43 protein-coding genes (1 of these 43 cut by a window edge) are annotated in these 46,973 nt (G+C 36.8%); 35 read left to right on the top strand and 8 right to left on the bottom strand.

Translation table 11 applies throughout. The features are described from left to right. Window positions 1-561 precede the first annotated feature (561 nt). Complete coding sequence (gene purD / locus J1905_RS09385; RefSeq protein ID WP_214227026.1) at window positions 562-1,833, bottom strand: phosphoribosylamine--glycine ligase; 1,272 nt, start codon at window positions 1,831-1,833, stop codon at window positions 562-564. Window positions 1,834-1,992: 159 nt separating this feature from the next. Between purD and J1905_RS09380 the strand changes: the two genes are divergently transcribed. The 9 genes from J1905_RS09380 (at window position 1,993) to J1905_RS09340 (ending at window position 12,683) form a co-directional block, all read left to right on the top strand. Next, window positions 1,993-2,295 carry a hypothetical protein gene (locus J1905_RS09380; protein WP_214227025.1) on the top strand — a complete coding sequence of 101 codons (303 nt, stop codon included), beginning with the start codon at window positions 1,993-1,995 and terminating at the stop codon, window positions 2,293-2,295. Between the two features lie 210 nt (window positions 2,296-2,505). Beyond that, entirely contained in the window at window positions 2,506-5,820 is a 3,315-nt protein-coding gene (secA, locus tag J1905_RS09375) for a preprotein translocase subunit SecA (RefSeq protein WP_214227024.1), read from the top strand. A gap of 67 nt (window positions 5,821-5,887) precedes the next feature. Continuing rightward, complete coding sequence (locus J1905_RS09370; RefSeq protein WP_250318060.1) at window positions 5,888-6,340, top strand: SPOR domain-containing protein; 453 nt, start codon at window positions 5,888-5,890, stop codon at window positions 6,338-6,340. After that, window positions 6,324-7,511, top strand: coding sequence for a M20 metallopeptidase family protein (locus tag J1905_RS09365; RefSeq protein WP_214227022.1), 1,188 nt, complete (start codon window positions 6,324-6,326; stop codon window positions 7,509-7,511). Before J1905_RS09370 ends, J1905_RS09365 begins: the two co-directional genes overlap by 17 nt. Before the next feature lie 25 nt (window positions 7,512-7,536). Further along, complete coding sequence (locus J1905_RS09360; protein ID WP_214227021.1) at window positions 7,537-8,478, top strand: hypothetical protein; 942 nt, start codon at window positions 7,537-7,539, stop codon at window positions 8,476-8,478. Window positions 8,479-8,528: 50 nt separating this feature from the next. Further along, on the top strand, window positions 8,529-9,197 hold the full coding sequence (locus tag J1905_RS09355) for an SGNH/GDSL hydrolase family protein (RefSeq protein WP_250318059.1): 669 nt from the start codon (window positions 8,529-8,531) through the stop codon (window positions 9,195-9,197). A 48-nt stretch (window positions 9,198-9,245) separates the two neighbouring features. Next, window positions 9,246-11,234 (top strand): DNA primase, encoded by a 1,989-nt coding sequence (gene dnaG, locus J1905_RS09350; RefSeq protein ID WP_214227020.1) that lies wholly within the window; start codon window positions 9,246-9,248, stop codon window positions 11,232-11,234. Continuing rightward, complete coding sequence (locus tag J1905_RS09345) at window positions 11,234-11,596, top strand: YraN family protein (RefSeq protein WP_214227019.1); 363 nt, start codon at window positions 11,234-11,236, stop codon at window positions 11,594-11,596. Before dnaG ends, J1905_RS09345 begins: the two co-directional genes overlap by 1 nt. After that, window positions 11,577-12,683 carry a glutaminyl-peptide cyclotransferase gene (locus tag J1905_RS09340; protein ID WP_214227018.1) on the top strand — a complete coding sequence of 369 codons (1,107 nt, stop codon included), beginning with the start codon at window positions 11,577-11,579 and terminating at the stop codon, window positions 12,681-12,683. Before J1905_RS09345 ends, J1905_RS09340 begins: the two co-directional genes overlap by 20 nt. Window positions 12,684-12,696: 13 nt before the next feature. Here the strand turns inward: J1905_RS09340 and J1905_RS09335 are convergent, their stop codons facing one another. Beyond that, window positions 12,697-13,242 (bottom strand): DUF4251 domain-containing protein, encoded by a 546-nt coding sequence (locus J1905_RS09335; protein ID WP_214227017.1) that lies wholly within the window; start codon window positions 13,240-13,242, stop codon window positions 12,697-12,699. A gap of 160 nt (window positions 13,243-13,402) precedes the next feature. Further along, a complete protein-coding gene (gene pgi, locus J1905_RS09330; RefSeq protein WP_214227016.1) occupies window positions 13,403-15,052 on the bottom strand; it encodes a glucose-6-phosphate isomerase in 1,650 nt (549 codons plus the stop codon). A gap of 171 nt (window positions 15,053-15,223) precedes the next feature. On the opposite strand from pgi, the gene J1905_RS09325 reads away from it, so the two are divergent. The 3 genes from J1905_RS09325 (at window position 15,224) to J1905_RS09315 (ending at window position 17,795) form a co-directional block, all read left to right on the top strand. Further along, window positions 15,224-15,727: a DUF937 domain-containing protein gene (locus J1905_RS09325; RefSeq protein WP_214227015.1), complete on the top strand. Its 504-nt coding sequence runs from the start codon at window positions 15,224-15,226 to the stop codon at window positions 15,725-15,727. Window positions 15,728-15,803: 76 nt separating this feature from the next. Next, window positions 15,804-16,878, top strand: a protein-coding gene (gene prfB, locus J1905_RS09320) for a peptide chain release factor 2 (protein ID WP_214227014.1) whose coding sequence is annotated in 2 segments (ribosomal slippage) — window positions 15,804-15,863 and window positions 15,865-16,878 — 1,074 coding nt in all. Because the reading frame shifts where the segments join, the coding sequence is not laid out codon by codon here. A 26-nt stretch (window positions 16,879-16,904) separates the two neighbouring features. Then, a complete protein-coding gene (locus J1905_RS09315; RefSeq protein WP_250318058.1) occupies window positions 16,905-17,795 on the top strand; it encodes an alpha/beta hydrolase in 891 nt (296 codons plus the stop codon). A 1-nt stretch (window position 17,796) separates the two neighbouring features. On the opposite strand, the gene J1905_RS09310 is transcribed toward J1905_RS09315, so the two are convergent. Further along, on the bottom strand, window positions 17,797-18,666 hold the full coding sequence (locus J1905_RS09310; protein WP_173089922.1) for a transglutaminase-like domain-containing protein: 870 nt from the start codon (window positions 18,664-18,666) through the stop codon (window positions 17,797-17,799). Window positions 18,667-18,700: 34 nt separating this feature from the next. Here J1905_RS09310 and J1905_RS09305 point away from each other — a divergent pair, with 34 nt between their 5' ends. Next, complete coding sequence (locus J1905_RS09305) at window positions 18,701-19,483, top strand: O-methyltransferase (protein WP_214227036.1); 783 nt, start codon at window positions 18,701-18,703, stop codon at window positions 19,481-19,483. Window positions 19,484-19,526: 43 nt separating this feature from the next. On the opposite strand, the gene J1905_RS09300 is transcribed toward J1905_RS09305, so the two are convergent. Beyond that, a complete protein-coding gene (locus J1905_RS09300; protein WP_214227012.1) occupies window positions 19,527-20,657 on the bottom strand; it encodes a BamA/TamA family outer membrane protein in 1,131 nt (376 codons plus the stop codon). A 279-nt stretch (window positions 20,658-20,936) separates the two neighbouring features. Here J1905_RS09300 and J1905_RS09295 point away from each other — a divergent pair, with 279 nt between their 5' ends. The 20 genes from J1905_RS09295 to J1905_RS09200 all read left to right on the top strand — a co-directional run bounded on the left by J1905_RS09295 (window position 20,937) and on the right by J1905_RS09200 (window position 41,067). Further along, on the top strand, window positions 20,937-21,917 hold the full coding sequence (locus tag J1905_RS09295) for a deoxyhypusine synthase family protein (RefSeq protein ID WP_108204931.1): 981 nt from the start codon (window positions 20,937-20,939) through the stop codon (window positions 21,915-21,917). A 253-nt stretch (window positions 21,918-22,170) separates the two neighbouring features. Further along, complete coding sequence (locus tag J1905_RS09290; RefSeq protein WP_250318057.1) at window positions 22,171-23,463, top strand: c-type cytochrome; 1,293 nt, start codon at window positions 22,171-22,173, stop codon at window positions 23,461-23,463. A gap of 46 nt (window positions 23,464-23,509) precedes the next feature. Beyond that, window positions 23,510-26,581: a TAT-variant-translocated molybdopterin oxidoreductase gene (locus J1905_RS09285; protein ID WP_214227011.1), complete on the top strand. Its 3,072-nt coding sequence runs from the start codon at window positions 23,510-23,512 to the stop codon at window positions 26,579-26,581. Between the two features lie 23 nt (window positions 26,582-26,604). Then, window positions 26,605-28,077, top strand: a complete 1,473-nt coding sequence (gene nrfD / locus J1905_RS09280) for an NrfD/PsrC family molybdoenzyme membrane anchor subunit (protein ID WP_173089930.1) — start codon at window positions 26,605-26,607, stop codon at window positions 28,075-28,077. 2 nt (window positions 28,078-28,079) lie between these two features. Then, entirely contained in the window at window positions 28,080-28,616 is a 537-nt protein-coding gene (locus tag J1905_RS09275) for a DUF3341 domain-containing protein (RefSeq protein WP_173089931.1), read from the top strand. Then, a complete protein-coding gene (locus J1905_RS09270; protein ID WP_350027977.1) occupies window positions 28,609-29,199 on the top strand; it encodes a c-type cytochrome in 591 nt (196 codons plus the stop codon). Before J1905_RS09275 ends, J1905_RS09270 begins: the two co-directional genes overlap by 8 nt. A gap of 14 nt (window positions 29,200-29,213) precedes the next feature. After that, window positions 29,214-30,428 carry a quinol:cytochrome C oxidoreductase gene (locus J1905_RS09265; RefSeq protein WP_173089933.1) on the top strand — a complete coding sequence of 405 codons (1,215 nt, stop codon included), beginning with the start codon at window positions 29,214-29,216 and terminating at the stop codon, window positions 30,426-30,428. A 68-nt stretch (window positions 30,429-30,496) separates the two neighbouring features. Next, a complete protein-coding gene (locus J1905_RS09260; protein ID WP_214227009.1) occupies window positions 30,497-31,738 on the top strand; it encodes a cytochrome c oxidase subunit II in 1,242 nt (413 codons plus the stop codon). A 20-nt stretch (window positions 31,739-31,758) separates the two neighbouring features. Next, window positions 31,759-33,651 (top strand): cytochrome c oxidase subunit I, encoded by a 1,893-nt coding sequence (locus J1905_RS09255; protein WP_214227008.1) that lies wholly within the window; start codon window positions 31,759-31,761, stop codon window positions 33,649-33,651. 85 nt (window positions 33,652-33,736) lie between these two features. Next, window positions 33,737-34,801, top strand: a complete 1,065-nt coding sequence (locus J1905_RS09250; protein ID WP_214227007.1) for a COX15/CtaA family protein — start codon at window positions 33,737-33,739, stop codon at window positions 34,799-34,801. Between the two features lie 11 nt (window positions 34,802-34,812). Then, window positions 34,813-35,691 carry a heme o synthase gene (gene cyoE, locus J1905_RS09245; RefSeq protein WP_214227006.1) on the top strand — a complete coding sequence of 293 codons (879 nt, stop codon included), beginning with the start codon at window positions 34,813-34,815 and terminating at the stop codon, window positions 35,689-35,691. A 6-nt stretch (window positions 35,692-35,697) separates the two neighbouring features. Next, on the top strand, window positions 35,698-36,288 hold the full coding sequence (locus tag J1905_RS09240) for a cytochrome c oxidase subunit 3 (protein ID WP_214227005.1): 591 nt from the start codon (window positions 35,698-35,700) through the stop codon (window positions 36,286-36,288). Between the two features lie 30 nt (window positions 36,289-36,318). Beyond that, window positions 36,319-37,026, top strand: a complete 708-nt coding sequence (locus J1905_RS09235; protein ID WP_108204943.1) for a cytochrome c oxidase subunit 3 — start codon at window positions 36,319-36,321, stop codon at window positions 37,024-37,026. A gap of 20 nt (window positions 37,027-37,046) precedes the next feature. Beyond that, window positions 37,047-37,406 carry a cytochrome C oxidase subunit IV family protein gene (locus tag J1905_RS09230; RefSeq protein WP_214227004.1) on the top strand — a complete coding sequence of 120 codons (360 nt, stop codon included), beginning with the start codon at window positions 37,047-37,049 and terminating at the stop codon, window positions 37,404-37,406. Then, a complete protein-coding gene (locus tag J1905_RS09225) occupies window positions 37,406-38,113 on the top strand; it encodes an SCO family protein (protein ID WP_214227003.1) in 708 nt (235 codons plus the stop codon). The genes J1905_RS09230 and J1905_RS09225 overlap by 1 nt, the downstream gene beginning before the upstream one ends. A gap of 21 nt (window positions 38,114-38,134) precedes the next feature. Next, a complete protein-coding gene (locus J1905_RS09220) occupies window positions 38,135-38,707 on the top strand; it encodes a DUF420 domain-containing protein (protein WP_214227002.1) in 573 nt (190 codons plus the stop codon). Window positions 38,708-38,843: 136 nt separating this feature from the next. Next, on the top strand, window positions 38,844-39,098 hold the full coding sequence (locus tag J1905_RS09215; RefSeq protein WP_173089943.1) for a CAMCR motif-containing small membrane protein: 255 nt from the start codon (window positions 38,844-38,846) through the stop codon (window positions 39,096-39,098). Next, on the top strand, window positions 39,082-39,480 hold the full coding sequence (locus J1905_RS09210) for a DUF983 domain-containing protein (RefSeq protein WP_173089944.1): 399 nt from the start codon (window positions 39,082-39,084) through the stop codon (window positions 39,478-39,480). The genes J1905_RS09215 and J1905_RS09210 overlap by 17 nt, the downstream gene beginning before the upstream one ends. After that, window positions 39,477-40,139, top strand: a complete 663-nt coding sequence (locus tag J1905_RS09205) for a DUF2461 domain-containing protein (RefSeq protein WP_214227001.1) — start codon at window positions 39,477-39,479, stop codon at window positions 40,137-40,139. The genes J1905_RS09210 and J1905_RS09205 overlap by 4 nt, the downstream gene beginning before the upstream one ends. An 85-nt stretch (window positions 40,140-40,224) precedes the next feature. After that, window positions 40,225-41,067, top strand: coding sequence for an OmpA/MotB family protein (locus J1905_RS09200; protein ID WP_214227000.1), 843 nt, complete (start codon window positions 40,225-40,227; stop codon window positions 41,065-41,067). A gap of 69 nt (window positions 41,068-41,136) precedes the next feature. Here J1905_RS09200 and rfbC read toward each other — a convergent pair whose 3' ends face one another. From rfbC to J1905_RS09185, 3 genes are read right to left on the bottom strand one after another with little or no spacing between them, the layout of a single operon-like run. Next, the gene (gene rfbC, locus J1905_RS09195; protein ID WP_173089947.1) at window positions 41,137-41,691 is read right to left on the bottom strand and encodes a dTDP-4-dehydrorhamnose 3,5-epimerase; all 555 of its coding nucleotides are present in this window, start codon (window positions 41,689-41,691) and stop codon (window positions 41,137-41,139) included. 8 nt (window positions 41,692-41,699) lie between these two features. After that, entirely contained in the window at window positions 41,700-42,002 is a 303-nt protein-coding gene (locus J1905_RS09190; RefSeq protein ID WP_214226999.1) for a DUF4286 family protein, read from the bottom strand. Window positions 42,003-42,017: 15 nt separating this feature from the next. Further along, window positions 42,018-43,826 carry a tetratricopeptide repeat protein gene (locus tag J1905_RS09185; RefSeq protein ID WP_214226998.1) on the bottom strand — a complete coding sequence of 603 codons (1,809 nt, stop codon included), beginning with the start codon at window positions 43,824-43,826 and terminating at the stop codon, window positions 42,018-42,020. A 318-nt stretch (window positions 43,827-44,144) separates the two neighbouring features. Between J1905_RS09185 and J1905_RS09180 the strand changes: the two genes are divergently transcribed. Continuing rightward, on the top strand, window positions 44,145-46,037 hold the full coding sequence (locus J1905_RS09180) for a S9 family peptidase (RefSeq protein ID WP_214226997.1): 1,893 nt from the start codon (window positions 44,145-44,147) through the stop codon (window positions 46,035-46,037). Window positions 46,038-46,047: 10 nt separating this feature from the next. Next, window positions 46,048-46,973 carry the 5' portion of a sensor histidine kinase gene (locus J1905_RS09175; RefSeq protein ID WP_214226996.1) on the top strand. 742 nt of this gene lie beyond the right edge of the window, so the window shows 926 of its 1,668 coding nt (coding positions 1-926); it begins with the start codon at window positions 46,048-46,050; the stop codon falls past the right edge of the window.

Raw genomic sequence — 46,973 nt, 5'->3', positions numbered from 1 at the left:
TCAAAATAGATATTAATGTTGTCCTCATTCTGAGGACCTAGCATTAGAAAAATAAAGAGAAGTGGTAATGATAATTTCATTATCACTTTTTTTTGGATTTTTTTCTGCTTCTAGAACTGCTTCGGCCTTTCTACTGATATTGTTCGCCCTTTGTTCGACTGTGGTCGAACGAGGTCCGAACAAGGTACGTTTAATGATGGTGCGAGGGACGACTATATTTTAGGTCGCAAAAGCAATATTTTTCTAATTCAAAACTAAAAGAATAAGATTTTAGTTAAGTAGCAGTATCAATTTAATTTGGCGCCAAATTCTACCGATTTGAATAATTGAATATAAAGAAAAAATAAATGCACAGTTACTAATTATGCGTTGTACAACACTATTTGACGTAATTATACGGATTGAGTCGTTTTAAGCGCTTTATGTGACTTAATTATGATAATTGGCTGAAATCAAATTTAGCCCGACGATTTATAAAAAATGCCCCGGATCAAATCGATCAAGGGCATTTTTTATGGTACTAATGCTTTGTTTTGAAGCACCAATGCTCGAATAATGTAATTACACTAAATCGAATCCAATATCTTCTCTAAAGTATTTGCCATCAAAGTAGATGCGGGCTGCATCAGCTGTTGCTGATTGTAATGCCTCAAACTGGCTATCCTGTAAGCTGCTGATTGCAATAACACGACCACCATTTGTTTTTACAACACCTCCTTCAAGAGATGTTCCTGCATGGAATACTAAAGATTGTCGTACATTGTCAATACCCGTAATGGCCTTACCTTTTTCGTATTCGCCAGGGTATCCACCGGCGACAATCATTACTGTTGCAGCGTTTTTAGGGCTGATATTTAATTTATAGTCTTTTAATTTCTTTTTAGCGGTAGCCATGAAAAGCTCTACAAGGTCGTTCTCGATTCTTGGAACTACACTTTCCGTCTCCGGATCGCCCATGCGACAGTTATATTCTATTACAAAAGGCTTCTCATTTACTTTAATTAAGCCGAAGAAGATGAAACCGGTATAATTGATTTTGTCTTTCTTTAAGCCATTAACAGTTGGGATTATAATATCACGCTCAACCTCATCCAAAAATGCTTTGGTTGCAAAAGGAACCGGAGATACCGAACCCATACCACCAGTGTTTAAGCCGGTGTCTGCTTGTCCGATACGTTTGTAATCTTTTGCTTCAGGAAGGATCACGTAGTTTTCGCCATCTGTAAGTACAAATACTGAAAGCTCAATACCGCTCAAAAACTCTTCAATTACTACGGTTGTTCCGGCATCACCAAACTTGCCGCTAAGCATTAGTTTTAATTCTTCCTGAGCTTCTTCAGCGTTGTCGATAATTAAAACACCTTTTCCTGCTGCCAATCCATCTGCTTTTAATACAACAGGAAGTGGGTGAGACTGTAGGTATGTTAAGCCTTCTTCTAAAGTTTTAGCGGTAAAAGAACGCGAGCTTGCCGTAGGGATGCCATGGCGCGCCATAAATTGTTTAGAGAAGTCTTTACTGCCTTCTAAAATTGCACCTTCTTTTTTTGGACCGATAACCGGGATTTTTGATAAGCTATCATCAGCAGCAAAAAAATCATGAATACCATTTACCAAAGGTTCTTCGGGGCCAACAACTACCAATTCGATATTTTCTTTAAGAACTAGTGCTTTTACGGCTTCAAAATTATTGATGTTAAGGTTTATGTTTTTTCCATAAGCGCCTGTACCACCATTACCAGGTGCAATAAATAATTGAGAACAAAGGGGAGACTGGCTCGTTTTCCAGGCAAAGGCACTTTCTCTTCCTCCTGATCCTAATAGTAAGATATTCATCTATATATGATTTAATTGTTGGGTCTGTTTGGGCAAATATACCGCTTTAGCTAAATTATCACAGTTTAAGTTTAATATTCGGCATAAAATATGCTTAGAAAAGGTTGTTTGTCAATAGATTTCGGTTTTTAAAAGATTAAAATTAGATTTGCCGCCAACATGAGACACATTGTTACTTTATCACTTGTATTTTTTAGTCTTACCCATTTGGCCAAAGCTGAGCGGGTTGAGGGGCTACGACTTATAACTGAAAAGTACTGCAACAAGCAGCAAGTGAGTACTGAGCAGGCAACTGTTCGCTCAAGTCAGCCTGACGATTCGAGGTACCCATTCTTTTTATCTTATAGTGCTTTAACGACTATAGGAGTACTTCCTGAAACACATATTATCAAATATAGGGCTCATAATCAAAGTATTTCAGACCTTGCAATAAGGGAAAAGCCCAAGAATAACAGCCCCTAAATTTTAATATTCATTGTCTTCGAGGTCTGGACCTTGCAAGAGAAAGGCGCGACTTAGCAGGTGCGAGGTTCTGAAATAGATTCAGGATAGCGTGAGGCAAAGCATTGAGCGTACTGACAACTGACATTCTGGCTTATACGCCTGTAATGGCTTGGTTGTTGTCATTTTACAGTTATTAATAAGAATAATAAACAAACACAAACATAAAACATGTTAGGATTTTTAGCCAAGGTTTTTGGAAGCAAATCAGAAAGAGATATTAAGGCATTACAGCCTATAGTCATTAAAATAAACGAAGAATACGCGAAACTTTCTGCACTAAGCAATGATGAGTTGCGTAATAAAACAGTTTACTTTAAAGATGTTATTGCAAAAGCGTTAACGGAAATTGACGGTAGAATAAGCGGTTTAAAAACCGACGCAGAGAATCAGGAATTATCATTAGCTGAGAAAACAGCTATTTATGATCAGATTGATGCCTTAATTAAAGATCGTGATAAAGAATTAGAAGTGGTATTGTCGGAAATTTTACCTGCTGCTTTTGCAGTGGTAAAAGAAACGTCAAGACGTTTCTCTGAAAATGATCAATTAGAAGTTACAGCTACTCAGTTTGACCGTGATTACGCAGCTCGCAAAAAGAATGTTGTAATACAAGGTGATAAAGCACTGTGGGCTAACAAATGGGATGCTGCAGGTACTGAGGTTGCATGGAACATGGTACACTACGACGTTCAGTTGATTGGTGGTATGGTGTTGCATAATGGTAAAATTGCTGAGATGGCTACGGGTGAGGGTAAAACCTTAGTAAGTACACTGCCTGCTTACCTGAATGCACTTGCGGGACAAGGTGTTCACATCGTTACGGTGAATGATTACCTTGCACGACGTGACTCGGAGTGGAATGGTCCTTTATTCGAATTCCACGGTTTAAAGGTTGATTGTATCGATAAACACGAGCCAAATTCTCAGGAACGTAGAGATGCATACCTTGCTGATATTACTTACGGTACCAATAATGAGTTTGGTTTCGATTATTTGCGTGACAATATGTCGCAAACTCCTGATCAGCTGGTACAACGTAAATTGCATTTTGCAATGGTGGATGAGGTCGATTCAGTTTTAATTGATGATGCCCGTACTCCATTAATTATATCAGGTCCGGTTCCTTTTGGCGATCAGCATGAGTTTCATGAATTAAAACCACGCATCGAGCGTTTGGTAGCTGCACAAAAAGAATATGTAACTAAAGCTTTAAATGAAGCTAAGAAGTTAATTAATGATGGTAAAGCCGGTCCTGATGAGGGAGAAGGTGGTGTTGCGCTTTTACGTGCTCACCGTGGTTTGCCTAAAAATAAAGCATTAATCAAGTTTTTGAGTGAGGGTAGTGTAAAACAAACCTTATTGAAAACTGAAAACCATTACATGGCAGATCAGTCTAAGAACATGCCTAAGGTTGATGCTGAATTGTATTTCCATATTGATGAGAAAAACAATCAGGTTGAATTAACTGAGAAAGGTATTGAGCTGATTACCAAATCTGGTGAAGACAATAATTTCTTCGTATTGCCTGACGTAGGGACTGAGATTGCTGATATAGAGAAATCTGCATTGAGCAACGAAGAGAAAATTGCTCAGAAAGATGCCTTGATGCGCGATTATTCAATCAAAGCTGAACGTATTCACTCTGTGAACCAGTTATTGAAAGCATATACTTTATTTGAAATCGATGTTGAGTATATCATTGATGAAGGTAAAATTAAAATTGTAGATGAGCAGACTGGTCGTATTATGGATGGCCGTCGTTATTCTGATGGTTTACACCAGGCAATTGAAGCAAAGGAAAACGTAAAAGTTGAAGACGCTTCGCAAACTTACGCTACAGTTACTTTACAGAATTTTTTCCGTATGTACCACAAACTTTGCGGTATGACGGGTACAGCTACAACTGAAGCTGGCGAGTTTTGGTCTATCTATAAACTGGATGTGGTAGAGATACCTACAAACAGAGTTATTTCAAGAAAGGATCATCAGGATTATGTTTACCGTACAGTTCGTGAAAAATACAATGCGGTAGCAGAAGAGATTGTGAAATTAACAGAAGCTGGTCGTCCTGTATTGGTAGGTACAACTTCGGTTGAGATTTCAGAATTGCTTAGCCGTATGTTAAAACTGAGAGGTATTAAACATAATGTGTTAAACGCTAAGATGCACCAGAAAGAGGCAGATATTGTTGCTGAAGCTGGACAAGCTGGGCAGGTTACTATTGCAACCAACATGGCTGGTCGTGGTACGGATATTAAATTAGGCCCAGGCGTTAAAGATGCCGGTGGTTTGGCAATTGTTGGTACAGAGCGTCATGAGTCTCGTCGTGTTGACAGACAGTTACGTGGTCGTGCAGGTCGTCAGGGAGATCCAGGTTCATCTCAATTCTTCGTGTCACTTGAGGATAACTTAATGAGGTTATTTGGTTCTGAAAGAATCTCTAATATCATGGTTAGAATGGGTATTGAGGATGGTGAAGTGATTCAACATTCTATGATCACCAAGTCTATTGAACGTGCACAGAAAAAAGTAGAGGAAAACAACTTTGGTATTCGTAAGCGTTTGCTTGAGTATGATGATGTTATGAACTCTCAGCGTTCTGTTATTTATGCTAAACGTAAAAACGCCTTGTTTGGTGAGCGTTTAGACGTAGATATGAGCAATATGGTGTTTGATGTTGCTGAAGATGTTGTAACTGAATACAAAGAAGAAGGAAATTACGAAGGGTTTAAACTTGAAGTAATTAAAAACTTCTCTGCTGATACTACTATTGATGAGGCTGAATTCAGTTCTAAAGGTGTTAATCACTTAACTGATAAATTATTTGATGAGGTAACTGCATTCTATTCAAGAAAATCTGATGCGATTATTGCTCAGGCAATGCCGGTATTAGAGCAGGTATATCAGGAACGCGGTGAGCAGATAGAGCAAATTATTGTTCCGTTTACTGACGGTATCCGTAGCGTTCAGGTTCCTGTAGGTTTGAAAAAAGCAATTGACAATGGTGGTCGTGAGGTTACAAGATCTTTCGAGAAAACAATTGTTCTTGCACTTATTGATGAGTCGTGGAAGGAGCATTTACGTGAAATGGATGAGTTAAAACAATCTGTACAGAATGCGGTATACGAGCAAAAAGATCCATTGATCATCTATAAAATGGAAGCGTTTAACTTATTTAAAAACATGTTAAATGCGGTAAATAAAGAGGTGGTTAGTTTCTTATATAAAGGTGGAATTCCGGTACAGACTGATCCAAATGATGTAAGAGAAGCTCAGGCTCCAAGACCAGCACCAAGCAAATTGAAAATGTCTAAACCTGAATTTACTCAGGCTACAAGTTCAGCTGATGTTGCTCAAATGGATGATACCCGTGAGCATGTGCCTCAGCAGCCAATCCGTAAGGATACTGTAATTGGAAGAAACGAACCATGCCCTTGTGGAAGTGGTAAGAAATACAAAAACTGTCACGGTGCAGGATTGTAATTTGTAATAAAGATAAAGAATGCCGATTTTTGTGAAAAATCGGCATTCTTTTTTTAAAGCCTTGTTCATGAAACTACTATTTGCTGCATTATTCTGTTGTTCCTCTTTCGGGTTGTTTGCTCAAACCAGAGGTCAGGTTACCATAATTAAGGATCCGATGATCGACAGTTTAATAGCAAAACGCATTGCGTTAAATACTAAGCCTGCAGGCTCTGGTGCTGTAACTGTTAAACCGGGGCCGGTGGTATCTCAAATGGGGTACAGAGTTCAGGTGTTTTATGGATCAGATAGAAGAGAGGTTTTTAACGAGCAATCAAAATTTAATTCACTTTACCCATCTGTTAATACTTATATCACTTATAAAGAGCCGAACTACTATTTAAGAGTTGGAGATTTCCGGACACGCTTGGAAGCTCAGCGATTTATGAATGAACTAAGAAGTACTTTCCCTACTTTATTTGTTTTCAGGGAAAAAATTAATGCACCTAATTTAGAATACAGCGATGATACAGAAAGATAAGATCCAGGCACTCTCTAATGATATATTTGAGCAGGTTGTTGGCTACCGTCAGCATCTTCATTCAAACCCAGAACTTTCGTTTAAGGAGTTCGAAACTTCAGCATTTATTAAAAAACATTTGACAGATTGGGGTATTCCTTTTTCTGATATGGCCAATACGGGTGTTGTTGGGATTATTAAAGGAGATCTTCCATCTGATAACATCATCGCATTGCGTGCCGATATGGATGCTTTGCCAATATTGGAAGCTAATGAAAAACCGTATGCATCTAAAAATGCGGGGGTAATGCATGCTTGCGGGCATGATGTACATAGTTCTTCTTTATTAGGAAGTGCTTACATCTTAAATAGCTTAAAGGCTGAATTTGGTGGTACTATAAAACTAATCTTTCAGCCTGCTGAGGAAGTTTTACCTGGCGGTGCTAGCATTATGATTAAAGAAGGAGTACTGGAGAATCCTAAGCCACAGTCGATAGTTGGACAGCATGTAATGCCTTTAATTGATACCGGTAAAGTTGGTTTCCGTTCGGGTATTTATATGGCATCTACCGATGAATTGTATGTTACGGTTCATGGAAAAGGAGGACATGGTGCACAACCTCATCAAAATATAGATCCTGTATTGATTACCTCGCATATTATTATTGCATTGCAGCAGATTGTGAGTAGAAATGCAGATCCAAGATTACCTTCGGTGCTTTCTTTTGGAAAGGTGCAGGCAAATGGTGCAACAAACATCATCCCTAATGAGGTGAAAATTGAAGGTACTTTTAGAACTTTAAACGAAGAATGGCGTAAAGAGGCTAAACGTTTAATGAAAAAAATGGCTGAAGGTATTGCCGAAAGTATGGGTGGTAGCTGTGATTTTAGAATCATGGATGGTTATCCTTACCTGATTAATGAAGAAAAACTAACTGCAAATGCACGTGCTTTTGCAGAGGATTACTTGGGTAAAGAGAATGTGATTGATTTGGATATATGGATGGCTGCCGAAGATTTCGCTTACTATTCGCAGGTTACTGATGCTTGTTTTTACAGGTTAGGTACCGGCAATAAAGAAAAGGGAACAACGTATTCTGTTCATACGCCTAACTTTGATATTGATGAGGATGCGTTAAAGACCTCTACAGGGTTAATGGCCTATATCGCACTTAAGCAATTAGGAAATTAATTTTTATCGGGACTACTAAAAATAGATGAAGAAAATACTTTTGCTAGCTGTATTAATCGGATTTACTTTAAAAGGATTTTCTCAGGAGATTGATCGTTTTAATCCGGATACCATCAAAACAATACAGCTTGATTCGGCCGTAAATATCTCTGCCCAGAAATTTGGAGTAGAGACTTTTATCAACGCCATTATTACAGATGAAAGCTTTTACAAGGCTTTCAAGAATATGAAAAAGTATAATTTCACGGCCGAGAACAACATCTACTCTTATGATAAGAAAAATAAAGTAGATGGCAGGATCTATCGTAAGATTAAACATACTGCAGAGGGCCCTGAAAAGATGGTGTATATTGCAAAACAGGACACCGGAAAGCTATACAGAAAGAATGGTAAATATCAATTATACACGATTGAAATGTTTGATTTTATCTTTTTGAATGCCTACAAAACCGAGTTTTCTGAGGAGGATGCAAAAGGCAAAGGTGATGGTGCAAATGCAGGATATAAGGATAAATTAAAGACTTTAATATTTGCACCGGGAAAGCCAATTAAAGGGCTACCTTTTATAGGTGATAAAACAGCCTTATTTACTCCTAATATGCGTCAGTATTACGATTATAGTTATTACAGTGGGACTTATCTGGATTCTATTCCTGTATATCGGTTTAAAGTTACAATGAAGAAAGATTTGAGCAATTGGACTAAGGACGGATTGATGATTAAGGAGCTTACTACTATTTTTGATAAACGTAATTTTGAAATCCTTGGTCGCTATGTTGATATGAAGTATAGTAATATGTTGTTTGACTTTAATGTACAGATGAACATAGAAACCAGTTATTTTGGTGATGAGAAGCTGCCTACCAAAATCTCTTATCAGGGGAATTGGGATTATCCTTTAAAGAAGGAAGAAAGAGCTAGCTTTTTGATAGTACATAAAGATTATCACCTTGGAAAAGGCAAGTAATTTTTTAACTTCGTAATAAGCTCTTTAGGCTTTTGCTATTAAAAATTATAATGATGAAAACTTACCTTAAACCACTGGCATTACTGTCTGCATTTCTTGTTGTATTATTTTTTTCTGCCATGAATAATAAACCCAAAAAGATCATCTTCTTTGGTGATTCTATTACTCAGGCCGGTGTAGAGCCGGGTGGTTATGTTGATCTGATAAAAAAGGCACTCGATCCGACAAAGTATGAGATTATTGGTGCGGGTATTGGAGGTAATAAAGTATACGACCTTTATCTTCGTATGGAAGAGGATGTGTTGAACAAAAAACCAAACCTGGTAGTCATTTATATTGGGGTTAATGATGTATGGCACAAGCAATCGAGCAGAACAGGAACTGATTACGATAAGTTCATTAAGTTCTACCAGGCATTAATTAATAAGATTCAGTCAAATGGGGCTAAGGTTGTTCTTTGTACTCCGGCAGTAATTGGAGAGAAAAAGAATGGCGCAAATGAAATGGATGGAGATTTAGATAAATATTCTGGAGCAATAAGGGAACTGGCAGCTAAAAATAGCCTTCCACTATGTGATTTGAGGACAATATTTAAAACGTATAACACAGAGCATAATTCTGATGATAAGGATAAAGGCATTTTAACTTCTGATGGTGTGCACTTAAATGAAAAGGGCAATCAAACTTTAGCTGATAAGTTATTGCCATTGGTAAAATAGATTTCAGCATTTTGCTGCATTTGGAAGGGAGAGGATAAATAATAGGGAATGATTGATCAGGATACCATAAATAAAATCACAGAAACCGCTCGTATTGAGGAGGTAGTAGGTGATTTTGTAACTCTAAAAAAACGCGGTACAAGTTTAATAGGAAATTGCCCATTTCATAATGAGAAGACCCCTTCGTTTCACGTATCAGTAGCTAAGGGTATTTATAAGTGTTTTGGGTGTGGTAAGGGGGGTGATTCTGTTCACTTTATCATGGATCATGAGAAGTACTCCTATCCGGAAGCACTTAAATTTCTTGCCAATAAATACAATATTGAAGTAGAGGAGACTGTTCAGTCGCCTCAGAATATAGAAGCGCAAAATGCTCGTGAGAGCTTATATATCGTTTCTGAGTTTGCTGCAAATTACTTTGCCAATGAACTTTGGACAGGTGAGGATGGCAGGGCAATTGGCTTAAGTTATTTTAAAGAACGTGGTTTTAGAGAAGATATACTAAAGAAATTCCAACTGGGTTATTCTCCTGATTCATGGGATGCTTTGATTCAGAGTGCTGTTGGAGCAGGACATAAGGAAGAGTATCTGGAAAAAACTGGTCTTGCAATCAGAAATGATAAGGGGAGGCTTTATGATCGCTTTAGGGGCAGGGTTCTATTTCCGATTCATAATTTTACGGGCAGGATAATTGGTTTTGGTGGTAGAACATTAAAAACTGATAAAAATGTTCCTAAGTATGTAAACTCTCCGGAGAGTGACATCTACCATAAATCTAATGTGCTTTATGGTTTGTTTCATGCGAAGAAAGCGATTAGAGATGCTGACAACTGTTATCTGGTTGAAGGATATGCCGATGTTTTAGCTGTTCATCAGGCAGGAATAGAAAATGTTGTGGCATCTTCTGGAACCTCTTTAACAACAGAACAGATAAGGCTGATAGGCAGGTTCTCCGAAAATGTTACTATCCTTTATGATGGTGATGCTGCGGGTATTAAAGCTTCTTTGCGTGGATTAGATATGATCCTTGAAGAGGGATTGAACGTTAAGGTTGTTCTTTTCCCTGATGGACATGATCCGGATTCATACATGCATCATGTGGGATCGGGAGATTTTAAGAAATACATTGAAAATAACCGGAAGGATTTCATTTTATATAAAGCCAGCATCTTATTAAAAGAAGCTGGAACTGACCCGATAAAAAGGGCAGGTATTATTAGAGATATTGTAGAAAGTATTGCTAAGATACCTGATGATATCAAGGCCTCTGTTTTTATCAGGGAGTGCAGTGGCTTGTTGCAGGTTGAAGAAAGAATATTACTTTCTGAGTTAAATAAAATTAGGGCTGCCAAATTTAAAAAGGCAAGTGGAGGTAATCAAACTCAGCAATCTTCATTTCAACCAAGCTCATATCAACAAAATCCTTATCAGCAGGATGGACCGCCGGATAATCTTTTTGAAAATCCTGGTGAGTCGGCCGAACCGATAGAGCAGGTTGAACCTACAGATCATAACCTGATACAGGAGCGAGAAATTGTTAGATTACTATTGGCATTTGGGCACGAGCTGGTTACCTGGGATAAGATAGATAATATGTATATAGGGTCTTTTATCATACAGAATTTAGCTGATGTTAGTTTTGAAGATGAAATATGTAAGCTTATTATCAATACTTACAGGGAAGAAATAGAGAACGGGCACCTTCCTGTTGCAAGTCAGTTTATTAAGAATGAGGACAGGAGGATTGTTGATCTTGCAATTACACTATCAACTTCTCCTTATTCATTGAGTGAAAATTGGGAAAACAGACATAATATTTACGTTAGGGATGAAAGTATAAACTTAAAGAAGACAATTTTTGGAGGTCTTTATCATCTTAAAAAGGGTAAAATAGGTAAGATGCTTACCGATATAACAAAGGAACTTGCCAGTGAGACAGATCCCGTAAATCAAGAGATTTTAATGCAACGTCACATCATGATAAAAGGCGTGGAAAGAGATATCTCTAAATATTTGGGGACAGTTATATTAAAGTAATGGCTAGTCATAATGATTTAGGTAAGCGCGGTGAAGATATTGCCAGGGAGTATTTAGAAAATTTGGGCTACCAGATACTAAAAATGAATTGGAGGCACGGAAGAGCTGAAGTTGACGTTATAGCTAACCAAGGAGGAACAATAATTTTTGTTGAAGTAAAAACACGAAGTTCAACAGATTATGGGGAGCCCGAAGATTTTGTAAACATTAAGAAGGAAAGGCAATTGGAGTATGCTTCATCTGCCTATATTGAAATGAATAACCATGAGGGAGAAATTCGTTTCGATGTTATTGCAATTGTTTTTGAAAATAAACACCTTTATAAAATAAATCATATTGAAGATGCATTCTGGCCAAGTTAAAAATAATACCAATTTCATTAAGGTAATACCGTTTCTTTCTCTACTATTCAGTGTTTCATTTATTATTTCATGTAAGAATGAGCCTACTGTTTCCATAGTTGGATTTAAGGCTCCTGAACAAGGACAGACCTTTAGTTTGGGGGATGACGTAAAAGTTGAACTGGATGCTCCGAAAGACAATCAGATTAAGTCTGTTGCTTACCTGGTAGATGGTAAGCTTATTACAACGAAAAATGGTGTTGAACCCATAACTGTAAAAACAGATGGATTTGCAGTAGGTTATAAGCTGATTACGGCGATAACTGATAATGGAAGTAAAAAAGATACCTCTACTATTAATATTGTTTTAAAATCGGCGTTAAAGCCTGAGATGTTCACCTATAAAATTGTTAAAACTTACCCTCATGATACCTCATCATATACTCAAGGATTAGAATATCACAATGGAAGACTCCTTGAAAGTACGGGTGAAAATGGGTTTTCGACATTGAGATGGGTGGATTTGGCTACCGGTAAAGCTTTACAGAAGATAGATCTTGATAAACAGTATTTTGGAGAAGGATCTACACTTGTGGGTGATAAAGTTGTAATGTTAACCTATAAAGCAAATCAGGGTTTTGTATATGATGCCAAAACCTTTAAACAACTGGGCACCTTTCCTTATCAAACAAGTAGAGAGGGTTGGGGTTTATGTTTCGATGGGAAGCAGTTAATCATGTCAGATGGCTCAAACCGACTTTATTTCATGAATAAAGATACTTTCAAAGATGAGAGTGCGATTGATGTTTATGATAACCTTGGAGCTGTTGATTCTATTAATGAGCTTGAATATATAGACGGGAAAATCTATGCTAATGTCTATCAGCAGAATTATTTAGTAGTAATAAATCCTAAAACAGGAATTGTAGAGCAAAAGATCGATTTGAATGGTTTATTGCCTAAAGGATACTTTAAATCGGAAGATAGTATCTTAAATGATGTTTTAAACGGTATCGCCTGGGATAAACAAGGCAAGCGCTTGTTTGTTACCGGAAAGAAATGGCCTAAGTTATTTGAAATAGCGTTAGTTCCTGTAAAAGGGAACTAACGCCTTTCTCGAATTATTTAGCCGGTGTATTATTAGATGGTGCAGCAGGCTCGCTAATGAAGCCGTTAAATGCAATTGGTTGTCTGTAGGTACTGGTTACATTTAACACTGCGTATCCTTTTTCTCCAACACTTAAAGTAAGTGTCTGTACATCTTTAACGTCTTTTGGTTTAATGGTTATAAGCCATCCACCTTTTTTCTTTTTATCGGTTTTGTAAGTGAAATCTTTAGATTTAAACTTGATGCCTGAATCAGTAGAGCCAATGTTTGCACTAAAAGCCCTGCCATAATATGGTAAATATGCTTCTACACTATCTTTAGCTATTATTAACTGATATTGGGATCCACTAAGTTGAATTGCTCCACTTCCTTGTCCTCCCGGAAATCTAGCCATAACCCTATTAAGATCCATGTTTGCCATTGGTAATGCAGTTGTAGCATTAAATACCAATGTTTTGGCATCTACCAATTTAGTTGTAGTTTCTTTATCTGTTTGCGCGGAAACTTGTACTGCTACAAACAAAAAAGCTAGTAATAATGTGTTTTTAAGCGTCTTCATGATATGTTCTTTTAAATGTTTATATATAATCAATTTACAAATAAAATAGCATTAAACCTTTTTAATCATAAATATGATCATGCTACTCTGTTGTATTAGAACAAATTAACATGCAAAAGGTTTAATGCTGAAACGCGTTTTATTGTCACATGTTTGATAACTAGCTTCTCCAGGCCTTATATTGATTGATCAATCCATTGGTTGACCCATCGTGAGATGAAACATCTTTATCATCTGCAAGTTCTGGTAAAATACTTTTTGCAAGCTGTTTTCCAAGCTCAACACCCCATTGATCGAAGCTGAAGATATTCCATATAATTCCTTGCACAAAAATCTTGTGCTCGTAAATAGCTAATAAATTTCCTAAGCTAAACGGCGTAACTTTCTTTAAAAGGATTGAGTTAGTTGGTCTGTTGCCTTCAAAAACCTTAAATGGAGCTAGTTTATTGATCTCCTCGTCTGATTTTCCTTCTTTTTTAAGTTCTGCAACTACTTGCTCTTTGGTTTTTCCATTCATCAATGCTTCTGTTTGAGCAAAGAAGTTTGACAAAAGAATTGGGTGATGATCTCCAATAGGATTTAAACTTTGAGCAGGGGCGATAAAATCGCAAGGAATAAGGCGTGTACCCTGGTGTATTAACTGATAAAAGGCATGTTGACCATTTGTTCCTGGTTCGCCCCAAATAATCGGACCTGTTTCGTAGGTTACATCATTGCCATTACGGTCTACATGTTTGCCATTACTTTCCATATCACCTTGTTGGAAATAAGCTGCAAAGCGATGCATATATTGATCGTAAGGTAAAATAGCTTGTGTTTCTGCGTTAAAGAAATTGATGTACCAAACACCTATAAGACCCAATAATACTGGGATGTTGATTTCAAATTCTGCAGTTTCGAAGTGTTGATCTGCGGCATGAGCTCCTGCTAATAATTGTTTGAAGTTGTCGAAGCCTATGCTCAACGAAATTGGTAATCCGATAGCGCTCCATAAAGAATACCTTCCTCCAACCCAATCCCAGAATTCGAACATGTTTTCCGTGTCGATTCCAAATGCGGAAACATCTTTTGCATTGGTTGATAAGGCTGCGAAATGTTTTGCTACATCTTCTGCTTTACCACCTTTATCCAGGAACCAGCTTCTTGCAGTATTTGCATTGGTCATTGTTTCCTGAGTGGTGAACGTTTTTGAAGCAATTAAGAAAAGTGTTGTTTCAGGGTTAACCTGTTTTAATGTTTCTGCAATGTGCGTACCATCTATGTTTGATACGAAATGCATATTCAAATGGTTTTTGTACGCCTTTAAAGCTTCGGTAACCATTACAGGCCCTAAATCAGAACCGCCAATACCAATGTTTACTACGTCGGTAATAGCTTTACCTGTATAGCCTTTCCAGCTACCTGATATGATTGCATTGCTGAATTTTTCCATTTTGGAAAGCACATGGTGTACATCTTTAACGACATTCTTCCCATCTACTAAAATTTCGCCATCAGCAGGTTCACGTAATGCCACGTGAAGTACTTGTCTACCCTCTGTTTGGTTAATTTTATCTCCGCCAAACATTGCTTTTATGGCCTCGTCTAATTTACATTCTCTTGCTAATTGAATAAGTAAAGCTATAGTGGTATCATCAATTCTGTTTTTCGAATAGTCGACCAAGATATCTTCAAATACTAGTGAGAATTTCTCAAAGCGTGCCTCATCTTCTGCAAATAGTTGCTTTAAGCTTTTTTCATTGATGTTTATAAAGTGATCTGCCAGATATTTATAGGCGGCCGTTTCTGTAAAGTTTACTGTAGGAAGCATATTATTAGTGTTTTTGTAAATGTAACGGTTTATTTTATTTCACAAAATTTGAAAGTTGAGATTTAATATTTTAATGATAAACATAGTTTAATATGAAGTATATACATGAGAATTATTTTAGGTATATTTAAATATAAAAGGCAATGCAATTGCTGTTAAATAAAACTAGCTATGATTGAGAATTTAAAACAATTAGTAACAGAAAATGTTCAGGACGCTATTGTGAATAATAGTGAAGTTCCAAATGAACAAAACGAAGCAGCTATTAGTGCTGCATCAGGTTCTATTATTGACGCGCTTAAAGAAAAGCTGTCATCAGGTGATATTGCAGGTTTAGTAGATACGTTTAAAAGTGGGAATGTAAGCTCTGTTGTTGAACAGGCATCCTCAGGTTTCACTGAAAAGTTGGCAGGTTTAGGTATTAATTTGGATTCTGCTAAAAATATAGCGGCTTCCATCATCCCAGGTATAATGGAGAAGTTTGTAAATAAGACAAATGATCCAAACGATAGTTCATTTAATTTTAAAGATGTAATAGGACATATTGCAGGCCCGGACGGTAAATTTGATCTTTCGGATATTACCGGAATGTTTACAGGTAATAAGGATGCTGCCACAGGTGAGGAAGGTAAAGGTGATGGGATTATTGATAAATTAAAGGGGCTTTTTAATTAATTCTGAATGACGGAAACAAAAAAGAGGGAGATCATAATCTCCCTCTTTTTTGTTTTATAATTATATATTTGTGATTATGACAAAAGAACAAATTCAGGATTTAAGGGACAGAGTAGCGTCGCTGAGGAGGTATCTTTGACGTCGAGAATCGATTAGAAGATATCCGTATTGAGCAGGAACTTACCTTGCAACCAAATTTTTGGGACGACCCAAAGAAAGCTGAAAAACATATTGCTGAAATTAACTCGAAAAAGATATGGACTGATGGCTGGCAACACGTTAATAGCCTGATGGAAGATACTCAGGTTCTTTTCGACTTCTGGCAGAGTGGAGATGCCACTGAAGCTGAAATGCAGGAACAATTTGATCTTTGCGTAAGTGCTGTAGAAGATCTGGAGTTAAAGAATATGCTTAAAACCAAGGAAGACCAGCTGAATGCAGTAATGCAGATCACAGCCGGTGCCGGAGGTACAGAGAGTTGCGACTGGGCTTATATGCTAATGCGTATGTACATAATGTGGGCGGAGAAAAATGGGTATAAAGTAAGTGAACAAGATTATCAGGAAGGGGAGGTTGCAGGTGTTAAAACAGTTACAATTGAAATTTCAGGTGAATTTGCTTACGGATATTTGAAGGGAGAAAATGGGGTGCATCGCCTTGTGAGGATTTCTCCATTCGATTCCAATGCAAGAAGACATACTTCTTTTGCGTCAGTTTATGTATATCCACTTGTTGATGACACTATAGAGATTGAAGTAAAGGATTCAGAGATAGAGTTCGAGACCTTTAGGTCAGGTGGTGCCGGTGGACAGAATGTAAATAAGGTAGAAACCGCAGTTCGCCTATATCACAAACCTTCTGGGATCATCATTAAGAATCAGGAGTCGCGTTCACAACTTCAGAATAAAGAAAATGCTATTCGGTTGTTGAAATCGCAGCTTTATGAGATTGAGATGCGCAAGCGTATGGAAGCTACAGCTTTGGTAGAAGGAAGCAAGAAAAAGATAGAGTGGGGATCGCAGATCAGGAGCTATGTGTTGGATGACAGGAGGGTGAAAGATCATCGGACCAATTACCAGACCTCAAATCCGCAGGCTGTGTTGGATGGAGATATTAACGATTTTTTAAAGGCATATTTAATGGAATTTTAAAGATGAAATGTTTTACCTCAATTTTGATGATACTAATGTGTACAGTTAGTTTGAAGGCACAGGAAATAGTTAAATTGTATCCCGGCGCAATACCGGGATCAAAACCAACACCTGCTGGTTTTAAAGAAATAGCTCCTGTTGGAGATGATGGGATAATACGTGTTAGTAAAGTATCTGAACCCACACTCATCGTGTATTTGCCTGCAAAGGAAAAAGCTACCGGTGCAGCTGTTATAATTTGCCCTGGAGGTGGATATGGTATTTTAGCTATTAATCATGAGGGGTATAATGTTGCAAAGCGGTTTACTGATGTAGGAGTGGCTGCTTTTGTTTTAAAGTACCGTTTGCCAGATGATGCTATTATGGTTGATAAGTCCTTTGGGCCGCTAATGGATGCAGGGCAAGCTATTTATCTGGTAAGAAAGCAAGCGAAGAAATGGAATGTTGATCCGGGAAAAATTGGGATTATGGGTTTTTCAGCTGGAGGACATTTGGCATCTACATTAGCAGTTCATTATAATGATATAAAAATTGAGAACAAGGAGAAGCTAAGCTTGAGACCGGATTTCTCTATCTTAATATATCCTGTTATTTCTTTTTTAGAATCACCGCATACAGGTTCTGCTAATAATTTGGCTGGCGCTAATGCTACGCAGGCGCAGAAAGAATACTTTTCGAATGAGCGTCATGTAACGCCGCAAACACCACCTACATTTTTGGTTCATGCCAATGATGATTATGGAGTGCCTGTGCAAAACAGTATTATTTTTAATCAGGCTTTGATAGCTAATAAAGTTAAAACTGAGATGCATTTATATCAGAACGGCGGACATGGTTTTGGCTTGAACAACACTACCACATCAGACGATTGGTTTGAAAGGCTAACAAATTGGATGAAGAGTAATAAGTTTCTATAACTTAAAGCTCGGTATTTGCCAGGATATCCTGTAGCTCTTTAAGTTCTTGGACCTTTTCTTTTGAACCGAGGTTTTCGTAAGCGGATATCAGGTTACGAATTACGCGTCTAATGATCTCTACATTGCTGCAAGGTGCATAAAAGCCAGGAAGAGGATCTAGGTTTAGCTGACGAAGAAATTGGTCTACATCATGTTTGCCAAATATGGCGCCCTTGTTAAATGCGTTGATATAAAAAAGTACTCCAAACTCTTGTTCTTCACGTTTACTTTCGTCTATATATCCCAAAATAAAGTGCTGAGGCAGATTTACTCCATAAACGGGGATGTCTAGCTTCTGCGCAAGTGTAGAATAAATGATGGCAAGAGAAATCTGATTTCCTTTTTTACTCTCTAATACCTGATTAATATAAGAGTTTTGAGGATCATGGTGGTTTTTGGTATTTCCACTAAAGCCGTAAATATTGTAAAAGATATGATTAATGAGTTTTATCTTTTCTATAGAACTCATCTCATACTGTAATCCTAGCCAGATCTCTCTTTTTATTTCCTCGATCTGGAGAATTATTTTATCTTCATCAAGGTCTGGATATTGATATCGGTTAATAACCAGCGCACCTTGCAGTAAATCAAATGCTCCACTTTGATACCACAAATTGAGATCTTCCTTTACATTAGCGAACTGTATTTTGTGTACAAGGTTTTCTATCCTTTCCTGAAGTAAAGAATCTAATGAATGTTCCCATACATTTTCAAGATAATCGATGACCTCATTGCCATATTCAAGCAGTCGTCCTTCAACGTGTTGATATATTTCTTGATCAGGATCATCAAGAAGTTTTACTAAAGCAGTTATTTCTTTAATGTTTTCCATTAAACATACAAATTTGAATCCTATTTTTGCGGCTATGGTTTTTAACTTTATCAGTGATTATCTGAAGCATCGCTTTACCTCAAAAAGTAGGCATGGTACCCATTCCCCATTTGTTTATAAACTTACGGATGAGGTAATTTACGATTTTAAGTCTAAAATTGAATATAAAAGTATTGAAGCGCAGAGAAAAAAACTTTTCAATGACGATTCTTTAGTCACTGTGACTGATTTGGGAGCAGGTTCTCATTTAAATAAGAACCGTACAAAGAAGGTAAGTCAGATTGCAAAGAATGCATTGAAGAACCCTGCCTTGGCCCAGTTGATTTTTCGTTTAGCAAAGGATAATAATCCAAAAAGCATTATAGAATTGGGGACTTGCTTAGGAATAACTACTGCTTATTTATCGAAAGCATGCCCTGAAGCTGAAGTTATTACAATTGAAGGTTGCCCGGAAACTGCAAAGGTTGCTTATAATAATTTTAAGGAACTTGATTTAGAAAATGTTGAGTTACAAGTTGGGAATTTTGATGTGTTACTGCCTGATGTTATAGCTAATGCAGAAAAGCTCGATTTTGTATATATCGATGGCAATCATAGAAAAGAGGCTACATTAAATTATTTCAAATGGTGTTTGCCTAAAGTTCATGAAAATTCACTGCTAATATTTGATGATATTTATTGGAGCAAGGGGATGAAAGAAGCCTGGGAGGAGATTAAGAATCATCCGGATGTGGTCGTTACAGTTGATTTGTTCTGGATAGGGCTAGTTTATTTTAGAAAAGGACAAGCAAAAGAACACTTTAAAATAAAGTTTTAGTGTCGTTAAATGTGATTTGCATAGCTTTTGGAGTCTGGGCTTATTAAAAAGCTTCCGCCAAACTGATGTAAAAACCGGTTTGGCGCTTTTCATTTGCACGTTTTTCGCCAATACCATAATCTACACGAACACTTAAGCCCTTTTCAGGATCAAAGAAATAGCGCCCGCCAGCTCCGTAGGAAGGTTTGAAACTTTTAAGAGATAGATCACCATTGTGAAATACCTGTCCTGCGCCACCAAATATTGCTGCTCCAAATCTGTTGTTATAACGATAGCGTAATTCTGCCTGGCCGGCAAGTAAATTCTGTTCTCTATATCGTCCGGTATAATAGCCCCTCATCATTTCATCATTACCCATTTGTTGCAGTAAATAAAATGGAATGTTCTTCCCCTGAACAGAATGGAATAAGCCGTTTACTCCGATTACAAATTTTGGCGACAATGACCAGAAGTTACGAACATTGGCTTTTATTAAGCTTCCGGTAAAATTCTCGCCTCCCCAGAAATCGGGGGCGTACTGATAAGTTACTTTTCCGTAGAATCCTTTAGTGGTGTAATTGTTGGAATTTCGGGTGTCGTAGGTTTGAGAAATTCCTGTATAGAATACAGAGCCTCCTACTTTGTGTATTAATGTTTGATCGGTAGTGAAAATGCCTCCCACCTCTTTATCTGTAAAATGATAGTTTTCAAAACCAAGAGATAGTCCTGTATACAGATGGGGGGCAAGCAGCTTTTCAGCTTCCAGTCCAACTTTAGCGTAACCTTGTATTAGTCTGTCTTCGTTTGCCGCCAAAGTTTCATTGCCTACACCATAAAAGTTAAATGGCATTCTTTTGAAACGTACCTCTGCAATATAATGGTGTGTGTTTTGTTTAGTCCAAACATCTCCTTTTAATGATATGTTATATTGACCTTTAGTAGATGCGGAAAGAACGGTAGAGAAATTAGAACTTCTATTATTAAGATCTTTTCTGTCGAGGTAAGTAGAATAAAGCGCTCCGATACCAAACTCAAGTCCTATTTCCTGAGTATATCTAAAAACAGGAACGGGCATGAAGCTCGCCCTGCGGGAGGAATCTGTTTTATTGGATAGGTAACGTTCTATTAGTTTCTTTTGCGCCATCGAGTTTACGGCTATTAAAACAAATATGGTGCAAAGGAAAATCTTCTTCATCGGCCTAAAATAGTAGAAATATTTAATTATCTGTTCTGCATAGCAAGTTTGAGGCCAGTATTTCGAATTGAAATTGAAAGTCACTTAGTTGGTTAACTAGAATTTTACAAGGCTGTAACGGCTGGTTTCTTGGGGGAAATACACATGTTTTGGTATCATAGAGGTAGATTAAGGGAGGGATACCTGATGATAATTATTCAGGTTTTAAAGTTGAGACGAACTACAATTAGGGCATTAAGATTATTTGCCTATTTTTGCGACAACAAAATTAAGATCAAAATGAGTACAACAAGAGGACCTATATCTCAATTCATGGAGCGCAATTATCTCCATTTTAATGCAGCCGCAATGATGGATGCTGCTAAAGGATATGAAACACACTTAGATGAAGGTGGTAAAATGATGATCACGCTGGCTGGCGCGATGAGTACCGCAGAGTTGGGAATTTCATTGGCTGAGATGATTCGTCAGGACAAAGTTTCAATTATTTCGTGTACAGGTGCAAATCTGGAAGAGGATATCATGAACCTTGTTGCGCACTCACATTATAAAAGAGTACCTAACTATCGCGACTTGAGTCCTCAGGATGAGTGGGATTTGTTAGAGAATCATTACAACCGCGTTACTGATACCTGTATTCCTGAAGAGGAAGCGTTTCGCAGACTGCAAAAGCATATTTACAAAATCTGGAAAGATGCAGATAATGCCGGTGAGCGTTATTTCCCTCATGAGTTTATGTATAAAATGCTTTTAAGTGGAGACTTGGAGCAGTATTATGAAATTGATCCTAAAAACTCATGGATGTTGGCAGCAGCAGAAAAGAATTTGCCTATCGTAGTACCAGGATGGGAAGATTCTACAATGGGTAATATCTTCGCTTCTTACGTAATGAAATCAGAAGTTAAGGCAACTACCATGAAAAGTGGTATTGAGTACATGGGTTGGTTAGCTGACTGGTATATCAATAATAGCGAGGGCAAAGGAATTGGGTTTTTCCAAATTGGGGGTGGTATAGCCGGAGATTTCCCTATTTGCGTAGTTCCTATGTTATATCAGGATATGGAAATGGAAAATATTCCATTCTGGAGTTACTTCTGTCAGATCTCTGATTCGACAACTTCTTATGGGTCGTATTCAGGAGCAGTTCCTAATGAAAAGATTACCTGGGGTAAGCTAGATATACATACACCTAAATTCATCGTAGAATCTGATGCAACTATTGTTGCGCCGTTGATCTTTGCGTGGATATTAAAAATGTAATTTAAATTAGCAAGTCCTGCTTTGAAAGTAGGACTTAAAAGAGAATCAGTGATTTTTAAAAAATTGCTGATTTTCGTCGTTTAAAGCATAAAAAACGAACTATTTAGATTGATTATAAATTGTATTTACTGTCATTTATTTGTCATTGGTAAGTTAATAAATTTTACTTTTGTGGACGTTTTGGTGGAGGACCTAAGTTTAGAAGCCAGTAACGTTTATAAAGTTTTTTAAAAAATAGCATAAAATACTCATTATGAGGGATATCTCATTGATCGTTAGAAGAGTTTGGAAGTCGGCATTCATGTTTACGGCTCTATCTGTTTTAATCGTTTCTGCAACACAGGCACAAGATGTAGTAGAGGGCCGCAAACTATTTAAGGATAATTGTAATTCTTGTCACCAGTTAGATCGTAACAGTACTGGTCCTGCACTAACAGCAAAATTTAATGAGCTTGATGAAGCTTTTGCAATCAAGTGGGTCAAAAACTGGAAAGCATTGGTTGATGCGGGTGACAAACAAGCTATAGAGGCTTCGAAGTTCTCGGCAGCAGAGATGACTACATTTCCGCGTTTGACTGATGATCAAATTAAAAACATTATAGCTTACTCTAAAGCAGGTGAGCCGAAGAAAGAAGGAGAGACGGCAGCAGCTGAAGGAGCTTCAGAAGGTGTTTCTGATTTCTCACTTGCAGGTGTTGCAGCAATTATCCTAATATCTATTATTGTATTGATTGTTTTAGGTCGTGCAGTAAAAATGTTAGAGCGTTTAATACTTCAAAAACAAGGAGTTGTTCTTGCTGAAGAAGAAAACGTTTCTTTCGGAGCGGGTATTAAAGGGTTATTTAAAAACAAGAAATTTGTATTCTTCTTTATCTTGTGTTTAATTGTAACCTTAGGTTCATTTGGCTGGATGGGGATGTGGAATACAGGTGTTCATACTGGTTACCAACCGGTTCAACCAATCAAATTCTCACATGAGCTTCACGCTGGCACCAATCAGATTGATTGTCAGTATTGCCACGCTGGTGCATTTAAATCAAAAAACTCAACTATTCCATCTTTAAATGTTTGTATGAACTGTCACAAATCAGTACAGGCAACAGAGAAATATGATGGCGAGATTTCACCAGAGATTCAAAAGATCTATACTGCGCTTGGATATGATCCTGCAACTATGACTTACGATCACTCGAAAGAAAAACCAGTTGAATGGGTTCGCGTTCACAACCTTCCTGACTTTGCTTACTTTAACCACTCTCAACACGTTGTTGTAGGTGAAGAAGCTATCAGAAAAGAAAAGGGCTTAAAACCTAATGAACCTGTTTGTTTTGCATGTCATGGTCCGGTTGATACAATGGAAGAGATTTATCAGTACTCTCCACTTACCATGAAATGGTGTGTTGACTGTCATAAAGACACTAAACTTGAAACTAAAGGAAATGCATTCTATGATAAAATTATAGAAGCGCATGAGAAAATCAAGAAGGGTGAGAAAATCACTCCTGCAGCTTTGGGTGGTTTAGAGTGTGGTAAGTGCCACTATTAATTAGAGTTTAATAAAAGAACGTTCGATAAACAGTAATATAGCTTAAATGGAAAGCAATAAAAAATACTGGAAAGGCTTAGAAGAGTATAAAAACACTCCGGATTTTGTTGAAAACAACAAAAACGAATTTGCTGAGCCACTTCCAATAGAAGATGTTTTAAATGAAGCAGGGTTAAGTACAGTAACTCCACGCCGTGACTTTTTAAAGGCTTTAGGCTTTGGGTTAGGTGCGGTAACACTGGCAGCTTGTCAAACTGCTCCTGTTCACAAATCAATTCCTTACCTGGTTAAACCTGAAGAGGTGGTTCCGGGAATACCGAACTATTATGTTTCAAGTTTTAACGGACAAAGTGTTTTAGTTAAAACCAGAGAGGGAAGACCAATTAAGATTGAACCAAATCCTAATGCTGGAGCGTTTAATCGTGGTACTGATGCTCAGGCTCAAGCCTCTGTATTGGATCTTTATGATGTTTCAAAACTTAAAGCTCCTGTATTAAAAGATGCAGAAACTAACTGGGCTGAGATTGATAAGTTTGTACAGGCTGAACTAAATAAAGCACAAGCATCAGGAAAGAAAATCCGTATTGTTTCATCTTCAGTAAGCAGCCCTTCTACTAAGGCTGTTGTTGCTGATTTTACAACTGCTTATCCTACTACTAAGCATGTTCAATATGATGCAGTTTCTTATACAGGTATTATTAAAGCAAATGAAAATAGCTTTGGTAAAGCTGTTATTCCTAAATATAACTTTGATAAGGCTGACCTGATTGTAAGTTTCGGGGCAGACTTTTTAGGTACCTGGATTAGCGGGGAAGAATTTACTGCTCAATATGTTTCAAACAGAGATCACAAATCTCTGAAAGCTGGTAAAATGTCTCGCCACTTCCAATTTGAAGCTGGTATGAGTTTAACAGGAACAAACGCAGATACTCGTGTTCCGGTTAAATTATCAGAAGAAGGTCCTGCTTTAATTGCCTTATATAATGCAATTACAGGAAACGCTTTAGCGGGTGCTGCTTTACCTAATAATGTTACTGCTGATAAAGCACTTAAATTAATAGCTAAAGAATTATTACAAAATAAAGGAAAGTCACTTGTAGTTTCAGGTTCGAATGACGTATCTACCCAAATCTTGGTTAATGCAATCAATTCGGCAATTGGTAGCTATGGTACTACTATAGATCTTGATAACCCTTGTAAACGTTACGCTGGAAATGACGCAGAATTTGCTGAGTTTATCAACGAAATGAGCAGAGGGGAAGTTGCAGCAGTATTCTTCTTAGATACCAACCCGGCTTATGATGTTGCTAATGCTAAAGGGTTTACTGATGGCTTAGCTAAAGTGGATTTAAAAGTTTCTTTCTCAGATAGAAGAGATGAGACTTCTACATTATGTAATGTAATCGCCATTAACAACAACTATTTAGAGTCGTGGGGTGATGCTAATGCATACGAAGGATACTACTCAATTGTACAACCAACCATCAACCCTGTATTTAATTCACGTCAGGCTGAGGAAAGTCTTTTAATCTGGTCTAATGGTCCGGTTAAAGAATACTATCAGTATGTACGTAATAACTGGGAGAAAAGTATTTTACCTGCTTTAGGTAAAACATGGCAAGATGTATTGCAAAAAGGTGTTTTTGCTTCGGCATTGAAGCCGGCAGGTACTTATACATTTGGTTTATCGCTTACTGCTGTAATTCCTTCAATTATAAACAACAGCAAAGCTTTAGCTAAGGATATCGAATTACAGGTTTACGAAAGTATTCCAATGAGAGACGGTAAGCATGCTAACAACGCATTCTTACAAGAACTTCCTGATCCTGTATCTAAAGTAACTTGGGATAACTACATCGCTTTAGCTCCTAAATTTGCAAAAGAATTAGGCTTTAAAGAGTTTGATATTGTTTCAATAAAAGATGATAAAGGTTATGAAATTGAGTTACCTGTACTTATTCAGCCAGGGCAAGCTCAAGGAACGGCTTCTATCGCTTTAGGTTACGGACGTACTAAGGTTGGTAAAGCTGGAGATAACGTTGGTAAAAATGCTTATCCATTTGTAAGCTTTACTAATGGTACATCTAAGTATGCTACTACAGTTAAACTTACTGGAACAGGAAAAACTGAAGAACTAGCTCAAACGCAAACTCACCACTCTTTTGAGGGTAGAAATATTATTCGCGAAGCTACTTTTACAGAATATAAAAAGAATCCTGCTGCTGGTTCAGGTAATGACCATGCAAAACATAAAACTTACGATCTGTGGGATAAATTTGAGAAACCAGGTAATAACTGGGTTATGGCAATCGATTTGAATGCTTGTACTGGTTGTGGTTCTTGTATTGTTGCTTGTAACGTGGAAAATAACATTCCTGTTGTAGGTAAGGATGAAGTTCGCAGACGTAGAGAAATGCATTGGCTTCGTATTGACCGTTACTACAGCTTTAATGTTGAAGGTGAAAGTCATGCAGAAGAAGCTCATGGTGCACATGGAAATGGTATCAATTCAGTATCTAAAGAGAAAGAAATTGCTCACTTAGATAATCTTGATAATGTTTCAGTTGTACACCAACCAATGCTTTGTCAGCACTGTGATCATGCCCCTTGTGAAACTGTTTGTCCGGTATTGGCAACAGTACACTCATCAGATGGTTTGAACCATATGGCTTATAACCGTTGCGTAGGTACTCGTTACTGTGCAAACAACTGTCCATATAAAGTACGTCGTTTCAACTGGTTTAATTACTGGAATGATTCACGTTTTGACAACTATTTGAATAATGAATTTACTCAGTTGGTTCTTAACCCTGATGTAACTACACGTTCAAGAGGGGTAATGGAGAAATGCTCTATGTGTATTCAGCGTATTCAGGCTGGTAAATTACAAGCTAAAATTGAGAAACGTCCATTGAAGGATGGTGATATCAAAATGGCTTGTCAGCAAGCTTGTTCTGCAAATGCAATCATATTTGGAGATGGCAATGATCCTGACTCGGAAGTATCGAAAGCATTACGTAGTGAACGCATTTACTATGTTTTAGAAGAGATAAACGTACAACCGGGTATAGGTTATATGACAAAAATTAGAAATACAGATACAACAGTACAAGCGTAAGCTGATATTAAAGAAAATAAATTATGTCAGGACATAAGGAATCAATATTAAGAGAACCATTAATCACCGGCAAGAATATCACGTATGCAAAAATTACGGATGATATTTTAATGCCTGTAGAGAATAAGCCTAACAGGGCATGGTGGATTGGATTTATAGTTGCACTTTGCGGTGCTACCCTTTGGGTAGTATCCGTAGGTTATACCTTCTGGTTCGGTATCGGAGCATGGGGTTTAAATAAAACAGTAGGATGGGCATGGGATATCACCGGTTTCGTATGGTGGGTAGGTATTGGTCACGCAGGAACGTTGATTTCGGCGGTATTATTACTCTTCCGTCAGAACTGGCGAAACTCTATTAACCGCTCTGCTGAGGCGATGACCATATTTGCCGTTATTTGTGCGGCTACATATGTTGTATCCCACATGGGTAGACCATGGTTAGCATATTGGGTGCTTCCTTTACCAAATCAATTTGGGTCACTTTGGGTTAACTTTAACTCTCCTTTGGTTTGGGATATGTTTGCAATTTCTACTTACTTCTCGGTATCACTTTTATTCTGGTATACAGGTCTATTACCTGATATCGCGACTATTCGTGACCGTGCAACAGGTTTAAGACGTAAAGTTTATTCAATCATGTCATTCGGATGGGCTGGTAACGTTAAAACCTGGCAACGTTTTGAGGCTGTATCTATAATCTTAGCAGGTATCTCTACACCTCTGGTACTTTCTGTACACACGATTGTATCTATGGACTTTGCAACTTCGGTAATTCCAGGATGGCACACTACAATCTTCCCTCCTTATTTCGTGGCAGGGGCGATCTTCTCAGGATTTGCGATGGTGTTAACTTTATTATTGGTTGCACGTAAAGTATTAGGCCTTGAAAACTACATCACCATGTTCCACATTGAGTCGATGAATAAAATCATTATCTTAACTGGATCTATCGTAGGTGTTGCTTACTTAACAGAATTTTTCATCGCCTGGTATTCAGGTTCTGAATATGAGCAATATGCTTTCATCAACCGTTCAACTGGACCTTACTGGTGGGCATACTGGATGATGATGACATGTAACGTAATTTCTCCGCAGTTGTTATGGTTCAAAAAGATTCGTACCAGCATTGCTGCAACATGGATTTTATCTATTGTAGTAAACATAGGTATGTGGTTTGAGCGTTTCGTAATCATTGTAACTTCATTACACCGTGATTACCTTCCATCAAGCTGGGCTATGTTCTATCCATCTTGGGTTGACGTAGGTGTCTTTGTAGGATCGATAGGAGTGTTCTTTACTTTGTTCTTATTGTTCTTGAGAGTGTTGCCTTCAATTGCTATTGCAGAGGTTAAATTACTACTTAAGACTGCAAGTGAGCAATCTAAATTAGAGCAGATTAAAGAAGGTCATCTTGAAAAAGAACATGTAGAAGAATACATTGAGTCTTTAGAGAAATTTGATAGTGTTAAACAAGAAGATTACGCAAAAATATAACAATGAATAATATCAAATATATTTTAGGCAGTTTTGGTGATCCTGATGAAATGATGCATGGAATTCAAAAATTGCAGGATAATAACATTAAGATACATGATGTTTATACACCGATGCCTATCCACGGTATTGAAGCAAAGCTTGGTGTTAAACGTTCAAGGTTGGATATAGCAGCTTTCTTTTTTGGAATTACTGGTACAATGACCATGTTGTCATTTGTGTACTTTGCTGCAGCGTATGATTGGCCAATTAACATTGGTGGTAAACCGCATTTTGCATTGCCGGATTTTATTCCAATTACGTTTGAGCTTACCATTTTATTTTGTGCTTTTGGTCTTGTTGGTTCTTATTATGCTTCAACCCATTTATTCCCGGGAAGAGCTCCAAGAGTAATGGATTTAAGAGCAACAGATGACAGGTTTATTATTGCAATTGATGCAAAGGAAAATGCTGAGCACAGTAAAATTGATAATTTATTAAAAGAAGCTGGTGCTTTAGAAGTAAAGTATAATGAAAGGAAGTATGTTAGCTATGAATAGGAATAAAGTAGTTTTAACCTCGTTTTGTATTCTTGCCACTGCTGTTGTTTTTTCAGCATGCAGAGATAATCGTAGTACGGGCTTAGAATATGCAAGGAATATGTATGATCCGATTGCTTATAATCCGGATCAGGCAAATAAAAACTTTGCAAACGGACAAACCGCTCAAACTCCACCAAAGCATACTGCTCCGGTTGGATTTGTTGAAGAGGATGTTTATCCAAATACAAAAGAAGGTTATGAAGAAGCTAGTGTTAAATTGATTAACAGTTTGCCCCTAACTGAGCAAAATCTTTTACAAGGACAGCATTTATTTAATGCATTTTGTGCTCCTTGTCATGGTAAAGAAGGAGACGGACAAGGTCACCTTGTTAAATTGGAAAAAATTAATGGTGTTCCATCATTTCATGATCCTGAGAAAACCTCTTCAAGAGGAGGTTTAATGAAAGATCTTTCCGCTGGTAAGATTTATCATACAATTAAATATGGTGTTAACATGATGGGAGCTTATGGTTCTCAATTGTCACCAGAAGAGAGATGGAAAGTAGTACTTTATGTACAACAATTACAAAAAGCAAAATAGAAAAGAAGAAATAAATGGGAACTCATAATTATAATTTAACTGAGCAGTTTGAGTTTACAGGTAAAGCAAAGAACCTAAGCATAATCGCTATAGTAATAGGATTATTGGCTATAGGCTACGGCTTTTCGGCTGAGGCGCTTCACGAGCGTACTTTTGCTAACCTGTTATTAATGGCTTATTACTTCGCTTGTGTTTGCATGTCAGGCGCATTCTTTTTAGCTGTTCAATTTGTAGCGCAAGCTGGTTGGTCTGCTGCTATACTACGTGTACCTCAAGCAATGGCTAAAGCATTACCAATTGCGGTAGTGATTTTAATTGCTGTTATGGCTGCAGGTTTATATACTCACAATTTATATCATCATTGGAATGCTCCGGGTTTAACTGATCCTAAAAGCGAAAACTTTGATAAATTAATACAAGGTAAGTCAGCATTTCTAAATGTGCCTTTCTTTATGGCACGTCAGGTAATCTTCTTAGGTGTATATAGCTTCTTCGCTTTATTACTTGCTAAATTATCTAATAACGAGGATTTAGAGGGTGGTTTAAATTCATACAGAAAAAGCTTTAAATATTCATGTGTATTTCTTGTGATTTACGGATTTACTACTCCAATATTTGCTTTCGATACAGTTATGTCACTTGAAGCACACTGGTTCTCTACAATGTTTGGATGGTATAACTTCGCAGCAATGTGGGTTAGTAGTTTAGCTACTATTGCTATTATCCTTATTTTATTAAGAAAATCAGGTTATATGGCTTGGGTAAACAATAGTCACTTGCATAACTTAGGTCAATTTATCTTTGGTTTCTCTATCTTCTGGACTTATGTATGGTTTGCTCAGTTCTTGCTTATCTACTATGCAAACATGCCTGAGGAGACAGTATATTTTTACAAAAGATTTGATAACTATGAGTTCTGGTTCTACCTGAATTTGGTTTTAAACTTCCTTGCACCGTTATTGCTGTTAATGGATAGAGATAATAAAAGGCAGGAAAATATTTTATTGACAGTATCGATCATTGTATTGTGTGGTCACTGGGTTGATTATTATCAAATGATTATGCCAGGAACTGTTGAGGAACACCATGGTTTTGGTATTATTGAAGTTGGTACTGCAATAGGTTTTGTAGGTTTGTTTACCTTTACGGTTTTAAATGGATTAAGCAAGAAACCTTTGATTGCAAAAAACCATCCATTTTTACAAGAAAGTTTGAATCACCATTTGTAATTGGTGATCTGGATAGGATATAATAAATAATAGTATAATAGAAGTACAGTGTTACTACTTTTAAGGAAATGAGTCTAAGAAAATTAATAAGTAATAAAACAATAGCGGCACTAGCAGTGATTGTAGCTGCATTTGCAAATACAAGCGCGTTTGCACAGGCGGCCGCTGCAACCGCTGAGAAACCTGTTGATATGGGGCCGATTTATAAAACGGCAACGTTCTATGTTCTTGCATTTTTACTGGTTTGCTTATTTGTAGCAATAGTTGGTAAGGCATTAAAGGTTTATGAATTGACCCGTGAGGCTCAGGATAAACCAAAAGGAATTAACTGGGATGCTATAAACGGAGGTTTATTCGCATTATTTCTTATAGTAGGTTTATATGGAGTATATTGGGAATATACAGTTCATGGAAACATGATCTTACCTGAGGCAGCTTCTGAGCATGGTAAGAAAATCGATCAGATGTTCAATATTACATTGATTCTTACTACTATTGTTTTCATTGTAACACATATTCTTTTATTTGCTTTCGCTTATTTCTATAAACATAGTGGAAAAAGAAAAGCTTATTACTATCCTCATAACAATACTATTGAACGTATCTGGACTATCATTCCAGCTTTAGTTCTAACAGTTCTTGTACTTATGGGATTCCTTACCTGGAGATCTATTTTCTATAAAGTTGAAGATCCTAACAACAAGCCTATCAGCATCGAGATTACGTCATCTCAATTTGCATGGGCAATTCGTTATGCAGGTGCTGACGGTGTAGTTGGATTGAAAAACTATAAACTGATTACCGCTGATAACGGCTTGGGAATTGATTTTAAAGATAAAAAGACATTGGATGATCAACTTGCAGAAGTTATGGTTATACCAGTTAATAAGCCGGTTCGTTTGATTCTTACCAGTAAAGATGTGATCCATAGTTTTTATATGCCGCATTTTAGAGTTCAGTTGAACACTGTACCAGGTATGACATCATATTTTGAATTCACTCCTACAATTACTACTGAGGAGATGAAAGCTAAAACAAATGATCCTAAGTTTAAATATTTGTTCTTATGTAACAAGATTTGTGGTGATGGTCACTACAAAATGCAAAGAGAGGTTAAGGTTGTTTCACAAGCGGAATATGATGCTTGGGTTGCTGAATTACCTACATACTTAACTGATGATTTAAGGAAGCAATTTAATTTGCCTGTAGCTTCGACTCCTGCAACTGAACCAGCTGCTGCAACTCCTGCTGACAGCGCTGCAAAAGATACTTCTGCAGTTAAAACGAATCAAATAGCTTTAAAAAAATAACAATACTGGAATAGCACATTATGTCAACTATATCATTACACGATACACATAACCACGATAGCCATGATGATCATGGTCATCACAAAGAGACTTTTTTAACGAAGTACGTCTTTAGTCAGGATCACAAGATGATCGCTAAACAGTTTTTGATAACTGGTATTATCATGGCTGTTATAGCAATGGGCTTATCTATATTGTTCCGTATACAATTAGCTTGGCCAGATAAAAGTTTCCCTCTTTTAGAAACATTTTTAGGTAAATGGGCTGAAGGTGGAAGGATTAAACCCGACTTTTATTTAGCATTAGTTACTATACATGGTACCATCATGGTATTCTTTGTATTGACAGCTGGTCTGAGTGGTACTTTTAGTAACTTATTGATTCCGCTTCAAATTGGAGCAAGAGATATGGCATCGCCATTCCTTAATATGCTTTCATACTGGTTCTTCTTTATTGCTTGTGTGATCATGATGAGCTCATTCTTTATCCAAACAGGACCGGCAAGTGCAGGATGGACGGTTTATCCCCCGTTATCTGCGTTACCGACTGCTATTAGTGGTTCAGGTTTAGGTATGACCTTGTGGTTAATCAGTATGGTACTTTTCGTTGCATCATCTCTAATGGGTGGTATCAACTATGTTAGTACTATCTTAAACATGCGTACTAAAGGAATGGATTTGTGGAAAATGCCATTGACAATCTGGGCGTTTTTCTTAACTGCTATTTTAGGTATATTATCTTTCCCTGTATTGGTTGCAGGTGTTGTATTATTAGTATTTGACCGTAGTTTTGGAACAAGTTTCTACCTTTCTGATATCGTTATGGGTACTCAGGTATTACCTAACGAAGGTGGATCACCAATTTTATGGCAACACTTATTCTGGTTCCTTGGACACCCAGAGGTATATATTGTAATTATGCCTGCGATGGGATTATCTTCAGAGATCATGTCTGTGAATGCAAGAAAACCAATTTTCGGTTACCATGCGATGATCTATTCATTAATCGGTATCACAATATTATCATTCATCGTTTGGGGTCACCACATGTTTGTAACAGGTATGAACCCATTGTTAGGCGGTGTGTTTATGATTACTACGTTGATTATTGCAGTTCCTTCAGCGGTTAAAACATTCAACTGGTTAGCAACATTATGGAGAGGTAATATTAGATTTACTCCAGCAATGTTATTTGCTATCGGTATGGTATCTTTCTTTATCTCTGGAGGATTAACCGGTATATTTTTAGGTAATGCGTCATTAGATATTAACTTGCATGATACTTACTTTGTTATAGCTCACTTCCACCTTGTAATGGGGTCTGCTGCAATATTTGGTATGCTTGCAGGTGTTTATCATTACTTCCCTAAAATGTTTGGAAGATTGATGAGCAGCAAACTTGGTTATTTGCACTTCTGGATCACATTTATCTGTGCTTATTTAGTGTTCTTCCCATTACACTTCTTAGGTCTTGATGGGGTTCCTCGTCGTTATTATGCATTCACTGAGTTCGAGTTTATGCAGAAATGGGTAACTGTAAATATTTTAGTTACATGGTCTGCAATCATTGCTGCTTTAGCTCAAGTTGCATTCTTATTCAACTTCTTCTATTCAATCTTTAAAGGAAAAGTATCATCTCAAAACCCTTGGGGAGCAAATACATTAGAGTGGACTACTCCAGTAGAGCGTATCCATGGTAACTGGCCAGGTGAGATCCCAACTGTTTATCGTTGGCCATATGACTATAGCAAGCCAGGTGCTGAGGAAGACTTTATTCCTCAAACTGTGCCTTTCTCTCAAACTATGAGCTCGAATATGCCTCATGATTTTGAAGGAAACGCTGAAGCTGAGCGTGTACAAAGAGAATGGGAAGCGAAAGAAGAAGCAGCTGCAGGCAAAACAAAATTAGACTAGCATATAGTTTATAATATGATGAGGTATCTGCAGTAGGTAAATACTTACAACAGGTACCTCATTTTTTTTAAATCTAATACACACCATGGTTCCTAAATCTGAGCATAGATTTATCAGGCTAAACCTTATAACGATAGTTGTAACCTTATTGCTAATTTTAGCAGGGGGGATAGTACGTAGTACGGGATCTGGTATGGGTTGTCCGGATTGGCCAAAGTGTTTTGATCAATACATCCCTCCAACCTCTGTATCGCAATTACCTGCTGATTACAAGGAAAAGTATGTAGCTGAACGTGTTGTAAAGAATGAACGTTTTGCTAAAACACTTGATAAGTTAGGTAAAGGACACCTTGCCGATAGCATCAGACATGATGAATCTATTTTACAACCCGAAACTTTCAATGTTGGAAAAACCTGGACCGAATATATAAATAGGTTAATGGGAGCCATAACGGGGTTTTTATTAGTTGGATTGGTTGTTTATTCTTTCACTTATCGTAAAACAGCGAAACGTATACTTGTATTAAGTTGGCTGAACTTAGTGGTTGTCGCTTTTCAGGCATGGTTGGGATCAATAGTGGTGTCAACTAATTTAGTTCCGTGGATTGTTACCGTACACATGTTACTGGCTTTAGTCATTCTGGCCATATTGGTTTATACTTACAACTATGCACAGCAAATGCGTAAATCGGTAACTATAGTGATGGCAAAGGTTGTTTGGCTTAAGGTTCTAATCTTTTTTGCAATAGTAGTTAGTGTGGTGCAAATTGTTTTAGGGACGGAAGTAAGAGAAGCTGTTGATGCAGTTTCAAAAGCTTTAATGTATAATGATCGTGAAATATGGATAACCAAAGTAGGTAAGATTTTTTCTTACCATAGGGATTTTGCTATGTTGGTTCTTATATTAAACATCGTTATCTATAAATTAGTTAAAGACAGGTTTAATGGTAAAGCTACAGCTTTGATGGTAGCCAATTCTATAGCAATAGTTTTGACCATTCAGATTGTAAGTGGATTAATATTATCGAATTTTGCATTACCACCCTATGCTCAGGCATTACATATTTTATTTTCAACCCTATTGTTTAGTCTGCAATACTATCTGTATTTGTTAGTTTACAAAACAGATACTTACAATCAAGAGCATTAATTATATATAATTTGAAACAGTTTTTAACAGATTTTTCTAAGCTCATTAAATTCAGACTTACCTTTCTGGTTGTGTTTTCTGCATCAGTTACTTTTTTAATTGGTTCGCAGGTAGAGATCGCTGGTGTAGTACCGGGTATTGACTGGACTAAGTGGCTTATTCTGATAGCAGGGGGATTCCTTGTTACATCTGCGGCAAATTGCTTCAACGAAGTAATTGAAGTTGATCTGGACAAGCTAATGACCAGAACAAAAGATCGTCCTATGCCTGCAGGACATATGACCACAGGCCAAGGTTTAGTATCTGGGTTAGTAATGGGTATGCTTGGAACATGGTTGTTGGGTAAACTAAATATTGAAACAGGTCTATTATCAGTGTTTTCGATATTTTTGTATGCGTTTGCTTATACTCCTTTAAAGCGTAAGTCACCTATCGCAGTGTTTGTTGGTGCCATTCCAGGCGCTTTGCCTCCGCTTATAGGATATGTTGCAGCTCATGGAAAAATAGACGAAATAGCGGTCATACTTTTCCTAGTGCAATTTGTATGGCAGTTCCCACATTTCTGGTCGATTGCCTGGGTACTTGATGATGATTACAAAAAGGCAGGGTTTAGGCTGCTGCCGACTACTAAAAGAGATAAAGCAAGTGCATTTATAACGTTTCTCAGCACGTTAATATTGATTCCGGTTAGTTTACTACCTACATTTTATGGATTTGGTGGATATTATATAGCCGGAGTGTCATTAGTTGCAGGATTGATATTTGCGTGGCTAGCGTTTAAAATGTGGGTTAATATGGATTTGGCAAGTGCAAGAAAGGTAATGTTTTGTTCCTTCTTCTATCTGCCATTAGTGCAAGTGATTTTATTTTTTGATTTTATAGCTAAATAATTTAAGATGGTACACACATTAAGTAAAGAGGATATGAATTCTTCAGCACCTATCGATACTAGACCTAAAAAGTTTGTTATCTGGTTGTTTGTAGTTTCCTCGACTATTATGTTTGGGGGTTGGACAAGTTATTATATTGTTTTCGCAGCCTCAAAAGGTAAAGGCCATGGTTTGGTATTGCCTGATGTTTTTATGTATAGTACCGCTGCATTATTAGGTAGCAGTATTTGTTTATTTCTTGCATCAAGAGCACTAAGAAATGGTCAAATTTCAAAACAAAGATTGTTCCTGTGGCTAACAATTGGCTTGGGAGTAATATTTGGTTATCTGCAGGTAGAAGCTTGGTCGTCTCTTTATAATAGCGGAGCAGCAATGGTAAATAACAATGCTGCTATTTCGGTTATCTATGTAGTTTCAGGTTTCCACTTATTACACATTTTTGCAGGTTTATGTATTGTATTGAATGCCCTTATTGGCGCTTATAAAGAAATGCCGTTAGAAACGCGCAAGTACCGGATGGAAATTGCTTCTATATTTTGGCATTTTATAGATATATTATGGATATATCTGTATGTTTTTTTACTTTTGAACAGTTAGAATTTTTAACAAACTATTACTATTTACAAAATGAGTTCATTATCACAATTAGATCAGGTAAAAACTACTCCATGGAGTGGGGGCCGCTCGCCGTGGTCTGTAGAGTACGGCAAAATAATGATGTGGTTTTTTCTGGTTTCTGATGCATTCACATTTTCGTCATTATTGATCTATTACGGAGCGCAGCGCTTCAGTAAGTTTACATGGCCAGATCCGGATTTGGTTTTCCAATCTATTCCAGGCATAACTGATAGTGGTGCTCCACTGGTTTTTGTGGGTATTATGACGTTTATTTTGATCATGAGCTCGGTAACTATGGTACTTGCAGTAGAGGCTGGTCACAGACGCTCTAAAAAGGAAGTAATATGGTGGATGGTTGCTACTATTATAGGGGGTTTTATGTTCCTTGGTTGCCAGGCTGCGGAATGGACACATTTGTTCCATGAAGGCTTTGGTTGGGGGAAGATCCCAAATATGGAAACATTACATCATTTGTTTACAGGTGAGGTATCTACTGTATCTGCACTTCAGTTCTCAAATCTATTCTTTACAATTACAGGATTCCACGGATTCCACGTGTTTAGTGGTGTGATCATTAACATCATCATTTTATGCATGACAATTAATGGTACTTTTGAAAAACGCGGTCATTACCTAATGGTTGAGAAGGTTGGTTTATACTGGCACTTTGTTGATCTAGTTTGGGTATTCGTATTTACATTCTTCTATCTAGTTTAATCTTTCTCAATTAAAATATTATGTCAGAAATACATACAGATCACTCTCACGACGAGCATGCACATGGTGAACATGCTGGGTTAGACAAAAAGAAAATATGGCAGGTATTTGGTATCCTGCTTGCAATCACAGTAATTGAGTTTATTATCGCTTTGGTTCTTATACCAGGTGGTTATATGTCTCAGCACGTAGGTAACTTCATTTACATCGCATTAACTTTATTAAAAGCATTCTATATTGTTGCATACTTTATGCACCTTAAATATGAGAAAGTAGGACTCCAGGTTTCTTTATCCGTTGTTTTTATTTTTATCTTTTACTTTATTGTTTTGATGTTAATTGAAGGCGGGTACTTACACTTACATATGCCTTTGGTTTAATGAAGGGTACTCCAATAAAAAAAATCTTAATCCTGGTCACCATATTAGCGGTACCAGGATTTTTGTATTATTTACTCCAGGAAAAAGGGAAAAACAGGTATAAACCACTTCCTATTTTTGGGGAGAAAGTAGTAGCCAGTACATTTCATTCTGTGAGGGGTAATAAAGTGCCGGATACAATTTACCATGAGGTTAATGATTTTAAATTAGTTAATCAAAATGGAGATTCTGTTCACTTAAGTAACTATAGAAATAAGATTTTAATAGTTAGTCTGTTCTACAGCAAAGCGGAGGTAAATGGCGCAGGATTTACTACAAAGGCAATGAAAGGTTTTAATGAAACTTATCAGCATAATAAGGCTATTCATTTTGTAGGAATCAGTATTGATCCTCGGACTGACAAGCCTCAAGTGCTTTCGGCTTTCGCCAAAACACTTTCCGCAAAAGCAGGAAAATGGGATTTGTTAACTGGAGATAGTACCCAGTTATTTACATTAATAAAAAAGGGATTAGCCTTAGATGCGCATCAAGAGCAGATTGGCTCTGAGCGTAAATTTATTCATAGTAATATGCTTGTATTGCTTGATACTCATCGTCGCATAAGAGGTTATTACGAGGCTACCAGTCGTGAAGCCTTATTAAAACTAGATGACGAAATTAAAGTGTTATTGGCAGAAGAGTTAAGGAACTCTAGAGACGGTAGATAAGAAGTTCTAAATAGATAGTATATGAATTTTAACGATAAGTTTTTTTTAAGATTAATATGGATTGTAACGGCAGTTGTTTTGCTTGTTGTTATTGCACTAAAACTAGTTCCGCCACCGGAAAATAAGCCATCGTTCATATATCTGTTTCCTCATATTATTGGAGGTATTAATGCAACCTGTTCAGTACTGCTTGTGGTATCTTTAATTTTTATAAAAAGAAAGAATATACAAGCTCACAAGGTGACTAATGTAATTACATTTATCCTTTCGGCAATCTTTCTACTTTTTTATATCGTTTTTCATCTTTATGAAAAAGACACTAAGTTTGGAGATATAGATCATGATGGTATACTATCGGCAGTTGAATTGGCTGCTGTAGGCTCTACCCGTTACATTTATTTCTTTATCCTTGCCACTCATATTATCCTTGCTATTATCGTATTACCACTAATCCTTGTAAGCTTTTTAAGAGGATTTAATATGCAAGTGGAGCGTCATAAGAAGATTGTAAGATGGGCTTACCCTGTATGGTTATATGTAGCTGTAACAGGTGTTGTTGTATATCTAATGATATCTCCTTATTATAATTTTTAAGATATTTTGAGAAGCTACCTTTTACCAGCTTCTGTTAGGCCCTCTGACCCCTAAGGCAAAGGGCCTTTTTTATTTAATGACAGGCTTATTGCGCTTCGTTTCCTTTTATAAATGTTTCTTTACCTATATTTGCAACATGAAAAAGATAGCAGTTATCTTCCTCTTTATGATTCTGTTGACAGTATCATCTTCGAATAGTGCGAATGCACAATGTGCAATGTGTACTGTAAGTGCAGAACAAAGTGTAAAGAATGGTAATACACAGGGAAAAGGTCTAAATTCGGGTATTTTATATCTTTTGGCTATCCCATATCTTCTAATATCTGGAATGGGCGTGTTGTGGTATGTGAAGTACCGAAAAAAAACTGTTAGCTATGCAGAAAACATCTAAGCTATATGCGCTCGTTCATGGGAAATGCCCTCAATGCAGAAGAGGAGATATCTTTACCGGAAGCCTTTACGGTTTTAACATACAGCATACCAACACTGTATGCGGACATTGTGGTCAGCGTTTTGAAATAGAACCTGGTTATTTTTATGCAGCAATGTATGTGAGTTATGCAATGAATTGCGCTGAAATGATTGCATTAGGAATAGCGACTTATGTATTGTCAGGTGGAAACCTTGAGTTCGAATCTTTATGGCTTTACCTCTCTGTAATCTTTACCGGATGCTTAATTTTAGCTCCTTTCAATTATCGTTATTCCCGCGTGATTTTATTACATTGGCTATCTCCAAAAATAAAGTACAACGCCTATTACGATAAACCATGATTAAGCCAGAAACACTCGTTTTTATTACTAATGTAGCTCAAAACAACAACCGCGAATGGTTTGCAGAAAACAAAAACAGGTACGAAATTGCAAAAGCCGATGTATTGGCTTTTATTGATCAGCTGATTCCTAAGCTAGCAGCAATAGATCCTGAATTTTCTATTGATACCCCCGCTAAAAAATGTCTGCTTCGTATTTATAGAGATGTTCGTTTTAGTAAAAACAAAGACCCTTACAAGAATAATTTTGGTATTTCTTTTAATATCAAAGGAAGTGATATTCATGGTCCTGGATACTATCTTCATATACAGCCTGGGGAGTGCTTTCTAGGAGCAGGGTTCTGGATGCCTGAAGCATCAGTTTTAAAAAGCGTCAGGGAAGAAATTGATTATAATACTTCAGAATTTCTGAGCATAATTGAAGCAAAAAACTTTAAGAATATTTTTAGTTTAAGTGAAGAAGATAAGCTAAAAAAAGCCCCAAAAGGCTATGAAACGGATCATCCTCAAATAGAGTTGTTAAAATTAAAGAGCTTTATTGCAATCTGCCCTTTAAAAGATGACGAGTTCTTAAAACCAGAAATCGTTGATAAGTTGAAAACTGCTTTTGAAAGTGTTTATCCTTTTATACTATTTTTGAGAAACGCAGTAGCGCAATAAATTTATCAAAAAACGCGTATAGGGTTAGAGCCTAAATCAATAGGCTTGTGCGAGTTTTCTTAATCACTAAATTAATAACACATTAATGAAAAAAATTAGTTTATTCTTATTCGTTGGACTGTTTGTCAGTGCATTCAGCTCCTGCGTTGTTTTATCTCCTAAAAAATACAAGTCATTACTTGCCTCGCAAGATTCATTACGCACTGGATGGAGTGATTCGCAAGCGAAGAATGAGAGCCTTGAAAGTCTTATCGCAAGACTAAGAAAAGATACTACCGGCTTAAGCAGTGCATTAAATGATTTAAAGGGCAAGTATTCTGAAATGGATAGTAATTATGCCAAGCTAAAGAATAATAGCTCTACAGAGATCAGTAAGCTTTCTAACGATCTTAAAAAGCGCGAACAACGCTTGAAGGAAGTTGAAGAAATCTTGCGTAAGCGCGACGAAGCGACAAATCAGTTAAAGGAAAAATTACAGCAAGCTCTTTTAGGGTTTACTAAAAATGGTTTAACTGTTGAAATTAGAAACGGGAAAGTATACGTGTCGCTAACTGATAAATTATTATTCCCTTCCGGAAGTATCATCATTGACGAAAAAGGAAAACAGGCTTTGAGTCAACTGGCGGATGTATTGAAACAGCAGCCGGAAATTAATATAGCGGTTGAAGGGCATACTGATTCTCAAAAGATCACTAACCTTGGGCAAATTAAAGACAACTGGGATTTAAGTGTTTTACGATCAACGTCTGTAGTTCGTTACTTAACTGAAGTTAGTAAGGTTGAAAGTGTTCGTATGACAGCAACAGGTAAAGGAGAATTCCAACCTCTTGATGCGAATACAACGGCAGAAGGTAGAAGCAAGAATCGTAGAATAGAGATTGTACTTTCTCCAAAATTGGATGAATTGTACGATTTGATCAAGCAATAATATAAAAGTGCCCCCGTTAAAATTTTAAGGGGGCACTTTGCTTAAGTTTATTTGTGAATTTAACAAGCCTTAAAAAGGACTATCAAAGTCTTTGAAAGCAGGTAGTACCAGATCTTTTTCTGAGAGTAATAAATCTTCTTTTGTAATGTTGCTGTTCCAGTCTATATTTAAGTCAGCATCATTCCATATTACACCAATTTCTGAAGCTTTATCGTAGTAACTGGTTACTTTATAGGTGAAAATAGTATTATCTTCAAGGGTTAAGAATCCGTGCAAAAATCCTGGAGGTACCCATAATTGCTTATGGTTTTCGCTACTTAACTCAATACTAAAATATTGACCGTATGTATCTGATTGCTTTCTGATATCTACTGCTATATCTAAAACCTTTCCTTGTAAAACCCGTACTAATTTTCCTTGTGCAAAGGGCGCTTTTTGAGCATGAAGCCCACGTAATGCACCTTTCTGAGAAAATGATTGATTATCCTGAACAAAGTCGGCATTTATGCCTGCATCAGCAAACAATTTTGAATTATAGCTTTCGTAAAAATATCCACGATTGTCTTTCCAGACTTTGGGCTCAATAACTAAAAGATCGGAAATAGGAGTTTTTGTAATATTCATAAAAGAGTTTAAGCGAGATATTCCATTAAAGAAGTAAAGGAAACTTGTTGATTTTTGAAGCTCTCATTTACTTTGTCTTGTAATGAAGGTGCGTATTTATCTTTATACTCTAAGTAATTATCCATGTTTTCAGTCACATACTGTGCACAGTATGTGACACCTTCGTTTGGAGAGTCGATTACTTTTAGAAGTCTGTAGGATACAAATAGGCCTGTTTCCATTACTTGTTGGATGTGAATTTCCTGCATCCATTGAAGCCAGCGGTCTGCCGAATTATCTTCAATAATTGTGGTTACATTGTATAATAACATAGTACAAAGATAGAACTATGTACCAATATTATCTCCACGAAGTTTTCTAAAACGTTTTCGCGCTTCTGTGGTAAACATACTTCCGGGATAATCATTAATTAGTTTTTGATATAGTATTTTGGCTTCTTCATTGTTCTTTAAATTTCTCTCATAGAGATCTGCCAATGTAAATAAGGCATCATCAGCCCAAAGACTAGTTTCTTGTTGATCTATGAGCTCTTTAAGTACCTTTACAGCATTATTTATATCATTTGTTTTGATGTATATCCTTGATTTCGCCATTAGAATATCATCCGTTAAACTATTGTTTGGAAAAGCTAATGCAATGCTGTCCAGTTTTGTGAGGGCTTTAGCCGGCAGATTTCTAAATTCAAGCATCTCAGCATCTGCATACATCTTAAGTGCATTACTATCTGTTTTTGACTGCAAATTATCAGAAATCATTAAGCTCAAGTTTAACGCATCGTTTGCAATTAATTGAGAAGTAGATGCCTTTAAAACATCTGCCTGAGATTTTGCGTAAGAAAAATTACCCTGATAAAAGGAAAGTTTAGCCGAACGAAAGTGAGCTTCATTGCCTACAGCCTGATTTTCAAATTGCTTAGCTACCTGCTCATAAATTAAAAAAGCCTCCCATGGTTGTTGTGTTAAAATATAGATGTCACCGAGATCAAGTTTCATTTGGCCGGTCTCAGCTGCTGAGAGACCGTTAATTGCTAATGCATCTTCAAGTGTTTTTTCCGCTTTGCTTAAATCATTAAGATAGTATGCTTGCAGATTAGCCAATTTCTTCATTGCAAACACTGTCTGTGCTGTTTTCCCATACTCATCAATGATAGCTGTATACTCAGCTCCTAAATCAGTAATGGCCTTATTGTCGAATTGTCCGGTAATTGCCAATTGATATTTTGCACCTATCATTTCTATCCTCGCTGATAAAAAGTATGGGTTTTCCTTGCCTTTACTGACGATGTATTCAAAGGCCTTTATGGCTGTAGTATAAGCCTGGTTAGCTAGAAAAGTGTTCGCCGTATTAAACAATATTGCGCCATCGTCTTTTATACGCTTGTCTTGCGCTATCAATTGTCTCAATGCCATTTCATACTCCTGCTGCTGGAGGTATTGCCATATCAAGAGTTTGGTATAGATTTCTGTTTGTGGCTCTTTCTGTATTTTTTTTAATAAGGCAGCCTGTAGAATAAGATAATCGGCATTGTCTTCCAAGACGGAGGATAGTACACTTTCTGCCTGAGGTAATAGCTCGGGCATTTGTGGAAGTGCATTGATATATTCCTGTACAAGCATATTCTTGTCCTTTTTGTAGCGATAGATGCTTAGAAGTTCGTAAGTGAAGATTTTTTCGTTGTTTAAAACCTTTCTGCCCTGTAGAAAGGTTGATATGGCGAGGTCATAGGCCTGAAAACTATAAAAGATATTTGCAACCTCTCTTATCTTGAATTCGTCTGCAGGTAAATTATTCAACGTTTCCATGTATGCCTTATTTGCGGCATCCAATTGTCCTTTTTCCTGATAAACCCGAGCAATTGCCATGGTATAATGTAGATTTTTGGGATTCTGCTTAATCAGTTTTTTTGCAATTTTTTCAGCCTCTTCCAGTTTTTTGAGCTTAATAAGAGAGGTGTAATACAGATCAAAGTAGGTGTCGTTTTTGGTTGTATTAAATAGTTTTTCCAGTAAAATGGATGCTTCCTGATATTGACCTTGTTGGTAATATTGAAAAGCCAACCCTTCATCTGCATTGCTTTGAGCAGAACAAAGAAAGCTTGCATAACAGAAAAATAAGGCCAGGATTAATTTTTTCATTGGAGGTGGACTATCAATAGAGACCCTAAAATAATGATTTGAATCCTAATTTCCTTTCTATTGGCAAAAACATCAATACGTATTTTAAATGTTACTCAAAGAATGTTTTGTACTACTTAATACTTATTCCCTTTGGTTATGAGGCTTTTATTGGTTTTTTTATTGGTTTAAAGCTTAATTGTGCCTAATAGATAATTCACATTAAGTAAATATTTAATTTATTTTGAGCATATTGATATTTGGTTATACGGTAACAATATTAGTGTAAACTAAACTTACACTAACAGTGTTGCGTAGCTTTGTAAGCAGAAAAATGATATGGTTGTATATAAAAAGTACTTTCTTCTTTTCTTATCACTTTTTGCTTTAGCTTGTACACAACAGGAAGGAGTGAGGATTATGCCTATCGACGATTTTTTTAAATCGCAAAACAGAATAGGCTATAGGATCTCTCCTGATGCAAGAAACTTGTCATATCTGAAGCTAGATGGCAAGAATCAAAATTTGTATGTGGAGGATATTGAGTCAGGTAAGGGGAAAAAGATTACTCAATTAAAAGAAAAGAGTATTATTTTCTATTTTTGGGTAAGTAAAGATGAACTCATTTATTATAAAGAAACAGATCAGGCGCTAAGACTTTCTGATATATTCATTATTAACAAGGATGGCAGTAATGAACGACAACTGACCAATAATGAAAAGAGCAGGATAAAGGTTTTGGATGACCAGCTCATGGATGACAAATATTTGCTTGTATCATCTAATAAAAGAGATTCGACAGTTTTTGATGTTTACCGGTTAAATGTTCGTAATGGAAATATGGACATGGCGGCGAAAAACCCCGGAAACATTACGGATTGGACAATAGATTCTGAAGGTAAACTTAGGTTGGCAACTAGCAGCGATGGCGTAAATGAGACCTTGTTGTATAGAGAAAGAGAGGATCAGGCTTTCAAGCCTATAGTGACCAATAATTTTAAAACTACATTACGACCAATAGCTTTTGCTAAAGATAAACCTAATGTTATTTATGCAATTTCTAATGTAAATCGTGACAAGGCAGCCCTTGTTGAACTTGATTGTAAATCTGGGAAAGAAGTTAAGGTTTTGTTTGGTGATGAAAACATTAATATTACAGATGCTCAATACTCCAGAAGAAAAGGGAAAATGTCTTTTGTCGTTTATGAAACCTGGAAAAAGGAAAAGCATTATCTTGACGACTCAGTAAAGTTATTATATAATAATTTGGATAAGTTATTGCCTAAAACGGAAACAAGGATAATAGACCGAGATAAAGCCGAAACCGTTTTTATAGTTAGAACGTTTACAGATCGGAATCCGGGATCATACTATATTTATTTCCAGGCAAAGGGAAAAATAAGAAAGTTAAGCGACTTCAATTCTGCCATTAATGAAGAAGACATGTGTGAAATGAAACCCATTAGCTACATGTCGAGAGATGGAATGAAAATAGAAGGGTATTTAACACTACCTTTAAACAAGAAGACCGAGAATTTACCTGTTGTCGTGTTGCCACATGATGGCCCTGTAGCAAGGGATACCTGGGGCTATAATCCCGAAGTTCAGTTCTTGGCAAACAGAGGTTATGCTGTTTTTCAGGTAAATTACAGAGGTTCTTCAGGCTATGGAAAAGCTTTTATGGCCGCAGGCTTTAAACAGTGGGGCTGTAAAATCCAACATGACATTAATGATGGTGTCAAATGGCTCATAAGTAAAAAAATTGCAGATCCTAAAAGGATTGGAATATACGGAAGTGGCTTCGGTGGATATATTGCACTTAACGGCCTATATTCTGAAAATAAAACTTATGCTTGTGGCGCATCAAATTCGGCAGTTATTAATTTATTCACTTATCTAAAATCGATACCGCCATTCTTAAAACCAAAATTGCAAATGTATTATGAGGTTATAGGCAATCCGCTAACGGACGTAGATAAGATGCGTCAATCTTCACCCTTATTTCAGGTTGATAGGATAGAGAAACCATTATTTATTGCCCAAAATACTAAAGACCCTAATATGAATGCGGGCGAAACGATACAGTTCGTTAAAAATCTCCAAAAGCGAAATATAAGCGTAACCTATTTGGAAAATGATGGCGATCCGTTTCATAGTAAAAATGATGAAGGAAGACAGAAACTCTATACTGCCCTTGAATCGTTTTTAGAAGTTAACCTAAAAAAGAAGTAAATTCAACCCCATGTCTTCAGAGAAGAAAAGCGGTTATCGTAAGAATTTCCCATTAATACTCACCTTCATCATTCTGATGTTGGTGCTTTTTTCGCTATCTCTTTTGTTGGCTTATAGGTTTAGTACAAAATATATAGAAAATCAATTTGTCTCTGAGAAAGTAAATGTATTGGAGCAAAGTATTAAACCGTATAATGATTTCTTTCAGAAAAAACTTCCTGAAGTTTCTTATTACAACGGCTATCTGGACTCTGCTACTGCGGCAAGCTTTGTTGATACTGTACTGCTTGAGTATCCATTTGTATCTAAAGTGATATTTTATGATTCTGAAGTTAAAAATACTCCTGTTAACGACGGATTAAATATTGGAAAGTTTTCCTTTGGACCTAAAAGTATTTATCAGTTTGGAAGCTTGGTACCAATGGATTCTGTTAAGCTTTTTTCGAGTGAGAATACGCGTAATTTTATTGCTGGAGATGATTTTAATGCTTTAGCGCTAAAATTGGTTACCTATATCGAAAGTCTTGATACTAATCGTATGCCGAGCCAGGATGAACTCTTTAGTAACTTTAGTAATGTGAGGTCCAACAAGATTACCTATTTGAATATCCCAAGAATAGAGGATCTTAAAATGTACAAAGCCATGATGAGAAGAGTCTTGGATCCACAGCCTGTTTATCAGCAAGATATGCTTTCATTCCAGTTGGATCCATATAAAATAAGGATTATTAACTCCAGGCCATTGCTATATCAATATATCAAAATTGAGCCTTTAACTTACGATCCTATTGAAACGTCTTCATTGTATGTTACTACTGAAATAACATTGCCAGGGCCATTTTCAGACTACAAGCTTTATTTTATTTCTTCAAAATCTTTTATTGATAAAGAAATTCTGAGTTATTTTTTGCCGATAGCTTTGGGAGTATTTCTTTT

The organism is Pedobacter sp. B4-66, assembly GCF_018492665.1.
Classification (GTDB): Bacteria; Bacteroidota; Bacteroidia; order Sphingobacteriales; family Sphingobacteriaceae; genus Pedobacter.
This window is presented reverse-complemented; position numbering and strand designations above follow the sequence as displayed.

Coding starts and splice junctions, on each gene's coding strand:
- J1905_RS09345 (WP_214227019.1), top strand. CDS start 11,234: ATGGCTAGTCATAATGATTTAGGTAAGCGCGGTGAAGATATTGCCAGG.
- J1905_RS09255 (WP_214227008.1), top strand. CDS start 31,759: ATGTCAACTATATCATTACACGATACACATAACCACGATAGCCATGAT.
- J1905_RS09235 (WP_108204943.1), top strand. CDS start 36,319: ATGAGTTCATTATCACAATTAGATCAGGTAAAAACTACTCCATGGAGT.
- J1905_RS09365 (WP_214227022.1), top strand. CDS start 6,324: ATGATACAGAAAGATAAGATCCAGGCACTCTCTAATGATATATTTGAG.
- J1905_RS09380 (WP_214227025.1), top strand. CDS start 1,993: ATGAGACACATTGTTACTTTATCACTTGTATTTTTTAGTCTTACCCAT.
- J1905_RS09340 (WP_214227018.1), top strand. CDS start 11,577: ATGCATTCTGGCCAAGTTAAAAATAATACCAATTTCATTAAGGTAATA.
- J1905_RS09265 (WP_173089933.1), top strand. CDS start 29,214: ATGGGAACTCATAATTATAATTTAACTGAGCAGTTTGAGTTTACAGGT.
- J1905_RS09180 (WP_214226997.1), top strand. CDS start 44,145: ATGGTTGTATATAAAAAGTACTTTCTTCTTTTCTTATCACTTTTTGCT.
- nrfD (WP_173089930.1), top strand. CDS start 26,605: ATGTCAGGACATAAGGAATCAATATTAAGAGAACCATTAATCACCGGC.
- J1905_RS09285 (WP_214227011.1), top strand. CDS start 23,510: ATGGAAAGCAATAAAAAATACTGGAAAGGCTTAGAAGAGTATAAAAAC.
- J1905_RS09190 (WP_214226999.1), bottom strand. CDS start 42,002: ATGTTATTATACAATGTAACCACAATTATTGAAGATAATTCGGCAGAC.
- J1905_RS09185 (WP_214226998.1), bottom strand. CDS start 43,826: ATGAAAAAATTAATCCTGGCCTTATTTTTCTGTTATGCAAGCTTTCTT.
- J1905_RS09230 (WP_214227004.1), top strand. CDS start 37,047: ATGTCAGAAATACATACAGATCACTCTCACGACGAGCATGCACATGGT.
- J1905_RS09370 (WP_250318060.1), top strand. CDS start 5,888: ATGAAACTACTATTTGCTGCATTATTCTGTTGTTCCTCTTTCGGGTTG.
- J1905_RS09355 (WP_250318059.1), top strand. CDS start 8,529: ATGATGAAAACTTACCTTAAACCACTGGCATTACTGTCTGCATTTCTT.
- J1905_RS09205 (WP_214227001.1), top strand. CDS start 39,477: ATGATTAAGCCAGAAACACTCGTTTTTATTACTAATGTAGCTCAAAAC.
- J1905_RS09220 (WP_214227002.1), top strand. CDS start 38,135: ATGAATTTTAACGATAAGTTTTTTTTAAGATTAATATGGATTGTAACG.
- J1905_RS09200 (WP_214227000.1), top strand. CDS start 40,225: ATGAAAAAAATTAGTTTATTCTTATTCGTTGGACTGTTTGTCAGTGCA.
- J1905_RS09290 (WP_250318057.1), top strand. CDS start 22,171: ATGAGGGATATCTCATTGATCGTTAGAAGAGTTTGGAAGTCGGCATTC.
- secA (WP_214227024.1), top strand. CDS start 2,506: ATGTTAGGATTTTTAGCCAAGGTTTTTGGAAGCAAATCAGAAAGAGAT.
- J1905_RS09240 (WP_214227005.1), top strand. CDS start 35,698: ATGGTACACACATTAAGTAAAGAGGATATGAATTCTTCAGCACCTATC.
- rfbC (WP_173089947.1), bottom strand. CDS start 41,691: ATGAATATTACAAAAACTCCTATTTCCGATCTTTTAGTTATTGAGCCC.
- purD (WP_214227026.1), bottom strand. CDS start 1,833: ATGAATATCTTACTATTAGGATCAGGAGGAAGAGAAAGTGCCTTTGCC.
- J1905_RS09215 (WP_173089943.1), top strand. CDS start 38,844: ATGAAAAAGATAGCAGTTATCTTCCTCTTTATGATTCTGTTGACAGTA.
- J1905_RS09260 (WP_214227009.1), top strand. CDS start 30,497: ATGAGTCTAAGAAAATTAATAAGTAATAAAACAATAGCGGCACTAGCA.
- dnaG (WP_214227020.1), top strand. CDS start 9,246: ATGATTGATCAGGATACCATAAATAAAATCACAGAAACCGCTCGTATT.
- J1905_RS09305 (WP_214227036.1), top strand. CDS start 18,701: ATGGTTTTTAACTTTATCAGTGATTATCTGAAGCATCGCTTTACCTCA.
- J1905_RS09270 (WP_350027977.1), top strand. CDS start 28,609: ATGAATAGGAATAAAGTAGTTTTAACCTCGTTTTGTATTCTTGCCACT.
- J1905_RS09335 (WP_214227017.1), bottom strand. CDS start 13,242: ATGAAGACGCTTAAAAACACATTATTACTAGCTTTTTTGTTTGTAGCA.
- J1905_RS09315 (WP_250318058.1), top strand. CDS start 16,905: ATGATACTAATGTGTACAGTTAGTTTGAAGGCACAGGAAATAGTTAAA.
- J1905_RS09250 (WP_214227007.1), top strand. CDS start 33,737: ATGGTTCCTAAATCTGAGCATAGATTTATCAGGCTAAACCTTATAACG.
- J1905_RS09225 (WP_214227003.1), top strand. CDS start 37,406: ATGAAGGGTACTCCAATAAAAAAAATCTTAATCCTGGTCACCATATTA.
- J1905_RS09275 (WP_173089931.1), top strand. CDS start 28,080: ATGAATAATATCAAATATATTTTAGGCAGTTTTGGTGATCCTGATGAA.
- J1905_RS09360 (WP_214227021.1), top strand. CDS start 7,537: ATGAAGAAAATACTTTTGCTAGCTGTATTAATCGGATTTACTTTAAAA.
- J1905_RS09300 (WP_214227012.1), bottom strand. CDS start 20,657: ATGAAGAAGATTTTCCTTTGCACCATATTTGTTTTAATAGCCGTAAAC.
- J1905_RS09295 (WP_108204931.1), top strand. CDS start 20,937: ATGAGTACAACAAGAGGACCTATATCTCAATTCATGGAGCGCAATTAT.
- J1905_RS09325 (WP_214227015.1), top strand. CDS start 15,224: ATGATTGAGAATTTAAAACAATTAGTAACAGAAAATGTTCAGGACGCT.
- pgi (WP_214227016.1), bottom strand. CDS start 15,052: ATGCTTCCTACAGTAAACTTTACAGAAACGGCCGCCTATAAATATCTG.
- J1905_RS09210 (WP_173089944.1), top strand. CDS start 39,082: ATGCAGAAAACATCTAAGCTATATGCGCTCGTTCATGGGAAATGCCCT.
- J1905_RS09310 (WP_173089922.1), bottom strand. CDS start 18,666: ATGGAAAACATTAAAGAAATAACTGCTTTAGTAAAACTTCTTGATGAT.